Here is a 47,331-nt window from a genome sequence, read left to right as displayed (position 1 = left end):
AAAAGAAAGCCCCGCAATAAGTGCGGGGCTGTCAGGAGGATGAGGCGAAACTGGGTCAGCGAGGCCTGTCGCCCAGTACATGCTGCTTCCACAGGGCGAATGCCTCGTCCGGTCCCAGCTCTGCGAGGATGACGATGGGCTGGCCCCGACGGGCACGCAGCGATGCGAAATACGCTGGCCGGTCGGCGATGGCGTTGAGCTTGATGCCCTTTAGGAACAGCAACTGGCGGGGGCGAACTTTGGTGGTAACGCAGGCATGATTGCGCTTGTTTGGGGCAAAAGGGCCAGCGAAGCGGGCGGACACGGCCAGAAAACCGCGACGAACTACTTGTACTTGCCAGGCGAGGCGAACGGGTGACATCAGCATATCGCTATGCGGTAAAGAAGACCGTCCTAAAGCTTGCAGGATCCCGGCATAGCTTCATCATCACCTCTCCGTGACGGCTCATTGGAACGAAAAAGGCCAGCATCGCCGTGATGGACTTTCATAATTGCCAGGTCAACTGGCTTGCGTGCTGTTTATTCACAGCAAGGCATTGCGACGTCGTTGCAGCAATCGCCGCCATCGCAACAGGGCGTTGCAGCAAAAGCGGCGGTGGGCGCTAGCATGAGGGCCAAGCCGCGGCCGCTCATGCTGGGGGCCGTTCTCTTCAGATTGGTGTCCTGCACCGTGTGCATTGCGAATTTCCGGATCGTCCCAATGTCACTGGGACTCCTTTGTGGCGGCCGGGTTCTCCACGCTCATGAACGACTGGGCCACCAGCGCGATCGCCCCGCCCACGATGGCCATGTCAGCGATGTTGAAGGCGGGCCAGTGCCAGCCGTGCAGGTGAAAGTCGATGTAGTCGATAACGTGCCCGCGCGTGGCGCGGTCGAACGCGTTGCCCAATGCGCCGCCCAGAATGAGGCTGTACGAAAGGCCTTCCGTTTTGCGCAGCGGCCGGGAGAGCAGCCATGCGAGCCATGCCGATATTGCGAACGCGATCGCCAGAAAAAACCACCGCTGCCAGCCGCCCGCGCCAGCAAGGAAGCTGAACGCCGCGCCGGGATTGAGAGCGTGAACTAGGTTGAAGAATGACGCCACCTCGTGCGACCAACCCAAGGGAGTTGTCGCGTCAATGTAGCTCTTAGCTGCCTGATCGCCGGCGAATATAACGATCGCGAGTGAGTACCACTGCGTCTTGCGAAGAGATGGTTCATCCATTGTTCATGCCGCCTTGAACTTCAGGAGGCGCAGCCCATTGACGACAACCAAAAGACTTGCCCCCATGTCAGCGAACACAGCCATCCACATGGTGGCATGCCCTGTGAACGTCAACGCAAGGAACACCGCCTTGATGCCAAGGGCCAGAACGATGTTCTGCGTGAGGATCGCCGCAGTGCTACGCGACAGCCGGATGAAGGCGGGGATCTTGCGCAGGTCGTCGTCCATCAGGGCGACGTCGGCTGTTTCGATCGCGGTGTCGGTGCCGGCCGCGCCCATGGCGAAGCCGATGTCGGCACGGGCGAGCGCGGGCGAATCGTTGATGCCGTCGCCCACCATGCCCACCTGGCCCTCGCCGCCGACCAGGCTTTCGATGGTCTTGAGCTTGTCTTCGGGCAGTTGGTCACCACGGGCTTCAGAGATTCCGACCTGGGCAGCGATGGCCGCGGCCGTGTGCTGGTTGTCCCCCGTCAGCATCAGCGTGCGCACACCCAGCGCCTGCAGGTCGGCCACCGCCTCACGGCTGGTTTCCTTCACGGTGTCGGCCACTGCAAAAATGCCGAGCACGGTCGCATCGTCCATCAGCAGGATCGCTGTCTTGCCTTGGCGCTCCAGGGTCTCCAGCCGAGCCTGGAGCGTCGCTTCGCTCAGGCCCAGCTCCTGGGCGAGCCTGTGGTTGCCCATGTGCAACATGCGCCCGGCGACGCGGCCGCGCACGCCGCGGCCAGGCAGCGCCGCGAAGTCGTCGACCTCGTGCAGCGCGATGCCGTCACGGTTCGCCTTGCGGGCGATGGCCTGAGACACAGGATGGTCCGAGCGTGCCGCGAGGCTTGCGGCCCAGGCGGCAACTTCCTGCGCCTCGCCGATCAGCGGCACGAAGTCGGTCTGCTCGGGCTTGCCATGTGTGAGTGTGCCGGTCTTGTCCAGGGCCAACGCCTTGAGCTTGCGCCCGCCCTCCAGGTAGACGCCACCCTTGATCAGGATGCCGCGTCGGGCGGCAGCGGCCAAGCCGCTGACGATGGTGACCGGCGTGGAGATGACCAGAGCGCAGGGGCAGGCGATCACCAGCAGTACCAGGGCCTTGTAGACCCAGTCAAACCATGCGCCGCCGAAGGCGAGCGGCGGCACGACGGCAACCAGCACGGACACCGCGAACACCGCCGGCGTGTAGACGCGGGCGAACTGGTCGACGAAGCGCTGCGTGGGCGCACGGCTGCCCTGCGCGGACTCCACGGCATGGATGATGCGCGCGAGCGTCGAGTCGCTGGCGCCTGCGGTCACCTTGTATTCGAAAGAGCCGGTCTCATTGATGGTTCCGGCGAAGACCTGGTCACCTTCGGCCTTCTCGACGGGCAGGCTCTCGCCGGTGATGGGCGCCTGGTTGATGGCCGATCGACCCGAGGTGATCAGGCCGTCCAGTGCGATGCGCTCGCCAGGACGCACGCGGACCACCGCGCCCTTTGCGACCTCCTTGGCCGGCAGCTCTGTCCATGAGCCATCGGCCTGCCGCACGGTCGCGGTCTCGGGCGCCAAGTCCATCAGCCCCCGAATGGCGTTGCGGGCGCGGTCCAGCGACTTCGCCTCGATCACTTCCGCCAACGCGAACAGGAACATGACCATGGCGGCCTCCGGCCAGTGGCCGATCGCCATGCCGCCGGTGACCGCGATGGCCATCAGGGCGTTCATGTTCAGGTTGAGGTTCTTCAGCGCGATCCAGCCCTTCTTGTAGGTGCTGAGGCCGCCGGTGAAGATCGAAACCAGTGCCAGCACGATCACGGCCCAATGATTGCCGTCGTTGACCCAGTACACGCCTTCGGCGGCCACCGCCGCAACGCCCGAAACCGCCATCGGCCACCAATTGGTCTTGTGCGCGGCCACCGGGGCATCGCGCGGCTCATCAGTCCTCTGGACCTCGGCTTCCATGCCCAGCGATTCGATGGCTTCGACTGCCGGCTTGATCGCGTCGGGTGTGTGCCGAACCGTGAGCGTGCGCTGCATCAGGTTGAAATCCATTCCCTGCACGCCCGGCATGCCTTGCAGCTTGCCGCGGATCAGACTTTCCTCGGTCGGACAGTCCATCTTCGCGATGCGAAGTACCGTGGTGGCTGTCTGCATGTCCTGCCGCGCAGCCTGCATTCCAATGGAAGCAAGCGCCTTCTCGATCGGCGCTGAGGTCGCCAGCGTGTGCTGGACTCCCAGCACACGCTGCATCAGATTGAAGTCGAGCGCGGTCACACCCGGCAGCTTGCCCAGCCGGTCGCGGATCAGCGCTTCTTCCGTCGGGCAATCCATGTTCTCGATCCGGTACGTCACCCGCTCGCCGATCGGCGGCGCGGAAACGGCAGCGGTTGGTTGCTGCTGCAGGGCCGAGGATGGGATCACAGCCGCGGCTTCGATCGGCCCCGTGTGGCCGAAGGTCTGCTCCTTGGCGCGCATGCCGATCGAGGCCAGGACCTGCTCCATCTGCGCGCGTGCCTGAGCGAGGTGTTTCACCGACAGGGTGCGCTCAGCGAGGTCGAAGTCGAGGTCCTGAATTCCCTCGACTGCCCCGAGGTGCGAGCGGATGAGTTTCTCCTCGCTCGGGCAGTCCATGTTCTCGATGCGGTAGGTGGTCGACACGGCGGCGTCTCGGACAGCCTGAGCCTTCATGCCCACCGAATTCAGCGCTTGCTCCAAGGCATCGGCCGAGACTTCGCGGTGCGAAATGGTCAACAAACGCTGCGGAAGATCGAACAGGAGCCGCTCGACACCGGGCATGCCCTCCAGCGTTCGCCGCACCAGTGCTTCCTCATTGCGGCAATCCATGTTGCTCACGTGGAAAACGGTGGTTTCAGTGCTGGCCTGCTCACTGGCGCACGCCGTCTGTTGGCCATTGCCGCCGGAGCAGGCGCATGGGCTGGAAGGTTCTTTGTTCATAGATCGCTCTTCATTGACAAGGTTTTCCCCGGATGCCATCATTAGAAAACCTCTAGTAGATATAGAGTCAAGTTTTTTATAGGAAGCAACCATGATGCGGATCGGTGAACTGGGCAAGAAGGCAGATTGCTTGGTGCAGACCGTGCGCTTTTACGAGTCAGAAGGCTTGCTGCCCGAGCCTGCACGTAGCGAGGGCAACTTCAGGCTCTATGACGAAGTCCATTTGCAGCGCTTGCTGTTCATCCGCCGCTGCCGGGCGAAGGACATGACGCTGGATGAGATCCGTCAACTGCTGAACTTACGGGATCGGCCAGAGTTGGGCTGCGGCGAGGTGAACGCGCTGGTCGACGCTCATATCGCGCAAGTGCGGACCAAGATGAAGGAATTGCGCGCCTTGGAGCGCGAGTTAATGGATCTGCGACGCTCCTGCGATAGCGCCCGAACCTCGCGCGAGTGCGGCATTCTCAACAGCTTGGCCGAGCCCGCCTGAAGCTCGAGCGTGTCATCGGTGCTGGAAGTGATCGGGTCCAGTTCTGAGAGCCACGTGCCGCGCTCCATCATGCGAAAGCGCGCGATTCTGACGTTTTGAGACGGCGTGCGACCGAGGGCGTGGCCCACAGGAGCCAGCGCGAGCCGGACGACCTGCGCGCCGCAATCTCCGCCACCTTACGGGTTCTCCAGGCCAGACCGAGCATCGCGGCGTGGCTGCGCAGGTGCAGGTGCAGGCCAAGGTAGCAGTGCGCCACGACGCGGCCCGACTCATGGGCACGCCACGCAACTCGCGATCGCTTCGCAAGAAGCCGCAAGGCCCGACTCGCGCAAGAATGCGACGTGGGCAAGATCGTATAGCCAGCAGCGCAAGCGTTTGCCGCTGCTGGCCGGCTCCGGAAGGGATAGACAAGCTGCGGGCCGTAGTCCATTGGAAAGTCCATCTTTCTTGAGTGTCACTCTTTGGCGCCCAGCGTGTGCTTTTGCGACCGGAAAGCGCTGAACAAGTGGCCCCCGGGCATCCAGAAATCGCCGTAGTTGACTTGGGCGTCTTCGTGCTCACGCTTGTGATGCCAGCGATGGGCTTCAGCCACCCCGATCAACAATCCCAACGGCCCGACCCGGTATCCCAGATTGGAGTGCTGGAAGGCCAGATGCACGACCAAGAAGCCGAGCCATGCGCCGACGGCCAACCACAGCTTGGAACGCCGCTACTGGCTCAACGGGGAGTGGAAAGGCCGCCCGCCCTCTAGCAAGGCGGCACAAGCGAGCGCGACGATCACTGTGAGTAGCTCCGTCGGAAAAGACGGCCGGCCGGTCGCGAGCTCGCCGAAGAGCACAACCGCAGTGGCGCCACGGATCAGTGGATAGCAGCCATACCGGATGACAGTCGCAATGAAGGGGGCGCATTGGTGCTCATCTGTTCTGTCCTAAAGCTCTGACTGGATTGGAAAACCTTCTAGCTACGGTAGAGTCAAGGGCGTCCGGGAAGACCCTGTGGCAAGTTCGTTGCATCTGCGCCTTGACTCTCCAGCCGCTACAGGCTTCAGCATCCATCGATTTGGAAGGAACAATGCATGGCTGAAAACCACAGAAATCACGAAAACGACGAGTTGGGCCGCCTAGATGCGAGCGATGCGAAGGACCGAAAGATTCTTCTGACTGTGTTGCTGATCAACCTGACGCAGTCCGCCGCCGGCATTGCCCTTGGCATCTGGGCTGGCTCTACGGCGCTGATGGGCGCCGGGTTGGACAACCTCGCCGATGCGTCGGTCTATGCGGTTAGCCTGTATGCCGTCGGTCGTGCGGCAACGGTCAAGGTGGGCGCGGCCCGCTTGTCGGGTTTCTTGCTAATCGGCCTGGCCGCGCTGCTGCTGTTGGAAGTCCTACGCCGCTTCGCTGGAGGGGAAGAGCCTGTCGGCCCAGCCATGATGGCCATGGCCGCGCTGAACGCGGCTTTGAACCTAGTGTGCCTCAGACTACTGCGCCGCCATCGCGGGGAAGATGTGAACTTCAAGGCGTCAGCGATCTTTACCAGCAACGACTCCATCGTCAATGGTGCGATTGTGCTGTCCGGGGTGCTGGTGATGGGGTTCGGGTCGAACATCCCGGATCTGGTGCTGGGCGTCATCGTGGCCGCAATCGCAGCGAATGGGGGGCGGGAAATCCTGCGCGAAGCATCGGAAACAGCTCGCCGTAAGGCGGGCACATAAGGCATGTTTTCGCCCAGTTCATCCCGAGGTTTACCTCTGCAAAAGAGGTAGTCCAGCCTTTGGGCTACGGCCTCGGCTGCAGCCGAGCGTACCATTGGCGATGGCCGCGCGATAGGCGGGCATGCCGTTCTCGACCTCCGTCTGCCGTACAGCAGCGGTGCGCAAGGTTGAGGGTGCATGTCGTCTCTCCTGTTCGTGTGGCCCAGGCCAATGGCCGGGCCGGGACGTTGATGGGCAGGAGAATGGCGCCGAAGGCCCAACGGCCTTCGGCTCGGGAGAAAAGAGGAACCACCCGTGGGCTGATTGGCAGGCCCGGTCGTCGCTAGAACCGTCTGCTCATCAAGCAATCACACCCGGCCCATGTCGTGGCTGGGGCCGGCATCGTCTGGCGCACATCCGCGCACAAAGGGAGCCCGTTTTTGCACCGGCGGGCACCGGCACCGATTACCGCTGACCACGAAGGGTCTCCCGGTGGCTCGTGCAGCCTGGCAAGCCACCGGGAGACCCTTCGCAGAGGGCGGAAGAAACGCAGATCAACAGAACGCGCGTGGTGCGGCTCGCAGAGAAGCTACCTTCAGGTCCCGCGGCCGGGGACGGCTGGGCGGGACGCGCACACGGATCAAGAAGGCGTTGCGCGCTGGGCGTCCCGCAGGGCATGCGGCGGAGTGCGGGACAGGGGCCACGCCGCCGAAGGCGGGCACGGCTCACGGGGAACGGGGGCGGTCAGGAGCCTTTGCGGCCGCTACGGCGCGGGCGCGAGGCGCCGCGCTTGGAGCTGCCGGATTCGACTGGCAGCGTGCCTTTGCAGTCCGGGTAGCGGCTGCACGACCAGAACGGGCCGCTCTTGCCGCTGCGCTGGCGCGTGGGTGCGCCGCACTGCGGGCATGCCGGCCCTTGGGGAACCTTGATGGACAGGGAGGCGCTGCCGTACTGCGCAATCAACTGCGAAATCCACGCGGCCTGCTTGCCGATGAACACGTCCAGGGTGAGCTGTCCGGCCTCGATCATGTCGAGCGCCTGTTCCCAGACGGCGGTGGTGCCAGGGTCGGCAATCGCCGCAGGCACGGCATCGATCAAAGTGAAAGCCGCATCCGAGGCGCGGATGGCGCGCCCCTTCTTCACGAGGTAGCCGCGAGCGATCAGGCCGCCGATGATGTTGGCCCGCGTCGCTTCGGTGCCGATGCCAACCGTATCCTTGAGCTTCTGCTTCAGGCGGGGATCGGACACCAGCTTGGCGACGCCTTTCATGGACTTGACCAACTCGCCTTGCGTGTACGGTTTGGGCGGCAGCGTCTTGAGTGCCTTGAGATCGACGTCGGCCACCTGGCATGCCAGGCCCTCATACAGTTTCGGCAGCGCGGGCAGCACCTGGGCGCGGACCGCAGTATCGCCCTCGCCATCACCGTCTTCGGCCTGCGGCTCGGCGAGCACCTGGCGCCAACCCGGGATGACAACCTGCTTGCCCGTGGCCGCCAGGTTCTGCCCCCCGCACGAAAACTTGGCCACAGTGCGGTCGAACTCGTGGTGAGGGAGGAACTGCGCCAGGTAATGCGACCGGATGAGCCTGTACACGGCCAGTTCCTTCTCGCTCATGGCGGAGAGCTTCGCCGGTTCGAGCGTCGGGATGATGCCGTGGTGCGCCGTGACCTTGCCATCGTTCCAGGCGCGCGAGCGCTGCGAGCGGTCGAGCTGGCCCATGATCGAGCGCAGCGAGGGATCGGTCTTGAGCAGGCTGTCGAGAACGGTGGGCACTTCGGCAAACATGCTCTCGGGCAGGTAGCCGGAGTCCGAGCGGGGGTACGTCGTGGCCTTGTGCGTCTCGTACAGGGCTTGGGCAATCTCCAAGGTTTCCTGCACGTCCAGCCCAAGCTGCTTGGAACACACTTCCTGCAAGGTGCCCAGGTCGAACGGCAGCGGCGGGCCTTCGCGGACACGCTCAGTCTCCACCGACACGACGTGGGCACTGCCCGCAGCGCGGATCTGCTGCATGGTCTGCTGTGCGACCGGCTGCCGCAGGCAGCGGCCTGCGTCGTCGGTGCACGCATCGGGTGGAACCCATTGCGCGGCGAAAGTCGAACCGCCTGCGAACAGGGACACGGCGATGGCCCAGTATGGTACGGACACGAAGCGCGCGATCTCGCGGTCGCGGTCCACAACGAGCTTGAGCGTCGGGGTCTGTACGCGGCCGACCGACAGCACGCCGTCGTAACCCGCCTGTCGCCCCAGCACCGTGAACAGCCGGCTCAGGTTCATGCCCACGAGCCAATCCGCACGGGAGCGCGCCAGCGCCGAGTGGTACATCGAAAGCGTCTCGGCCGAAGGCCGCAGCTTGCCCAGTGCCGCCCGAATGGACGCATCGTTGAGCGCCGACAGCCACAGGCGTTCGATGGGGCCGCGGTAGCCGCAAAGCTCCACGATCTCGCGGGCGATCAATTCGCCCTCGCGGTCGGCATCGGTGGCGATAACCAGGTGAGTCGCCTTCGCCAAGAGCGCCTTGACGACCTTGAATTGCGTGGCGGTCTTCGGTTTGACCTCGACCCGCCAGTGCTGGGGAATGATGGGCAACTGCTCAACGGACCATCGTTTGAGCTGCTCGTCGTAGGCCTCGGGCGGCGCCGCCTCCACGAGATGGCCGATGCACCAGGTGACCGTGACGCCGGAACCGTTGAGGCAGCCTTCACCGCGCTGCGTGGCGCCGAGAATCCGGCCAATGTCTTTGCCCTGGGAGGGCTTCTCGCACAAGAACAGCCGCATATCCGTCCATCCCGATTCCTGTTGTTCATGGAGTTGCTGGGATCGAGGATGCCGAGCGCAGCCCCTGGCAGCAGCAAACAAGCCGCATGCGGCAGCGACCGCTTTCACGCCGATGAAATGGCGAGTGCGGGGAAGGTGCGTGGCCGGAAGTGTGCGGGCCGAGAGCCGCGATTTCCGGGAGCGCGCGTGGAACTCGGTGGACGTTGGTGGAGCTATCCCCTGGGGATAATTCGCAGCGCATGGAGGGCGGCGAAGCACTGCGGCAGCCGCCCTCCATGCCCGATCACTTCCTGCGCTTGGTCTCTTTCGGCGCCGTCGATTCCTGGGTGGCCTGGGGCTTCGGCTCTGCCTCCTGTGGCTTCGGGCTGAGGGCCACAGACTCGATGCGGTACGGCAGGATGCCGACACTGCGCGCGTTGACCTGCCAAGTCTCACGCGGCTGATCTTCGTTGTCCGTCCAGGGGTCGCGCTCCATGCGGCCGACGACCAGCACCCGCATGCCCTTCTGGTAGAGCTGCTGCCAGCGGTCGGCGTCGTGGTGCCAGAGTTCCACCGGCGCCCAGAAGCCGCCGCGGTCCTCGAACTCGCCGCCCTTGGTGGGGACGGGGTTGTCGAAGTACACGTTCAGCCGGAGCAACCGGCGAGGATCGTCGTTGCCATTGGGGAATTCGCGGTACTCGGGAGGCGATCCGATGTTGCCCTCGCCGATGAATTGTGTGCTCATGTTGGAATCTCCGTGGTGGTTGAAATACCCGTGCCTCGTTGGGCTCGGGCGCGTGCTCGGATGGCAGGCGCAATCACCGATCGCGCACTGCGGCAGGAACGGACGCGAGCCGGCGCAGGTAGGTGTTGTCCGCCTGCGCGGCCTTGCTGGCGCATTCCTGTGCTTGCCTGCCCAGGGTGTGCAGCAGGCTGATCTGCATGTTCAGCATGACGCGCTGCAGTTCGATCTCGTGCAGGTCGTGCAGCAGGTTGACCGGCGTGCTGGGGCTCGCCATCAGCTCCTGCCACAACGCCACGCCCATGGCCGATCGATCGTGCTTGCGCCAGCGAAGAAAGGTCGTGCCTGCGCCAGTGGTCTGCTGGGCCAGCTCGACGGGAAGCAGGTGGAAGGGATGCCCGCACGCCTGTGGCAGCACCTGTCGCTGCGCCAGGGCAATCAACTCGTCGCGCATGGCGAAGCACTGGCTGGCCCAGGCCTCGAAGTCCCCTTTACCTTTAAAAGGCTTTAAAAGGCCTTTTAGAGAGGCCGCGTGTTCCAGCCGCATGAAGGCTGGCTGTTCCAGACCACGGAAGTAGCGAGGTTCGCGGTTCGGGTCGCTCATGCCTGTTCGTCCTCGCCGGTGCTGGCCTCGGCCGGATCGGCGGCAGTGCCTTCGTCGGTGGGAGGTGCGGCTGCGGCAGCGCTATCACTGCGCTGTTGCAGGCCGCGGCGCACGACGGGCGGCGCAAACTTCGAGCGGCGCATGCCTTCGAGCACGTCCTGCGGCAGTTCGCCGAACTTCTCCAATGCTGCCCGAGCTGCGGCGTTCTTGGCCGCGAAGTCGTCGCGGGTGCAGCCCGAGTAGCGGTATTGCTGGGCCAGGCTGAACAGGCTGCGCAGCGCGTGGGCACCTTCGTTGAGCCAGCGCTCCAACGTCGAGCGATCGATCAGCGCGGTGTGGTGGGCGAGGATCAGCTTGCGCGCGATGTCGTCGTAGTCGGCCAGGAGATAGACGGCGGCAAAGCCCAACTGCGCATTGACGAACAGCGGAAGCTTGACGGGCTGCACGTTGAGGTTCTCGCCCAGGGTCAACGCGGCGGGCACGCCGGCCAGGGCCTGGTCCACCTGGTCGCGCAGCGTCTGCAGCGTGGTCCTGGTCTGGTCGAGCTTGTCTTCGATGCGAAGCATCCACCAGTCGCTGTATGGGTCGTCCTGCTCCGAGCCGCGCTTCATCTTGTTCATGACGGCGATGTAGCCGTTCAGGCCGACGATGCCCGGTCGCCCCTCGGCGGCGGCGCGGCCATGCCAGATGCGCGAGGCGTGGTGGGTGTGCAGCGTCAGCGACATCGCGCTGCGCAGGGAGCCGAGGTTGAGTTGCAATGGTTCGTTGCTGGTTGCCATGGTGATCGCTCGCTGGTGGACAGGGAGCCGCCAGCATCCGCATGCAGCGGAAGGCAGTCAGTCAACAAACCGAAATGAGCCGACCCCCGGTTCTGTGCGCGCTGGCGGCGCAGCGCGCAACGGTCCCCTGGGGACCGCTCCGCAGATGGGCACTCACATCGGCGTTCCCGTCCTCGGTTGTTGACGGTATGCGTGCTGCACCGCACGTCGCGCTGCCGTTCGACACGATCCTTCGCCGCGCAGCCGTCCCCAGGGGACCGTTCCGTTGAGCGCCATGGAGGTCTGCTTCATGGTCTTGCATGCGCTCTACTCAGGTTTTGCGCAGCATGTCGCGCCGTCGCCCGGCGCTTCACCGCACAGCCGTCCCCAGGGGACCGTTTCTGCCGACCGCCATGGAGATCTACTTCACGGCTTTGACAAGCCCTGTGCTCAGGATTTGCGCAGCAGATCGCGCAGGCGCTCGATGTGCTGCCGGGCCACCTCGGGCGGCACGACGTTGCGCGGCGGCTCGGTTGGTGGCGCTCGCGCCGCCGATGGTGTTGGCGGTGCCGGGCCGGTCTGCTTGGCCCAGGCATTGAACTCGCCGCGCATGGCGCGCTGGATGATGCCGAACAGATAACCGGCGGGGTTGCGGATGCCATGCTTGCCGCACCGTGCGGCCCATTCGTCCAGCACGGCCTGCCGCAGGGCAGCGTCCACCTGCTGCAACGCCATCTTGGCTCCGGCCTGCTGTTCCGCCTTCAGTTCCGCGAAGCGCTTGGGCCATTGCAGGTCGCCCAGCGCACGCGCCTGCGCGGTAGTACGTACTTCATCAATACGACTACTACGTACTGTACGGTCCTGCTTCGAATTCCGAAGAGCGCCGTCTGGCGCGGGTTTCGGCCCTGCTTCGGATTCCGAAGATGGGCGATCGCCATTCCGAAGAAGGCTCGCGGGCCCTTCTTCGGAATCGTGGACCGCATCCTCCTGTGGATAACTTTCGGAGGCGGTGATGCCCTGGTCGGCCAGGCGCTCGGCGAGCACTTGCAGCCGCGACGGCAAGGTGCGTCCGGACAGCATCGGGTCGTCCGCGATCTCCTGGAGGGTGTTGAGTCCCACCACCTGGACGGCCTTGGCCGAATGCCCCAGCGACTGGCTGACCAGGGCCAGGTAGTCGGCGTCGAGTTGCATCGCCTCGAACGGCGTCAGCGGTTCGTCGTGCAGGACGTAGAGGTTGCCGAGGATGCGACCGGTCTTGGGGTCGCGCCGTCGTCGCACGAGGCTCAGCCAGCGCGTCAGGCGCAGCAGCGTCAGCGCCCGCGCCACGGTCTCATGGGAGGCCTGGCCTGCGCAGGGCATCGACGCCAGCCAGGGGCGCAACTGCTCATAGGTGGGAAATGCCGTGACGCCATCGTCGTTGAGCATCAATCGGAACACCTGCCAGGCGTTGCGCTCCAGCGGTGTCAGGCGGCGGTCGAGGAACAGCCGCCGCGGCACGCTCCCGTGCCGATTGCCACTGAACAGGAAGGCGTCGCCGGACGTAGGAGGCGTGGGCGTTGGAGCAGGCAGGGACGCGGGAGCGCCAGAGCTGGACTTGGGCGCGAGGTCCTTCAGCGCAGCGTCGAACAGGTCGGCGAGTGCGATGGGGCCAGGGCGCTGGGCTCGTGGGGCGGTGTCGTCCACGGCCATGGCCTAGCCCAATCCCTGATCGACCCAGTTCCTGATCGCGGCCCAGACCACCGAGAGCGGCAGCGACATGCCCTCGGCCAGGTCCATGGCCGCATCGAGAATCGAGGTCTCGTCCTCCAGATCGACGTTCCTGCTGCTGGTCACGGCTTTCCATTGCCGCCACAGTTCGGTGTCCTGGGTCTCGTCCAGGACGGGGTGGCGCCCCTTGCGCTTGGGCAGGCCGAGGATCTCCCGCCGCAGGGCGACTTCCTGATGGGTCAGGCCATAGAAGCGGCTGACCATCTCCGTGCTGGCCCCCAGCCGCAGCATGCGATCGACCGTGGCGATTTCCTTCTCCACGTCCTGTGCCTGGTTGAGCAGGCGCTGCAGCACTTCGCGGTTGACCGTGACCGAGCACCACGAGACGCTGGCGTTGGCCAGCACGCTGATCAGCGCGGGGTGCTTGAGCGCATCCAGCTCGGCCTCGCCGAAGCCCATGGCCTTGCAGCGGCGCAGTTGGCCGTTGCGAAGGTCATACAGCGCCTGGGCAATCACGGCCTGGTTGAGCGGATGCGATGTGGACATGCGGCCTCCCTCGCTCACGTCCCGGGCGCCGTGGTGCCGGCTTCCAGGTCCAGCAGACGCCGGGCGAGGCGCAGCAGCCGAAAGAGCTTGACCAACGCCGTGTCGCTCAAGCGCCTTGCGCCGCTGCCATGGCCTTGGCTCTGGCCGTGCAACAGGGTCGGCAGGTCGGCGGCGAGCTGCGCGCCGTCCAGGCCCGCTTCGGCGACGGGCTGACCCGTCAGGGAAGTGAGCAGCGTCAGCACCGCGCGGCCGAGCGGCGACGGGGCTTGGCCGCGGGCGCGGCACGCAAACCCGATGCCATCGGCGCGATCCTCGATGCACTCGTCCAGGCCTGCCTCCCCGGCGATCTCGCGCGCGAACTGCGCGATGTGGATGCGCAGCCGATCGGGCGTGTCCAGGCCGGCGTCGATGTACCAGACGTCGGAGATCGGATAGAGTCCGCCGAGTTGCACCGGGATGGACTGCAGCACGCTCGCCGAGAAGTCGGGCGGCAGCGCATCGCCCAACTGGTCGGCGACCATGCGCTGGATCGATTGGAGCCGTTCTGTCGTCGGTGCTGGCGAGACGATGTGCTCGCGAAGCAGATCGCCCGGTGCGGCCGGCTGGCTTCCCGTGGCCGCTTCGCCAACCGCCGTGTCGTCGTGGCGCAAGGTGGGCTCGGACGCCGGAGGGCTGGCGGGTGGAGGACCGGCCGCCGCTGCAGGCGTGGCGATGGACGATGCTGCGCCCGGCGGAGTCGGCGTGCCGGCGGTGGGCGAAGGCAACGCCGGCTGCGCCGCAGGTGGCGTCGGGTCACTGACCAGCGCCCGGTGGCGGCTTTCCGATTCGGTCAGGTCCAGCGCCAGCACGTCGTAGCCGATGCCCAGCAGCTCGGACATCTGGCCGATCAGCTCGTCTTGCACGCGCTGCGGCGCGAACTCGTCGCCCTGCGTGTCGAACTGCGCCAGCACCTCCTGAAAGAAACTGTCGAAGTCCAGCGGCAGCGAACGGTCCTTGGCGTAGTGCTCCCAGGTGCGTTTGCAGGCCGTGCGCATGACCGACAGCCGCTCGACCTGGTGGCGCCCCAGGCCGCCATAGAGCACAGTGGGAATGGCGGGCAGCAGGTAGCGCACCGCGTCGGCCATGCGGGTGATGTGCGACCGCTGGACGGGGAAGCCATCGGCCGCCAGGCGGCGGGCCAGTTCCGACTGGCTCAGGGCGGCGCCGCTCTCCTGCTCGTAGAACTCCCGTGCTTTCTCGACGCCGAGCGCGCGCTCGATGAACGTGAGGCCGCCGCGCAGTTCGTTCTCGGCAAGATGCCCGGTCAGCGCGACGATTTCACCGCGCTCCGGCCATGGTCGGAACAGGCACGATATGCGGAAGAAGCGTTCTTCCTTGGTCTCCGACCAGAGTTCGCGCAGGATCGCCAGTCGCGTGTTGCCGCCGTTGCGGATGATGTAGTGGTCCTCGCCGGGCCTGCGCGTGATGGCCGGCGCCGCGTCCAGGCCGCGCTCGCGGATGGATGCCTTGATTTCCTCGTAAGCCGGGTTGCGCTTCATGCGCGGGTCATGGTCGTAGGGCCGCAACTGGTCCAGCGTCACGACCATGGGCGTGTCCGCGATCGGGTCGCTCAAGGCCGTAGCCGCTGGGCCGCTGCGCTCGAAGCCGGCCGCGAGCAGCTTGCCTGCCATGTCCTGCGAGGTCATGTCAGCCATGGCCGCACCCCTCGCAGTCCCCACGACCGCCGGCCGGCGCCATGCGGGCCTCTCGCTCGGCGCGGCGGATCTGCGCACGGGCGTTCAATTCGGCCCGGTGGTCACTCGCTGTCGAACTCGTGTAGATCGCCGCGCAGCCGGCCTTGGTGAACTTGAGGTGCCCGCCCGGCGTGCGCTTGACGTGCCAGCCCTCACCGACCGCGAACTCGATCAGGGCGCGCAGCCGCTTGTGGCCGCGGGCCAGCTCATGTGCGTTCGCCATGGGGCCTCCCAGGATCAAGAGGTCGCTGCGGGCGGCCGGATACTTGAGCCAGTCGGTCCTGCCATTGCGGGAACAACTCGCTGGCGAGCGCGCGCATCGTGTCGAGCGCGGCAGGGGCGACTCTGCCGGGCGGCTGGCGGTGCTCGACCCGATGCACCGGCAGGCCGCGCGTTGCGGCACGTGGATACGCTTCTATGGCCGGCACGTCGGTGGCGAGCACGCGGATGCCGGCGCTGTCCTGGAACAGGTCGCGCAAGGCCTGCTGGATCAGCCGTGCGTTGGCGGACACCGGGTGGACGCGGTTGATGAGCAAGTGCAGCGGCGGCGGTTCGATGCCCAGGTGCCGGTACGGCGCAATGTCTTCGAGCAACTGCATGGTGCCGCGCCGCAGCTCGCGTGCCGCGAGGATCTCCGGCGTGACGGGCGACAGCGCGAGATCGGAGGCGAGCACCGCCATCTCCAGCAGCACGGAACGCGCGCCCTGGGTGTCGATCAGCACCAGGTCGTAGAGGGGAGCAAGTGCTGGCAGCAGATGCCGCAACCGCAGGCGGCCATCCGGCGCATGCAGCAACAACGTGTTCAGCTCGCCCCGGTGGTCGTCGGACAGCACCAGGTCCAGGCCCGCGATGATCGTGCGGGACACGAGCTGGCCAAGGTCGCGCTCGTTGAAGGCCAACAGCTCATAGATGCCGCCCGGCGCGCGCTGGGTCAGTTCGTAGTAGGAGGACAAGGTGGGCTGCACGTCGAGATCGAGCAGCAGCACGCGCAGGCCCGCGTCCGCGGCGAGCCCGCCCAGGTTGGCGGCCGTCGTGGTCTTGCCGACGCCGCCCTTCGTTGAAATGATGGACACGACCTGCATGGCGCTCTCCGGCTGGGAATGGGAAGTCCGCGGGAGAGCGGGTCAGGTCCGGTGGTTGAGGCGCTCGGCGATCCACTGGTCGATTTCGATCGAATCCCAGCCGACAGCGCGCACGCCCAGGCGCAGCGCCTGAGGGAACTGGCGCTTCTTCATCAGGTTGTAGATGTGGGCGCGTTTGAAGCCGGACTTCGCTTCGACTTCATCGAGCCGCAGGATGCGGCGCTCGTTCGGCGGGAGTACAGGGGTCTGCGACATGGCGGTCACTCCTGAACGCTCGGTGGCGTTTGTTGGCGTGACCTCTATTCAATAGACCTGGCTGCGGAAAGACATTGCAAATGCAATCTCCGCGATTGCACATACAAGCTGGATAACCTCATGCGCTTGCGCTACGAACGTACCTCTTAGCGTTGGCGAACTTTCCGTTTAAGGTGCGCTCAGTGATGCCCATGGTGCCGCCGTAGTGGGCGACCAATGCAGAGACAAGGGCCTCCTGCGTTTTGAAGCTGGAATAGGGCACGCCTGAAGGCGACTGGCTCAGCATCAGCGTCAACATCCCTCCAATGATGTTGAGATAGGTCGTTTCCGCCCGTTCGCTGATCTCGCATTGCTTGGATGCCAACAGCACCGAGGATTGCTTGAGTAGCGTGTCGTGCTGCTCCTGCAGTTCTCGCATCTCACGTCGGGCTTGTTCAAGCGCGGCCTGAAGGGCCAGCCGCTCCACGAGGATCGCCTGTCCTGTTTCCATGGTGATGAAAGGATGCGCCATGCGTTCGCCACGGCTGAACAGAAATCCTGGCCGGTGCTCGGGATAGTGGGTGCGCATCCAGCGTTTTAGATCGACATGGCGAACAGTCAGATCCAGAGAATTGAGCAGGTTCGGATCATTGAGCGTGATCCCGTTCTTGCCGTAGGGCAGCTCTCCGTTGAGGATGCCGTCATAGATACGTTCCGAGTGCAGCCGGCACTCATTCCATCGAGGGCAGTTCAGCGACCGAGGCAGGACACGCGGTGACGCGATCGTGGCCAGGATCATCGGGAGATACCGCAGCAACCCAGCCCATCGGATGGCCGCCTCGATGGGACGATAGAACACCTTTGATGTTGAAATGTCCTTGTGCATGTCTTCGTCTCCTTTCGGGTGCGCTACATCACCGGCTCCTTTCTTGCCCAAGGGCTGTTGTGTCGTTATGGCCTGCGACGGACGCTTGAGGCGATGCCCTAAGCGAAGGCGGAGGAGGCCATTGGCGTCCGCCGCAGGTGGCCTTGTCTTGCTTGATATGCAAGAATCGATCAGTTGCCGGCCCATCGAGCGATGAGGACGCAAGCTCGATATTGGCGCTCACGGTACCAGCGTCATAGGTGGCGCAAAGCCCATCAAGACCGATTTGGTATGGTCTGATATCCAGACGGTTCAAGACCAGCGAGTTGAAGCGTTCGACGCCCCTACGTCCAGTTGGGGACTGGAAATCAGCGGTTAGTGATGCATCGCTCCACATGCTGATATATCGACAAAGTATCTGCCGCAGTACCAGTGACCCTGCCAGGTTGCCCCAGCACATAGGAGACGGAGATGGCTGAACATTCCCATGAACATCAACATCACACATCCGGTCAGATGGGTAAGCACGGCCGACCATACGCCAAGTTCTGGGTGAACATGGTGTTGGGCCTCGTCGTCATGTACTTCGTAATGTTCAGCATGATCGACGGCGCCAGGGACTTCAGAAACAATCTCAACATGCTCTACATGGCGGTCACTATGTGGGCGCCAATGGGCATCTTCATGCTAGCGACAATGCCCGGCATGTTTCCAAACCGGCGGCTCAATCTCGTGCTGTACGGCTTGTTTGCCGTTCTCACACTCGGTTCTTTTGCCGCTACCCGTGCTCAAACCGGAATCGGCGATCGACAGTTCATCGCGTCTATGGTCCCGCACCATTCGGGAGCGATCCTCATGTGCCGCGAGGCGCAGCTCTCAGATCCGGAACTCGTCAACCTATGCCAAGCGATTTCCGATGGCCAGCGCGCGGAGATCGAGCAGATGAACCGGATTGCTGCACGCCTTCGTTGAGGCTGGCTGCCACTACACTGGCGCCGCGTTGCGCTCCGGCGAAGTTAGCCGCAGCGATGTAAAGATGAGTACTTGCGGTGTTCCGATGCCGGCGGTTGTGTCCTACAGCCGTCCAGGTGCCAGGTAGTCCACGCGACACCACCCCGCGCTGCCTGCGGAGCGAGCGCAAGTCATGATCGTCGCAAGTTGGAGTTCGATAGCGAACCCGCTCAGCAGCTGGACGCATCAGGCGTAACGACGGGTGGATGGATCATCCTTGGACGCTGGTGGAAGTGGTTGGATGAACTTTGTTGCCGAGGGCGAAAAACAAGGCTATAATTGAGTTCTTCGCTGATCACCACAGTGGAGAAAGTGATTGGGAAACAGAGACTTAGCGCTCTAGTGCATGACTCGTTTCCCGCTCCAGATTCAAGAAAAACGCTCCCGTAAGGGGGCGTTTTTCGTTTGCGTGTTCCACGCTTCATCCCCGCTTCACCGCCACACCATCACCCCGCCACGCTACCGTTCGAAGCTGCATCTCCGTTCCTCCAAGACGATGCAGCAATGCCTCACACTCCCTCCGCCTACGATCACGACGTCGTCATCGTCGGCGCCAGCTTCGCCGGTGCCGCCTGTGCATTGGCCGCTGCCCAATACGGCCTGCGCGTCTGCGTGCTGGAACGCAAGGCTGACCCCGGCGAGCGCCTGCACACCACCGGCATCGTGGTGAAGGAAGCGATGGAGCAGACCTGGCTGGGGCGTATGCCCGAGCATCTCGTGCTGCGGGTCGCGAACGTGCGCCTGTATTCGCCCAACCTGCGCAGCGTATTGCTGGCCGCATCGGGCTATTACTTCCTCACCACCGATACGCCGAACCTGATGCGCTGGCTGGCCAGCGAGCTGCGCGCGAATGGTGTCGACCTGCGCCTGCAACGGTCTTTCACCGACGCCAATCGCAGTGATGACGGCTGGCAGGTAGATGGGGCAGGCCGCTGCGCCTATCTGGTCGGAGCCGATGGCGCACGCTCACGCGTTGCCCAGCGCACCGGGCACGGCCAGGTGCGTGACAACCTCTACGGCGTCGAGCGTGAGTTCGCCGACCTGCAATTGCCGCAGGGTGACGCGCTGCATTGCTTCGTCAACAAGCGCTACGCGCCGGGTTACATTGGCTGGGTCGCGCAGAATCCGGCCGGACTGCAGGTCGGATTGGCGCTGCGTCATGACCCGCAACAGGTGCGGCTGCCAGATATTGAGGGATTCCTCGATCACGTGCGCGACGTAGTCGGCATTCCGTCTTCGGCGCGCCCTACGGGTACCCGCGCCGGCCTGGTCCCATGCGGCCGACCGGATGGCCCAATCACCGGCCACCGCCTGATCCTGACCGGCGACGCGGCGGGCATCGTCTCGCCGCTGTCCGCCGGCGGCATCCATGCCTCGTGGAGGCACGGCTGGGCGGTCGGCGAGGCGATTGCCCGCCATCTGCGCGGGCAACGGCCGGAAGCGGAACGGGTGGCGCGGCAGGCGGCGCCGGCATTCCATGGCAAGCGGCTGCTGCGCTGGGCGATGGATCATCTGCAGGCGGACTGGCCGCTCAACGCACTGCTGCACACGGCGGCCACGCGGCGCATCGCCGAGCAGGTCTACTTTCACCGCCGTGGACTGCGCACGTGAAGGGAGCAGGCGGAGGCGCCTGAACGCTGCCCTTCACTTCATGTGAAAACTCCTGTTGACGCCGTGCAGCAATATCGACACAATAGCGCTCCTTCGACGCAGGTCGAACGGAATCTGCGGGAATAGCTCAGTTGGTAGAGCGCAACCTTGCCAAGGTTGAGGTCGCGAGTTCGAGTCTCGTTTCCCGCTCCAGATTCAAGAAGAACGCTCCCGCAAGGGGGCGTTTTTCGTTTGTCACACCGGTTGCACCGCTGCCGCGCTAGCGTGGCTTGCCGGGCAGGGCGCTGCACCAGGTGCGGGCATCTCGCCGGTCGAAACCCGGGCAGCGGTTGTCCTGCGGGATGTAGACGTAGGGAACGTCATCTTCGTAGGTGAAGTGGTAGTAGTAGGTGTGATCCTTCCCGTACAGCCAGTAGTTCGACGAGCCCTGGTTGATGGCATATGGCTCGAAGGTGAAGATCGAAGATTCACCCGGGATGAAATTGCTGCGCTCCATCAGTAGCAGCATGGCGTTCGAGACCAGTGGGGTGGTCAGGACGAGTACGATCGCACCGACAGTCGCTGTCGTGACCGAGCCAATCAAGAGCCAGCGGTGGGGACGTTTCATGGTCGGGCAGCATCAAGCAAGGCAATGCCGCAATGTGCAATGCGCCGGAAATGCCGTCCAGTGTTCCGTGCCAGGAACGCATTGAAAGCGTAGTGAAAGGCTGGGTCGGCGTTGCCTGAACCGCGCGCGTGCTGTGACCTTTTTCGGACGATTTCTCCATGTTCGCTCCACAATCGCACGGTAGCCTTCATGCTCCTTCTACACGTTGGCGGGCTGGTGGTCAGGCGTATCACTTCAGTGGCAGTGCCCAGGACCGGGCGCGGACTCTCTCTGCATGCAGTCCTGCGCCCTGGTGCGTTGTTGGCAAGCCTGGCCCTGGCCGGTTGCATGTCGGTGCCGGTGCCAGACCTGCCTGACCGCACGCCCAGCACCTGGACCCAGGTGCCACAGGGGCAGGGCGTAGCGGTGGACGCCAGGCAATGGTGGAAAGTGCTGTCCGACCCGGCGCTGGATGGCCTGGTCGATCAGGCGGTCGCCGGCAATCTCGACCTGCAGCAGGCCACCTTGCGCCTGCAGGCCGTTCGCATCGTCGCTGGCACGTCCGACTCGCGTTTCCTGCCGGAAATCTCCGCCAGCGCCAAGCAGGTGCAGGACGCCGCCGCTGTCGATACCTACTTCCATGCCGGCATTGAAGCGATCTGGGACCTAGGCCTGTTCGGCGCCGCCGAGAGTGCGCAGCTGAGCGCGCAGGCCTCGGCCGGCAATGCCGAGGCGCTGCGCAATGCCGCGCAGGTAGCGGTGATTGCCGACGTGGTGCGCAGCTATCTGGACCTGACCGTGGCGCAGGCCCAGCAGGATCTGCTGGCCCGACAGCAGGCCGTGGATGATCGCGGCGAACAACTGGCGCTGGTCCGCCAGCGCCTGCGCCTGGACGAGCCGGGCGAACTGGATCGCCTGCGTGCACGCCAGGCCGCCACCCGCGCCGCTACGGCACAGGCCCGGGAAAACGCTGACAACGCGGCCCGCGCGCTGGCAGTGTTGCTGGGCCGAGATGGCCCGGATCCGGCCTGGCGCGCCTATCGCACGCCGCCGAAGCTGGGCGCGTTCTCGCTGCAGCAGGTCCCGGCGGACCTGTTGCGCCACCGTCCGCAGATCCTGCTGGCCGAATCGGAGGTGATGCAGGCCGCCGCCAGCAAGGGCTCGGCGCGCGCCGCGATGTACCCGCGGATCAGCCTCGGCGGCTCCATTCTTTATGCCTACAACCTTACCCAGAACGCGCGCTCCAATTCCGACTCCAGCCCGTCGATCGGTCCATACGTCGATATTCCGCTGTGGGACTGGGGCCAACGCCGTGCGCGTTTCCATGCCGATGAGAAGCAACTGGACGCCGCGCTGCTCGGGTATCGCAAGGCCGTGCTGGAAGGCGTGAGCGAAGTGGAAGGCGCGCTGGGCAGCCTGGCGCGCCAGGACAGCAGCATCCAGTCGTTGCGTGCGGCCAATGATGCCGCCAACCAGCAGGTCAGGCGCCAGGCGCGGCAGGTGCAGCTGGGCCTGTCCAGCGAGTTCGATGGGCTGGATACGCAGCGTGCCGCGCTCGCTTCGCAGGCGGATCTGATCGGTGCGCAGGGCGCACGCGTGCTGGCGTTTGCTTCGCTGTACCGCGCTCTTGGCGGCGCACCGCTGCCGGTCGAGGCTGAGGGCGAACAGCAATGATCGCGCTGGCCCGCAAGACCCTGGCCTATGAGTGGCGCCGGTTCCTGCCGGTGGTGCTGGCGATGTGTTTCGCCGGCGTGCTGTTGATCGTGCAGGCCGCACTGGTGCTGGGCATCTTCGGCACCGCCGCGATCTATGTGAAGGCATCCTCGGCCGACATCTGGGCCGGTTTCCCCGGCACCCAGAGCGTCAACTACGGCCACGCGATCAGCGCCGATGTGGAAAGCCACCTGCGCATGGATCCGGATGTCACCCGCGTCGAACCCTACGAGTGGGTGGATGGCGAATGGCGCTCCAGCGCGCAGGGTACCGGCAACGTGTCGGTGTATCTGTCCGGCATCTCCACCCGCGACGATGCAATGATGTTCGCGCGCATCCTGCCGGCCGACCTGCGTGCACAGCTGCGCGAACCGGGGGCCGTGATCGTGGACAGCGCCGACCTGGATACGCTGGGCGTGAGCCTGCAGAACAACCGTGCCTGGATCAACGGCAAGGCCGTGCGCGTGGTCGCTGCACAACCGGGACTGCGTGGCCTTGGCGGCGTCAACGTGCTGGCCTCGCTGGATACCGCGCGCGCCATCGCCGGCACCGACCCACACGAGGGCAGCACTTACTTCGTAGCGGGCCTGCGCTCGCCGGACCTGGCCGATCGGGTGCGCGACCGCTTGTCCGCGTCGATGGGCCAGGCCACGCCGGTCGAGTTCTGGACCGCGCCGCAGTTCGCCAGCCGCTCGCAGCAGTACTGGCTGTTCGATACCGGTGCCGGCATTGCGGTGTTGTTCATGGCCGTCATCGTCTGCTTCGTCGGCGCGGTGATCACCAACCAGTCGTTCGCCTCTGTGGTGGCCGGCTCGGTTCGCGAGTACGCCACGCTCAATGCGCTCGGTGCCGGGCGCTATGCGCTGGCGCGGGTGGTGTTCGAGCAGGCGTTGCTGATCGGCGGAGTCGGCATGTTGCTGGCGGCGGCCTTCAGCACCGTGGTGCTGCTGATCGCGCAGACCCAGCGCGTGCCGGTGCAGCTGACGCCAATGGTGATCCTTGGCTGCGTTGCGCTGGTTGCGGTGATGGCCATGCTGTCGAGCATCATGGCGGTGCGCAGTGTCGTCCGCTCCGATCCATCGTTGCTGTTGCGTTGAGGGCCGGCCGATGACTTCTACACGCGCCGTTGCCCCGACCCTGCAGGCCGACGCATTGGAAAAGGGCTTCATGTCCGGCGATGTGCAGGTGCCGGTGCTGCGTGGCCTGTCGCTGGACATCTATCCTGGCGAGCTGACCCTGGTGTCGGGCCCGTCGGGTTGCGGCAAGAGCACGCTGTTGTCGCTGCTGTCTGGCCTGTCCGCGCCCGATGGTGGCCGCGTGCACGCACTCGGCCAGGATGTGGGGCACATGACCCGCAGCGAGGTCGAGCGCTTCCGCCTGCACCATGTCGGCTTCGTGTTCCAAGGCTTCAACCTGTTCCCGGCGCTGACTGCGCTGGAGCAGGTGCAGCTGCCGCTGGGCTACCGCGGGATGCGCAATCGCGAGAGCGAGTCGCTGGCCCGCAAGGCGCTGGAAGAAGTGGGCCTCAGCCATCGCAGCCACATGCGCCCGGCGCAGCTGTCCGGCGGCGAGAAGCAGCGTGTGGCCGTTGCCCGTGCCTTTGCGAAGTCGCCGACGCTGATCTTCGCCGACGAACCCACCAGCGCGCTGGACGCCGAGAACGGCCAGCGCGTGATCGACATCCTGCATCGCTACGCACGTGCGCATGGTGCCACCGTGCTGTGCGTGAGCCACGATCCGCGCCTGATCCGGCATGCCGATCGGGTGATCGCCATGGAAGACGGCATGGTCCGTGATGACCGCCGCCAAAATGAAACTGTAGAGTCCGCCCCATGACCAAGACGTCGCACCGGCTTCCCCTCAGCCTGGCCCTGTCCGCGGCACTGCTGCTCGGAGCCTGTTCCAAGGACGCGCCCGCGCCTGCACCGGCGCCTTCGGGCAAGGCTGATGCAGCTGGCGCCGGCAAGGTTGCAGTCGCGCGCGGCATCATCGATGTCGAGGGTGGTCTGATCGCGCTGGCACCGCCGGTGGATGGCTCGATCACCGCCGCGCCGGTGAAGGAAGGCGCCACGGTGAACAAGGGACAGCTGCTGCTGTCGCTCGATGGCGCCCTGCTGCAGCAGGAGGTGGCGATGGCCAGCGCCGATCTGGCCCTGGCCAATGACCGCCTGAAGGGCAGTCAGGCACAGCTGCGCGAACTGGAGCGCAATGCCACCCGCCTGTCCACGGGGGCGAGCGAAGGTGTGACGTCCAACCAGCAGGCCGATGCGGCCAAGCAGCAGCTGGCCGGCGTACGCGCCGATGTCGACGTGGCCGGTGCGCAGGTGGACATGGCCCAGCACAAGCTGGAACACGCCAGGCTGAAACTGCAGCAGATGTCGTTGAGCGCGCCGGAAGCCGGCACCGTGGTCGGCCAGGTGCCGGGCCTTGGTGCCTTCGTGCAGGCCGGCAAGCCAGCGATCTCGCTGCTGCCGGCGCGCCCGCTGCAGGTGCGTGCCGAACTCAGCGCCGCCTATGCCGATGCCGTGCAGGTGGGCATGAAGGCTACCGTCGTGCCGGACAGCGATGGCGCCGAAAACACCGGCACGCTGCCAACTGCACGCGTGGTGCGCATCAGCCCGGTGTTCGCGCAGGCACGCTTGCCTGAAGACGCAGGGCGCGGCGTGGCCAAGGTGGTGGAGTGCGTGCTGGAGTTCGATGGCGAGGCCAAGGCGCGCTTTGGCCAGCATGTGCGGGTGGAGTTCCGGAAGTAGGTCTGGCGTCGTGGAGGGGCCGCTACGGGACCTCTCGGCGCCGGAACGCCCGCCACGCGCTCACCGCCGACACCATGCACAGCGCCAGCAGTAGTCCCACGTCCAGCAGCAGCAACCACAGCAGATGCATGCCATGCACCGGTGGCTGGTGCATGGCCGACAGCATCCACGGCACCGACCACGCCAGCAGCAGGGCGAAGGCGATCAGCAGGCGCAGCCACAGTCGTTTCAGTCGCCACGGACGCACGATCAAGGCGGCTACCACCAGTTCGACGGTGCCCAGCAGCGCGAACACGATGACGGTGCTGGTCGGGTAGGGCAGTTCGGCGCCCTCCAGGTGATGCAGCAGCCAATAGTCCGGGGTGAAGCCGGCATTGACCAGTGCAGCGATCAGCGCCAGCCAGGTCAACGCGACCAGCAACCAGAACAGGCGGACGTAGCGTCTAGGCATCGGCGGTGTCCGTGGTGGCAGGCAGGCGGTTGTGCGATGCATGCCACGCGGATATGGCAATCGCGGCCAGTGCCAGCAGGCCGGGGCCGACGGTGAAGTACAGCAGACGCAGCGGGTGGTTGTGCATCAGCGTCCAGCTGGCGAATGCCAAGGGAACGGCCAGCACGGACAGCTTGGCGGAGAGCGGCCGCAGCACCGCAATCAGCGGCTGCGCGCAGAGGAACATCCAGAACAGATAAAACTGGGCGATGCCCAGGCCGATGTCGCGATGGGAGGTGAAGCCGAAATGGTCGCGATACCAGTTCATTCCCAGCGGAATCAATGCCCAGTACAGCAGCGCTACCAGCAGATGCAGCGCCAGGGCGATCAACAGGGGCTTGCCGCGAAGGAACATGGGCGCACGGGGCTGGGCGGGGCAGCGTACCCCAGTGCGGACGCCCGTGACCGCATGATGTGAAGACTGTTGACGGCGTGAAGGAATTTGGACACAATAGCGCTCCTTCGACGCAGGTCGAACGGAATCTGCGGGAATAGCTCAGTTGGTAGAGCGCAACCTTGCCAAGGTTGAGGTCGCGAGTTCGAGTCTCGTTTCCCGCTCCAGATTCTACAGGGCCCCGCTAGGGGCCTTGTTTTTCTCCCGCCGCGGCAAGGCGGGGCACGTTGGGCCACAAGGCTCTACGCGCAGTCAGAAAAGTGAAATCGCTGGTGTGTGTTCCGGATTTCCGGTACCATGTTGGCTTACGCGGGAATAGCTCAGTTGGTAGAGCGCAACCTTGCCAAGGTTGAGGTCGCGAGTTCGAGTCTCGTTTCCCGCTCCATGTTCCGACAGGCCCCATCATGGGGTTTTGTCTTGTCAGGGCTCCGTTCCTGGCGCGCAGTACGTTGGCCTCATGGCAGAGTGGCTATGCACCGGATTGCAAATCCGTTTACAGCGGTTCGATTCCGCTTGAGGCCTCCAATTGAAAAGCCCTGACTCCGGTCAGGGCTTTTTTCTTTTTCTGCTGCCTTGCATGCACGCCACATCAGGCGACCCCGCGCTAGGCTGGGCACCTGTGCATCAGCAACCTCACGGGTGTGGCGCATGCTTATCCGGCAACTCAGCACTGACGACGCCGGTGTTCTCTGGCAGGCACGGTTGCAGGCGCTTCACGAGTCGCCCGCTGCGTTCCTGTCCACGCTGGCCGAGGCGCAGAATGGCTCGGCGGACGTGATGCGCGCCCAGCTTGCGGATCTTGGTACGCGCTACTTCGGCACGTTCGTTGACGGCATGCTGGTGGGCTTCCTGCGTTATGTACGCCCGGTGCGGATGGCGCGACGGCATGTGGTCGCAGTGCACAGTGTCTACGTGGGTGCTGGCCATCGTGGCCAGGGCCTAGCCCGTCAGCTTCTTCTTGCCGCGTTCGCGGCTGCGCGCGCGGAAGGCATTGAATCGCTCACCCTCACGGTGCTGGCGGACAACGCTGCCGCGCGCGGGCTGTACGAATCGCTGGGCTTCAGTGCATTCGGCACGGAGCCGCGGGCCGTCAAACGCGCGGGCTGCTACACGGATATCGTCTCGTACTCGATCGCCCTGCAGTGACGATGAAACATTGCCGCAGGCGCGGTCATGTTTCCGTGGCAGGATGGGCCTGGACATATATTCATTCGACGAAGACAGGGCAATGCGCGTTCAGGTATGCCGCTGGCAAGGCGTAGCGCCGGATCACCGTCAGCAGGCGGTGGATCTGCTCCGCCAGGCGTTCCCGGACATGCAGGGCGAGGGTTACGCCATTCCGGTGCCGGTCGCCCTGGTCCTGGCGTTGCAAGGCGATCACGTGGTCGCTCACCTTGCACTGTACGAACGCAACGTATTGCTGGACGGCGAGCCGGAACGCATAGGCTTGATCGGCGGGGTGGTGGTGCGTGCTGATGTTCGCAGGAGGGGTGTCGCGTCACGCTTGATCGCGGCTGCGCACGCCGAACTGCGCCAGCGCGGGATCGATTTCGCCGTCTTGTTCGCCCTGGATCAGCGGCACTACGCCTCGGCCGGATATTCACCGATGCAGAACGCGACCTGCTTCATCGAAGACGGTCACGCGCGCCGTTTCGTCTATCGAGGCGGCATGGTGGCCGCGCTGGGAGAGCGCGGCTGGACCACCGCCGTGCTCGATCTGCAGGGCGAAACGGTCTAGGCCGCTAGGCAGAAGCGCCCGTGGGCGTCTCCGCGCGGAAGTTGCGCCCGACCGGTTGGCTTACGCCCAGGTAGTGGCGGAACAGGTATATCAGCGGTTTCCAGTGCGCAACGTCGATGTGCTGGGTGCCAGCTACGGTGATCGCTTCGTGGGCATGCACGCAACGGATGCGGCCTTCGACGATTACGAAGCCCTGGCCGTCATCCTCGCCGGGCGGGTGCATCGCCATCACGCTGACTTCCACCTGCAGCGGGCACTCGGCAATCGCCTCTGGCGTGACGTGGGTCGAGGCGACCGGACTAAAGCCTCCCAGCGCGAACTTGTCGCGGACGTGCACGTAGCCCATCGCCTGTTTAGCAGTGGGCACCGGGTCGCAGCCTGTCGCCCGCGCGATGGCCTCGACCTGTGCGGCCTGCGCGGACGACGGGAAGTTCAGTACACACTCGTTGCGCAACTGCAGGTTGCGATAGCCCTGGCCCTGCACGCCGAGGCCCAGCACCACCCGGTTGCCCAGGGCCCAGAACGAAGACAGCGGACTGATGTTGCTACTGCCGTCGTCGTTCAGCGTGGTCATCAGCAGCACCGGCGTGCCCGGGTACAGGACCGAAGGGGTGATGCGGCGGCGGGGGATCGGAGCGGTTTTCATGGCAGGCCTTGCGCTGTCGGGCTGGCCACTGTGCCTTGCCAGCGGGTGCCGATGCTTCGGCCTGCGTCGAACTGTCGGCCCGCAATGGCGTGCCACAATGCGGGCATGGTCCACACCTCCGGTTCCCTTGTCAGCGTCGGTGCCCTGGTCGGCGACCAGGCGCGCGCATCCATGCTGCTGCAGTTGATGGATGGGCGTGCCTATACCGCGATGGAGCTGGCCCGCGTGGCCGGGGTGACACCGCAGACGGCGAGCACGCATCTGCGCAGGCTGGTCGAGGGTGATCTGCTGGTCGCCGTCGCGCAGGGGCGACATCGCTACCACCGGCTGGCCTCGCACGAGGTTGCCGACATGCTGGAGGGCATCCTGCGCGTTGCCGACCGCACGCCGTCCTGCACCGCTGTGGCATCACGCAGCATGCCGGCGTTGCGCCAGGCGCGTTCCTGCTACCGGCATCTGGCCGGCGTGCATGCGGTGGCGATCACCGACCGCTTGTTGCATGCAGGACACCTGATCCCGCGCGAGGCGCATTGGCAGGTAAGTGTGGAGGGGGCGGCGTTCCTGCGGGAGCTCGGCCAGCCGCTGGCTGAGCTGCTGCGGCTTCCAGTGACGGTCAAGCCTGCGCGTTATTGCCGAGGATGCCTGGATTGTACCGAGCGGCGCTCCCATCTGGCTGGCCTGGTCGGCGAGGCCATGCTGGACAGCTTCGTGAAGAACGATTGGCTTCGGCGTGTTGAGGGCCGACGCGAACTGCGGCTGACACACCTGGGGCGCGAAGCACTATGGAAGCGGTTCAACCTGACAACATAAGTACCCACCAGTCTCATTCGCCCACGACATGGCAAGGCGCTATGGTCGAGTTCCAAGTCTTAGGGAGCTGCAATGGCGAGCAAGGACATGAACGATCGCGGCACGCTGGCGGTACGCCAGCAATGAACAAATCTTCTGTGGAAGTACGCTGGCTGACGTTCCGGCTGATGAACGGCCAATCGATCGGACCGGATCGACTGAAGGACGGATGGGTGATTGCTTCGGAAACCCGCCACTGCGGCGTGCGCCGTGAGTCCATCGAAGGCGCAGGGACGGTCTACGCGCTGTATGGTCCGGCCAACCTGGCCTCACCGCGGCGCGCGGAGATGCGCATGCGCGAATTCCTGATGAGCTCCGGCTACACCTTCACCATGGGCACGCTGGGCGGCTGACGCCGCCCTTTGGGGTTACGAGCGCAAGGTCAGCGCATGGGGAAGGCAGCAGATGCTGCGGGGGTTCCTGCATCGTAAGCGTTGGCAGCGTGGCGGACGCCCTACGGTACGCGATGGACTCAACGTTGCACTGTCTTCAAAGCGGCTATTACCTGCGCTCCGGAGAAGCCACAGTGTCCTTCGCCCACCGGCGGCAGTACGCGTGGTTGCGGGCGCGCGCCGGCTCGTGCAGCCATCTGCGGATACACCGCCTGCATGTGCGGCACGATGGTCGGGTCGTTGTGATTGAACTGGATCACCAGCGGTCGCTTCAGTGCGCCGGTGATTGCCAGCGAGTTGCGGACATGCGCCTGCGCCGCGGGAACAGCGTTGACACGCTGCACGCCGGCATTGAACGCGGTGTCATCGCCAAAGCCGCTGTAGACCACGCCGATGTTGCCCATCGGCATGCCGCCGCTCCGTGCAACCAGTTCATGCAGGACCAGCGCGTGCAGGCTGATCGTGCCGGCCAGTGCATCAGCGGAGACCTGCAGCCGCCGCGCCAGCACTGCGGCGTGCGACGGGTCACGTTGCAGTGCATTGGCGATGCCCTGGTACAACTCGCCCTGCGGCAGCGCCGCCGCTTCGCGCGATAGCAGGCCGGTGGGCGGCAGCCCATCGGCCTGGGGGAACAAGTAGTCGAACGCGACCAGCGTGGTCAGCAGATCGGTCGCGATCTGTTCGCCACTGAGATTGGCGCCGCACAGCGATACACCGCCGGTGTAGTGCTGCGGGAAGCGTTCGAGGCTGCCGATGGTCACGGCACCGCCCATCGAGAATCCCAGCATCCAGGTGTGGCGGACATGCTTGAGTTCACCCACTGCCTGCTGGCGCAGGCGTTCCGTATCGGTGATCGCATCGGCCACCGCCCAGCCCTGGCTGGCATAGGCGCTCTGGGCGACGGCGTAACCTGCTGCCAGCAGTGGTGCGGTGCTGTCATTGGCCGCCATGGGGGCGGTGCGCGGCACGCCGACCGGTTCATAGCCATGGGCCAGCATTACCAGGTCGCCGTTCCAGTCGGCAGGCACATCCAGCCGCCACGGTGCGCCCTGCAGCTCGCCGCTGAGCGTACGCGCTGCTGGCGGCGGTGCAGCCAGCGATGTCATCCAGGGCAGCAGGCAGAGGGCAAGTGCGCATCGAAGCAAGGGTCGCATCGGGGTCATTCCATGCGGGAATGGCGCCGAGCATAGATCCCTGCACCACCTTGCGCGCGCTGCACTGCCGCAGGGCATTGCCGGTCGGCAGTGCCGCGCTCTACGCTGGCGGCATGGCCATGCACAGCAGCGCGTCGATTATCCGTATTCCCCACGGGAAGGCGGGGTAGCGCGCGGTCATCACGGCCAAGCAACCCGCCCGGGAAGGCGGGTTGCATACAGCGCTCTTCCGGGTAATGGAATCCACCAAGGAGAACGCAGATGCACAACCTTTCATCGAACGACCCTGCGCCGACCCTGCACCTGGTGTGCGGCAAGATCGGTGCCGGAAAATCCACCCTGTCGCAGCAGTTGGCGTTGAAGCCGCGCCACGTATTGATCAGCGAAGATGCCTGGTTGGCGGCACTGTATCCGGGCGAGATCCATTCCATTGCCGACTATCTGCAGCGTGCAGCCACGTTGCGCAACGTGCTGGCCGATCATCTGCGCGCATTGCTGCAGGCGGGTGTTTCGGTGGTGCTCGATTTTCCATTCAATACGCCAGCCAGTCGCGCTTGGTCACGTGAAGTGTTCTCGCCGGCTGGCGCTGCACATCAACTGCATTTCCTCGATGTTGCCGACGAAGTCTGCAAGGCGCGGCTGCGCGCGCGCAATGCACTTGGCGAGCATCCGTTCCAGGCCAGCGACGAGGAGTTCGAACGGATCACCCGCCACTTCGTTGCACCGGCCCCGGAAGAGGGTTTCGTGGTGATGCGCTACACCGAGGCATGCCCGGCATAGCGCAGTCAGTTCAGTCGACGAAGGCCGGCTTGCCCTCGGTTGCGGTCTGCACCAGCGTCCTGCGGAAGGTCTCGACCAGCGGGCGCAGGTTGACGCGGTGCCAGGCCGCCCACAGCGGTGTGCGGTAGCTGAACCACGGCAGCTCGCGCAGCACCACACCCTCTGGTGCCTGATGGTCCAGGCTGCGCTGGAGGGTGGTCAGTCCCAGCCCCGCGGCGACCAGACCGAGCGCGGCCAGCGGCTCGGTCGCCTCCATGGCGATGGTCGGGGTGAAACCGGCCTTCGCACAGGCGGCGACGAAGGTGTCATGGCGCAGCGCGCTTTCCTTGTGCATCACGCCGATCCACTGCTGGCTGGCCAGATCCTCGGGCGTGATGGTCTCTGCAGTGGCCAATGGGTGGCCGGCCGGCAGCGCCAGCAGCATCGGATCGTTCAGCACCTGCGTGGCTTCCAGGTCTGGATCGTCGAACGCGGGTGGTTCGCAGACCAGGGCGATGTCCAGGCTGCGTTGGCGCAGGCCTTCCAGCTGCACGTCCGACTGCTGGTTGTACAGCGCGATGTGTACGGCAGGACGGCCGCCGCGCAGTTCGCGCAGGGCGGCGGGCAATACGCCGGAGTGCATCGCGTACTCCAGATAGCCGATGCACAGGCCACCTTCATCGCCGCGGCCGAGCCGGCGTGCCAGCGATTCCAGCCGATTGGCGTGGGTCAGCAGGGCGCGCGCCTCGGCGAGGAAGGTGCGGCCATCGGCGGTCAGCCGGATGCGCTGCTGCGAGCGTTCGAACAACTGCAGTTCCAGCCGTTCCTCCAGCTGGGCGATCTGCCGGCTGAGCGGGGATTGGGAGATGTGAAGGCGTTCGGCGGCGCGGCCAACGTGTTCATCTTCGGCGACGGCCACGAAATAGCGCAGTTGGCGGAGATCGAGCATAAGACCGTGTGGGACTCAAGATTGAGAAATTATGTCTTGGACAGTCTTATCGGGCAAGCCTAGCCTGTGTCCCAACCTCAACAACCTCCCCAAGGGGAACCCCATGAGCATCAACACATTGCTGGCTGGCAAGACCCTGGGCTTCGGTACCGCGCCGCTGGGCAACATGTTCCGTGACATCCCGGAAACCGAGGCCCAGGCCACGGTGGACGCGGCCTGGGAACAGGGCACCCGCTACTTCGATACCGCCCCGTTCTACGGCGCCGGCCTGGCCGAGATCCGGCTCGGAGAAGCACTGGCCAAGCGCAACCGCGACGACTTCGTGCTCAGCACCAAGGTCGGCCGCCTGATCCTGGACGAATTGGAAGACACCAGCGCCCGCGATCTTGGCGAGAAGGGCGGCCTGTTCGTCGCCGGCCGCCCCAACAAGCTGGTCAACGACTACTCGGCCGATGCCACCCTGCGCTCGATCGATGACAGCCTCAAGCGCCTGAAGACCGATCGTCTCGATATCGTCTGGGTGCACGACATCGCCCAGGACTTCTACGGCGATGAGTGGCTGTCGTACTTCGAGACCGCACGCCGCGGCGCCTTCAAGGTGCTGACCCGCCTGCGCGAGGAAGGCGTGATCAAGGCCTGGGGCCTGGGCGTCAACCGTGTCGAGCCGATCGAGCTGACCCTGGATCTGGACGAAGCCCGTCCGGACGGCTTCCTGCTGGCCGGCCGCTACTCGCTGCTCGACCACGAGCGTGCGCTGCAGCGGGTGATGCCGAAGGCGGCCGAACGCAACACCGGCATCGTGGTCGGCGGTCCGTACAGCTCCGGCGTGCTGGCCGGTGGCAGCCACTTCGAGTACCAGAAGGCGTCGCCGGAGATCCTGGCCAAGGTCGAGCGCATCAAGGCCATCGCGGCCGAGTACGGCATCAGCATCAAGGCGGCCGCCCTGCAGTTCTCGCTGGCCAACCCGGCAGTGGCTGCGGTGATTCCGGGCGCCAGCCGTCCCGAGCGCATCGCCGAAGACTACGCCGCACTGAAGGAAATCATCCCGGCCGGGTTCTGGCAGGAACTGCGCGCCCAGCGCCTGGTCGCGGCCAACGCCCCGCTGCCGATCGACAACATCTGAGTCACGAAGGAGACATTCCCATGGCAACTGCTTCTGTATCCATCACCGTGCCGACCCCGGCCGACCAGGTCTGGGACCTCATCGGCGGCTTCGATTCACTGCCCGACTGGCTTCCGTACATTCCCCAGAGCACGCTCAGCGATGGCGGTCGCGTGCGCCATCTGGCCAATCCCGACGGCGATGCCATCGTCGAGCGCCTGGAAGCCTTCGACCAGGCCGATCGCAGCTACACCTACTCGATCCTGCAGGCGCCGTTCCCGGTTACCGGCTATCGCTCCACGCTGCGTGTGGTCGAGCAGGGCGGCGGTTCGCGGATCGACTGGTCCGGTGAGTTCACTCCGATGGGCGTCAGCAACGAAGAAGCGTCCGCGCTGTTCGAGGGCATCTACCGCGATGGCCTGAAGGCATTGGAAACCACGCTGGCCGGGTGAATACCCGCGTGGCGTTGGCCGCATGCAGACGCCCCGGCCGGTCCGGGGCGTTTGCGTGTCAGTGTGCGGGCGTCGGCCCACCGCAGGCGACGCGATGCATGGGAAAGTCCATTGCCTGCTTCGGATTGTCCTGCGCGATCTCGATGCGTGCATGCGCGCGCTGGTCGTCGAGGCGCCGATAGTGGATACGCTGTGGGAAGTCGTTGGCGGGATTCTCGAACACGGCTTCATTGCCATCGACCCGGGTGGCGTTGAAGTCCGTGGCGTTCTGGCCAGAGGGCAGGGCGGTCAGCACCAGGCGGCCGTCGTCATGCTGGCGCAGCTGCATGAACTCGAAGCCCACGGTACGGCCGTCACGCAGGCTGCGGCTGCTGCCGAACAGGGTGTTTCCAGCCAGGCTGGACCATTGCTCGCCGGCTCCGGCCGGCTGGCCATCAAGCTGCCAGCAACCGGCCAGCCAGGCCAGGTGTTCGATCTTTGATGGTGAGGCGGACAGTGCGTGCGGGGCCGCGAGCAGCAGCGGCAACAGGGCCAGAGCGATGCGGAGCGACATCGGTGCCTCCATGCGTGGGAATGTGCGGCCTGTATAGCGCCCGGGCGATCACGCGGCCAGTGCCGTCCTTTCCAGTGTTGATTCCGATACGATCTGTCGCATTGAGCTTGTCTCGCTTGACCCGGAGTCCCGTCATGGTCGACCGCCTCGCCATCCTGCTTGAACGTTTTGCGGTCACCGCCTCGGTATTCCATGCGGGTGCGCTATGCGGCATCAACACGCTGGACGGCGAGGACGAGGCCGGCCAGCTGCATCTGGTGCGGCGCGGGCCGCTGCAGGTCAGCCACGGGCAACAGACCGTGCAGGTCCAAGTACCGAGTCTGCTGCTGTATCCGCGGCCGATGCCGCATCGCTTCAGTACCGACCCGCAGCAGGGCGCCGACATGGCCTGCGCCAACCTGCATTTCGAGGGCGGCCGGCTCAATCCGATCAGCGCTGCACTGCCTGATTTCATCTGCCTGCCGCTGGCCGATCTGTATGGCGGCAACGCGGCGCTGGAACTGCTGTTCGAAGAGGCGTTCGAGCAGCGCTGCGGGCGGGCGGCGATGGTCAACCGGCTGTTCGAGGTGGTGATGATCCAGGTGCTGCGCCAGCTGATGGAAGGCGGCGAGATGCGTGGCGGCCTGTTCGCCGGGCTGGGTCATCCGAGGTTGCGGCTGGCATTGGTGGCGATGCATGAAGCGCCCGCACGGTCCTGGACCCTGGAAGACCTGGCCGAGGTTGCCGGCATGTCACGCAGCGTGTTCGCCGCCAGCTTCCGCGAGGCGATGGGCACCACGCCGGGCCAGTACCTGCAGGGTTGGCGGGTCGGGCTCGCGCAGCAGGCCCTGCGACAGGGACGGCCGCTGAAGCGGATCGCCGATGATGTGGGCTATGGCAGCGAAGCGGCGCTGTCGCGTGCGTTCAAGTCGCACACCGGGCAGTCGCCGCGGGAATGGCGCGGGCAGGTACGGGTCAGCGCCGCCTGATCGGTCAGCCCAGCACCAGCCGGGTCAGCTTCATGCCACCGAACAGACCGGCCAGGCCCAGCGCCACCGAGCCACCGGCATACAGTGCGGCCAGCCCATGCTGGCCACGCTGCAGCAGCAGGCCGATCTCCAGCGCGTAGGTGGAAAATGTGGTGTAGCCGCCGAGGATGCCGGTGGCCAGCAACAGGCGCAGCTGCGGCGAGGCGCCATTGCGCATGGCGAAGACCTCGACCACCACGCCCATCAGCAGCGCACCGCTGATGTTGATCAGGAAGGTCGACCAGGGCCAGGGACTGCCGACCGCCACCCGCGCGCCGATCAGATTGCAGGCGTGGCGCAGGCAGGCGCCGATGCCGCCGCCGACGAAGACCAGGAAATAATTGTTCAATGCTTGCATGGCGTGCCTCGAATGCGGGTTCGCAGGGTCAATGGCGAACGCCGAGGGCAGGCACGACCTGCCGTCGACGAACACCGGGTTCGTCCTGGCAGGAGCCATCAGCCTTCTCAGGCGGTTATCGGGGGAGCCCCATCCCCATCGCGGTCCATGCTACCAGCGGCGGTGCATTCACGTCATCGAGGTCGTCAGAACGCGAGCCACCTTGCTGCGGCTGAAGCCGTCCATCAGCAGTTCGAACGCGAGCAGATCCAGCGCCGCATGGCGGCGATGGTCGATCTCCAGCCCGTTCTCGGCCACCAGATGGCTGACCAGCTCGTAGGCGTCCTGCCAGACATCCAGATGGGCCTGGCTGGGGATGTAGGCGCTGCCAGGTTCGCCGACGCCGAGCCCGCTCACTCCGTACAGAAGTTCGCGCGCGTCCATCTTGGCCGCATCGGCGATACGGAACAGCTGTTCGGCCTTCACATGCGAAGCGCTCACATGGTCGTTGAGCCAGTTGCTGATGGTTGCCGTCGTTGATTTGGCGGCGCGGGCCAGAGCGGCCGGGCGTGGGTGCCCGGCTTTCTTCATGGCGATAGCGAGTCGTTGGCCGAGAGTATTCATCTATGCAAGCCAGCTTAACGCGTGGAATGCGAAGAAGCCTTGTCACAAGAATAAGGTTGGTTAACAGAAGGACCGACCGTGACCGAATTCTGGAGCAAACGGCAGGTGCGCACCCGGCTGGGATTCCGCACCGACGCCGAACTGGCCCGCTTCTTTGGCATCAGCCGTTCTGCAGTGTCGCAATGGCCGAGGGACTTTCCGATTCCGGCCCTGCGGCAGTACATCCTGCATCAGCGCTATCCGAACCTGTTCCCCACGACAGAGGCGTCGACGGGCGAATCCATCTGACTTGCGCCGCCTTTTGTCGCATCTAGCACGCTAAGCGTATTTTGCTAAGTATGCTTAGCAGAATAGGCAAAATCGATCGATCTGAAGGGCGCAATCGGTGCCATCTACTGGGGGAGTCGGTCCATGGTTCCCGCTACCTGTCGGCTTCACCCCATCCGGGGGAACCAGGTCCCCGTATGTAGTTTCGTGAACGATTAATAATTTCAATCACGAAAGTCGCTGCATGTAATTGACCTGTCGTGAAATCTATGACTAATTGGTATCAACCGGGTGTGAAGCACGGGAGTCTTTCAGTAGCACGCAAGTGAGTCGGTAGACCGTCAACGATGCAGAACAAGTCCAACGGAGGTCGTATGGAATACGGCATGCATGGCTTGGCTGAACGGGTACGCCGCGAACTGGAAGCCAGTTATCACAAACACGGATGCGGTCCGGCGTTCTGGGATACCTACCAGCAGGTGCTGGACCGCCTGGTCCCGCAGGGGACCGAGCGTACCGAAGTCACCAACGAAATGGCGCTGATCATCGAGCAGTTGGGCATCGTGCGACGTGCGCAGCTGGTTCCGCCGCACGCCAGCGGGTCGCGTTGATTCAGAGCAGGCGCCAGAGGCCGCAGGCAAGCAGCGCCAACAGCATCGACAACAGGGCCAGGGTTCGTGGTCGCCACCAGCGCCGCGGTTGTCCGGCCATCGCCTGCGGACTGCAGTAACGCACCAGCCCCGGACCGAAGCCGGCCCGGTGCTGTTGTTGTGCGCAGGCCTCCAGGCAGGCGCCGCAGGCAAGGCAATCGGCCTGCGGCCCCTGGCGGATGTCCAGCTGCATTGGGCAGGCGCTGACACACGCAGCGCAGTCGGTGCAGTCACCGAGACGATCGGCGCTGAAGGTCGGCGTCGGTCCGGCCAGCAGCGGATGCGCAGCGCGGAACACGTAGTCCTGCGCAGTTGTTGGATCGAGCAGGCCACGACCGCGACCGAGCACGCCGCCCAGACCGGACGGACGCGGTCCGCGTGGCTCGCCGCGGCGGGCGTCGTACAGCATGCGTGGCGTATGCGGATCGGTCAGCAATGGCTGCATGCGTGCGAACGGGCACAACGAACGGCAGACCTGCTCGCGCAGGAACCCGGCGTTTCCCCAGGTGGCAGCGGCGTAGAACAGCACCCAGAAGGTCTCCCAGCTGCTCCAGCCAGCGTTGGGCGCAGCGACCACCAGTTCGGCGATGGGGCTGAACAGACCGACGAAGGTGATCCCGGTCCATAGCGACAACAGCCCCCAAGCCAGCTGGGTGGCCGGGCGCGCAGCCGAGGCGGGAAGCCACCGGGACGCGGCACGGGCGGTCCCGTCGAAGGCCCGGCGCCACAGGGTCTGGGGGCAGGCGTGGCCGCACCAGATGCGCCCGGCGACGTGGGTGAGCAGCGCAAGGCCCACCGCAATCGCCGCCAGCAGTCCGATCAGCACACCGACGTCGCTGGGCCACAACGTCCAGCCGAACAGGTCGAAGCGCCGGGCATTGATGTCCAGCAGCAACGCCTGGCGCCCGTCCCAGCGTAACCACGGCAGCGCGTAGAACAGGGCCAGCAGAACAGCGTGGAAGGTGCCGCGCCAATGCAAGGGGCGCGGTGTCGTTGTGCAGGGTGTGCTCATCCCAGCGGCAGCTCCTCGTCGTCGTCGCTCGGCATCGGTCGTTGCAGGTACCAGGTGACCGCGCTGGACAGCGCCGTTACGGTCCAGAACATGAAGAAGCCTGCGGTATAGCCCAGCTCGCGGCTGATGGTGGTGTCCGGGAAGCTGATCGCCTGCAGGCGCAACGGATCGACGAAAGCGAAGAACACCACGCTGGCCGCGCCGGCTGCGATGAAGCTGGGCCAGAGGATGGCGCCCCAATGCTGTATCAGCCGCTGGCGGCGGTTGGAAAAAGGTCTGTTCATGCTGTCCCGGATCGAAAAGTGGGCGGCGCGTATACTCCGCCAAAGCTGGCGCAGCATCCGCAGGGCATGCTTCCTGCAAGCGTGCCAGCCTAGGTGCAGCGGACTGCACCGACATTGATCTGGATCAACGGCGCTGCCGCCTGGGTGCGGCACATTGCCGGCACGCTTTGGATACCCCGATGAACGCACTACCGCCGCCCGTCCCCCCCGTCGCCTCGCCCGAGCTGTGCACCGAGCAGGAAGTGACCCGCCTGGTCCACGATTTCTATGCCCGTGTGCGTGAGGAAGAGCGGCTGGGACCGGTGTTCGAGGCGCACGTGCATGATTGGCCGGACCATCTGGCGCAGCTGGTCGACTTCTGGTCGGCGATGCTGCGCGGCACCCGGCGCTTCAAGGGTTCGCCGATGTCCAAGCACATGGCCATCGAGCTGGACAAAGACCTGTTCGACCGCTGGCTGGTGCTGTTCCGGATCACCACCGCCGAATGCAACAACCCGCCGATGCAGGAGCTAGCCAACGACGTGGCCGCGCGCATCGGTGACACCTTCTGGAAGCGCTACCAGATGCTGCGCTGGCCGCAGGTCGGCCTGCCGGTGCTGGGTATGCCCGCCAAGGATTGATCTGGGTCAAGGCGGCGCGGGCCGTCCGGCGCGATGCTGACGGCATGGACACGTTCTCTCCCGCCGCCGGTGGCCTGGCCTGGACCTTCGACCCCGACCTTCTGCGCCGGCACGACCGGCCGGGCCCGCGCTACACCTCGTACCCGACCGCACCGCATTTCCATGATGGCTTCGACGCGCCGGCACTGCGCCAGGCGATCGCCGACAGCAACCAGCTGGCCCGCGCGCTGTCGCTGTACGTGCATGTGCCGTTCTGCTCCAGCCCGTGCTTCTACTGCGGCTGCAACCGGGTGATCACCCGCGATCGCGGTCGTGGCCACAGCTACGTCTCGCGCGTGCTGGCCGAGGCCGATCTGCTGGCGCCGCAGTTCGAGGATGGTCGCGAGGTGATCCAGCTGCATCTGGGCGGTGGTACGCCGAACTTTCTTGATGCCGAGGCGATGACCACGCTGGTGGAAGGGCTGCGCCGGCGTTTCGATTTCAGCGATTCGCCACAGCGCGATTTCTCGATCGAACTCGATCCGCGCTTCATCGATACCCGCGACGTTGCCATGCTGGCGCGACTGGGCTTCAACCGGGCCAGCCTGGGCGTGCAGGATTTCGACCCGCAGGTGCAGGAATCGATCAATCGCTTACAGGGCGTGCAGCAGACGCTGGACATCCTGCGCGCCTGCCGCGACAGCGGCATGCGTTCAGTCAACGTCGACCTGATCTATGGCCTGCCGGGACAGAGCCTGGAAGGATTCGGCCGAACCCTCGAACGGGTGCTGGCGCTGCGCCCGGATCGCCTGGCGGTGTATGGCTATGCGCATCTGCCGCACCTGTTCCGCGCGCAGAAACAGATCGACGAAAGCCGTTTGCCTTCGCCCGAAGAAAAGCTGGCATTGCTGGGTCTGGCGGTGGAGAAGCTCTCTGCCGCAGGCTATCAGTACATCGGCATGGATCACTTTGCACTGCCGGAAGAGGATCTGTCGCGCGCACAGCGCGCCGGCCAGCTGCATCGCAACTTCATGGGCTATACCACCCACGCCGATACCGATCTGCTTGGCCTGGGCGTGAGTGCGATCAGCCACATCGGTGCCACCTACAGCCAGAATCCGCGCGACCTGCCGGCGTGGGAGGATGCGGTGGACCAGGGCCAGCTGCCGGTCTGGCGCGGCGTGGCGCTGAGTGCCGACGACCAGCTGCGCGCGGAACTGATCCAGCAGTTGATGTGCCAGGGCGAGGTGGATGGCGCCCTGTTGGGGCGGCGCCATGGCATCGATTTCGCGCAGTACTTCGCCGAGGACCTGCATTCGGTACAGCGGCTGCAGGAAGACGGACTGGCCGAGTACCGCGATGGCGTGGTGCGTGCCAGCGAACCTGGACGACCGTTGCTGCGGTTGCTGGCGATGTGCTTCGACCCGTATCTGCGTGCCGCGCACGAGCAACCGCGTTACTCGCGGGCGATCTGAGAGGGGGGGGGCGCTGCGCGCGTATGGTGCCCGGAGCCGGAATCGAACCGGCATGGGGTTGCCCCCGGCGGATTTTAAGTCCGATGCGTCTACCAGTTTCGCCATCCGGGCCTGCAGCGCGGCGCCGATTGTAGCCCACCTGCGGTAGCGCAACCGGATTCCATCGCGGCGGCAGCGTGCTTAACTGTCGATCGCATTCATGTCATAGTCCCTGCCACCGTTCCCAGGGGGGGAGCCACCTGATGTCGCTGCACGCGATCGCCTATACCAGTGAGGCCCGCGCCGATCTGCAGGCAACCGATCTTGACCGCCTGCTGGCCGACGCCACGGCATTCAATCGTGTAGCCGGTGTCACCGGTGTCCTGATGTTCGACGGAGCACGCTTTCTCCAGCATCTGGAAGGCCCGGAGGACGGCATCGATTCGGTGTTCCAGCGCATCCTCAATGCGCGCAGCCACGGGCAGCTGAAAGTGCTGTGCCGTGCCCCCGTGGTGCAGCGCGTATTTCCGCGCTGGTCGATGGGCACGCGACGGATCGAGCCGGAGCTGCTGGCGCAGATTGCCGATGCCGCGTGGCCCGGCTTCCTGCTTGGCAGCGGTGGATTCGAGCGTCTGCTGCAGGCCTGGACCGGCGCCGACGGTGAACTGGAACCGGCCGCGGTGGCGTTGGGGTCCTGAGCCCGCCTTGGCGGCAGGGTGCCGGGGCCGGTAGGCTGTAGCCTTTCTGGCGCAGGTTTCCGGAGTGGTGCAGCAAATGAGTGTGTTGGCCGAAACCCTGCCAGCGTGTGTGCGATTGCATCCGTTGCACGGGATGTGCCGATGAGTGCGCCGGTAGCGGCGGCCAGCGCGCCCCGGTTTGCGGTGATCGGCCTGGGCTACGTCGGCCTGCCGTTGGCGGTGGCGTTTGGCCGGCAGTGGCCGACGTTGGGCTTCGATATCGATGCCGGTCGCATCGCCGAGCTGCGCAGCGGCCAGGACCACACGCTGGAATTGGAAGCCGACGAGCTGGCCAGTGCACAGCAGCTGCAGTACGGCAGCGATCCGGTCCTGCTCGATGCATGCAACGTCTACATCGTCACCGTGCCGACCCCGATCGATGCATACGAGCAGCCTGATCTGGAGCCCCTGCGTTCGGCGACACGGCTGATTGCCAGTCATCTTCGCGCCGGCGATCTGGTGATCTACGAGTCCACGGTGTACCCCGGTACCACCGAGGAAGTGTGCGTGCCGCTGCTGGAACAGGGTTCGGGCCTGCGCTTCAACGAAGACTTCTACTGCGGCTACAGCCCGGAACGGGTCAGTCCCGGCGACCGCCAGCGGCGCCTGGCCGACATCCGCAAGATCACTTCCGGCTCGACACCGGAAGTCGCTGCGGTGATTGATGGTCTCTACCAGCGCATCATCGCCGCCGGTACGTTCCCGGCGCCTTCGATGCGGGTGGCCGAAGCGGCCAAGGTGGTCGAGAACATCCAGCGCGACGTCAACATCGCGCTGGTCAACGAGCTGGCCCTGATCTTCGACAGGCTTGGCATCGATACCCAGGACGTGCTGGACGCCGCCGGCAGCAAGTGGAATTTCCTGCCGTTCCGGCCGGGGCTGGTTGGTGGTCACTGCATCGGCGTCGATCCGTACTATCTGCTGCACAAGTCCGAGAGCGTGGGCTATCACCCGGACCTGATCCACACCGCGCGACAGGTCAACAACCGCGTAGGCGAGCACGTGGCGGCGCGGGTGCTGGCGATGCTGGCCGAGCGTGGCCGTGTGCCAGCGGACGCACGCATCCTGGTGCTGGGCGTGACCTTCAAGGAGGACTGCCCGGACCTGCGCAACAGCCGCGCGCTGGAACTGGCGCAACGGCTGCGCGATGCCGGTGCGCAGGTGGAGGTCAGCGATCCGTGGGTCGGCCCGGCGGCATTGACCGGCGAGGGCTTGGACTGGCTGGCCGAGCCTGGGGCGGGGCGCTATGACGCGGTGGTGCTGGCAGTGGCCCATGCCCGCTTCAAGGCGATGGATGAAGGTGCAATCCGGGCGCTGCTGGCGCCAGGTGGCCTGGTCTACGACGTGAAGTCGGCCTGGCCGCGCAACGTGGTTGACGATCGTTTGTAAGCCTTGGCAGCGAGCGGCGCGGTAGACTCGGGGGCAGTTGCAACCGAGGAAAGCCATGCACCGGTATATCGTCTACCTGCTCGCCATCCTGATGTTCCCGATATGCCTGTGGCTGGCCACGATCTGGCCGGCCTGGTATTGGGGCGTCGGCCTGACTGCCGCGATGGTGGCGCTGGGGACCTGGGATCTGCTGCAGAAGCGCAGCACGCTGCGCCGCAACTATCCGGTGATGGCGCACTTCCGCTACGGGCTGGAATCGATCGGCCCGGAGATCCGCCAGTACTTCGTGCAGAGTGACCTGGAAGACGTGCCGTTCTCGCGCCAGCAGCGGGCACTGATCTACCAGCGCGCCAAGAACGAGATGGACACGGTGCCGTTCGGTACCCTGCGCAGCACCTATGCGGTGGACTACGAGTGGATCAACCATTCGCTGGCGCCAACCGCCATCGCCAAGCATGACTTCCGCGTGTTGATCGGCCCGAACTGTGCCAAGCCCTATTCGGCCAGCGTGTTCAACATCTCGGCGATGAGCTTCGGTTCACTGTCGGCCAACGCCATCCGTGCGCTGAACGAAGGCGCGCGCCAGGGCGGCTTCTACCACGACACCGGCGAGGGCTCGATTTCGCCCTACCACCGCGAGATGGGCGGTGACCTGGTGTGGGAGATCGGCTCGGGCTACTTCGGTTGCCGTGACGAGAAGGGCGGTTTCAGCGAGGAACGCTTCGTTGCCAACGCCACCCATGACCAGGTCAAGATGATCGAGATCAAGCTGTCGCAGGGCGCCAAGCCGGGCCACGGTGGCGTGCTGCCGGCGCCGAAGGTGACGGCCGAGATCTCGGTGACGCGTGGCGTGCCGATGGGGGTGGACTGCGTGTCGCCATCGCGTCACTCGGCGTTCTCGACGCCGGTCGAGCTGCTGCAGTTCGTCGCCCGCCTGCGCGAGCTTTCTGGTGGCAAGCCGGTCGGTTTCAAGCTGGCCATCGGCCACCCGTGGGAGTGGTTCGGCATTGCCAAGGCGATGCAGGAAACCGGATTGCTGCCGGATTTCATCGTGGTCGACGGCGCCGAGGGCGGCACCGGTGCGGCACCGGCAGAGTTCGTCGACCATGTCGGCGTGCCGATGCACGAGGCGCTGCTGCTGGTGCATAACACCCTGGTCGGCCTCGACCTGCGCGACCGCATCCGCATCGGTGCGGCGGGCAAGATCACCAGCGCGTTCGATATCGCGCGGACCATCGCGCTGGGGGCCGACTGGTGCAATGCCGGACGAGGCTTCATGTTCGCGCTGGGCTGCATCCAATCACTGAGCTGTCACACCGACAAGTGCCCGACCGGCATCGCGACCCAGGATCCCGCGCGCTGGAAGCATCTGGATGCACCGGACAAGGCCACCCGTGTGTACAGCTACCACGAGCACACGCTGCATGCCTTGAAGGAACTGCTGTGTGCCGCGGGCCTGAACGATCCGGCGGAACTGGGGCCGGAACACATCCTGCGCCGTGTTTCGCCGGTGGAGATCCGTTCGCTGGCCTCGCTGTACCGCTACCTGGAACCGGGCGAGCTGCTGCACAAGGTGCCAGACCATGCGGTGTTCCATGCGTTCTGGGCCGATGCGCGCAGCGACTCGTTCCAGCCGCCGCCGAAGATCCAGGCGCTGCGCGCCAGCAAGTCGCGATAACGATTCTGTAGAGTCGAGCCATGCTCGACTGCCTTTCGATCGGGCATCGCGACGTCGAAACGAAGAACGGTCGAGCATGGCTCGACGCTACAAGGAGATGTCATGCAGTTCAGGACCGGCACCATGGACGACGTGGCCACGCTGTGGGTATTGCGTACGCGGTGCGTTCGCGAGACCTGCAGCAGTCATTACCCACACGAGGTCATCGCGCCATGGTCGGCCTCGCCGCCACCGTTGCAGTACGCGCGGCTGTTGTCGCAGGGCGGTTGCGTGGTGGCCGAGGACCGCGAGGGTGCCCTGCTTGGTTTCGGGGTGTTCGATGTCGATGCCAATGAAGTCGATGCGTTGTTCGTTGATCCCGATCGTGGCGGCCAGGGCATCGGCCAGGCGCTGATGCAGCGGTTGCTGGCAATGGCCGATCCTGAGCGTGAGGTGGTGCTGTCGGCGTCGCTCAATGCCGTGCCGTTCTATCAACGGCAGGGCTTCGTCAGCGTGCGCGAAGAGGCCTACCCACATCCCAGCGGCGTGGCGCTGGCCTCGGTGAGCATGCGCCGGCCGTGGTGATGTAGCTCGACGGCTTTTGTAGCGTCGAGCCATGCTCGACTGCTTTTGATTCAATCGATGAAGCAGTCGATCATGGCTCGACGCTACAAGGCAGGCGTCACCGCTCCGCCAGCCACCCGATCACGCCTTCCGCAGCACGCAGGCCACTGGCGTAGCACGCGGTCAGCAGGTAGCCACCCGTCGGTGCCTCCCAGTCCAGCATCTCGCCGGCACAGAACACGCCGGGCACTGCCCGCAGCATCAGGCCATCATCCAGCGCATCCAGGCGTACGCCACCGGCGGTGCTGATCACCTCGGCCATCGGCCGGGGACGCAGCAGCCGTAGCGGCAGGCGCTTGAGCGTAGCCGCCACGGCAGGCAGGTCGTTGCCCGCTTCTTTACCCAGAATCTCGAACACCAGTGCGGCCTTCACTGCATCCAGGCCGGCCTGGCGGCGCAGGTGCTCGCCGAAGCTGCGGCCCTTGCGCGGGCGTGACAGATCGGCCAACAGGCGCGCCTCGTCGCGGCCCGGCACCAGGTCCAGCCACAGCATCGCGTGGCCATCGCGGTTGATGGTCTCGCGCAGGTCCGCCGCCAGCGCATAGATCAGGCTGCCTTCGATGCCGTACTCGCTGGCCACGCATTCGCCCTGCAGCGACTGTGGCTGTCCGGCCAGGTCGATCCAGTGCGCGACCACCGGCTTCAACGGCGCGCCGGCATTGCGCTGGGCGAAGAACGGGGTCCAGTCCACGTCGAAACCGCAGTTGGCCGACTGTAGCGGTGCGATGTCCACGCCACGGGCCTGCAGTGGCGTGACCCAGGCGCCGTTGCTGCCCAGCTGCGGCCAGCTGCCGCCGCCCATGGCCAGCAGAGTGGCATCGGCGTGTACTTCAACGGCGCCGTCTTCGGTTTCAAATCGCAGGGCACCGTCGTCACTCCAGCCGATCCAGCGGTGGTTGGCGTGCAGGCGCACCCCCTGTTCTTTCAGGCGGCGCACCCAGCCGCGCAGCAGCGGCGCAGCCTTGCGGTCGACCGGGAACACGCGGCCGGAGCTGCCGACGTAGGTTTCCACGCCGAAGCCAGCGGCCCAGTCACGCAGCGCCTGCGCGTCGAAGCCATCCAGCCATCTGCCCACGGCAGAGGCCTGCTCGCGGTAACGGCTGTCGAACAGCGGCCGCGGATCGGAATGGGTGAGGTTGAGACCGCCCTTGCCGGCGATCAGGAACTTGCGGCCAGGCGAACCCTTGGCCTCGTACAGGTCAACGTCCAGCCCCGCAGCGCACAGGCGCTCGGCGGCGAACAGGCCGGCCGGGCCACCGCCGATGACGGCGACCCGATGGGGCGTTGCGGTATTACGGTTTGACATCGAGCAGCTCGACATCGAACACCAGCGACGAGCCGGCCGGGATCTGGCCAACCCGGCGGTCGCCGTAGCCGTAGTCCGGCGGGATCATCAGCGTGCGCTTGCCGCCGACCTTCATGCCGGCCACGCCTTCATCCCAGCCGCGGATGACCTGGCCGGCGCCGAGCGCGAAGGTGAACGGTTCGCCACGGCTGACCGAGCTGTCGAAGGTCTTGCCGTGCTTGGTTTCGGTGCGGTTGTCGTAGATCCAGCCGGTGTAGTGCACGGTGACCTTGTTGCCGGCAACGGCTTCGGCGCCAGTACCGGGCACGGTGTCGATGCGCTCGAAGGTGGTCAGGGTGCCACCCGGCGGCGGGCCGGACGGTTCGGTCGAGCAGCCAGCGGCGGCGAGGGACAGCAGCAGGGGAAGCAGCAGGCGGCGCATCGGGCGTCTCCGTTAAGGCGCAGGGCGAGGGCGGCAAGGGTAGCGCATCGGCGCCGGGTATCATGGGGCATGGCAAAACTCCTGCTCAATCTGCGCAATGTCGGCGACGACGAATATGCCGATGTCTGCACGCTGCTCGACCAGCACGGCATCGCCTGGTACCGCACCGAACCCAGCCCCTGGGGCATTTCCAACGGCGGCCTGTGGCTGCGCGAGGACACGGATCATCCGCGTGCGAAGGCGCTGATGGCGGAATATCAGGCCGAACGCGGGCCACGCATCCGTGCCGAGCGTGAGCGGGCGTTGCGCGAGGGCACGGCGGAGACGTTCGGCAGCCTGTTCCGGCGGCGGCCGCTGTTCGTGGTGCTGGTGCTGCTGGCGATGGCCGCTGCGGCGGCGCTGGTGCTGCTGCCGTTCGTGTTGCTGCGGGGGTAAGGGGTTTCGGCCGGGTTGCACCCGGCACCCGCAGACGCAACGGCAACGTCA

Annotated in this window: 52 protein-coding genes, 5 tRNA genes, 1 pseudogene and 1 riboswitch; of the genes and pseudogenes, 29 read left to right on the top strand and 29 right to left on the bottom strand. The window is 65.4% G+C overall.

Annotated features, from left to right (window positions below; translation table 11 throughout):
* Positions 1 to 55: 55 nt before the first annotated feature.
* The 3 genes and pseudogenes from N5J73_RS24220 to N5J73_RS14565 form a co-directional block, all read right to left on the bottom strand.
* Positions 56 to 238: pseudogene (locus N5J73_RS24220) on the bottom strand (hypothetical protein); the annotation flags it as partial.
* A gap of 465 nt (positions 239 to 703) precedes the next feature.
* Positions 704 to 1,204 (bottom strand): signal peptidase II, encoded by a 501-nt coding sequence (gene lspA / locus N5J73_RS14570; RefSeq protein WP_003098955.1) that lies wholly within the window; start codon positions 1,202 to 1,204, stop codon positions 704 to 706.
* 3 nt (positions 1,205 to 1,207) lie between these two features.
* Entirely contained in the window at positions 1,208 to 4,120 is a 2,913-nt protein-coding gene (locus N5J73_RS14565) for a heavy metal translocating P-type ATPase (RefSeq protein WP_003098961.1), read from the bottom strand.
* 91 nt (positions 4,121 to 4,211) lie between these two features.
* Between N5J73_RS14565 and cadR the strand changes: the two genes are divergently transcribed.
* Positions 4,212 to 4,610, top strand: a complete 399-nt coding sequence (gene cadR, locus N5J73_RS14560; RefSeq protein WP_003098965.1) for a Cd(II)/Pb(II)-responsive transcriptional regulator — start codon at positions 4,212 to 4,214, stop codon at positions 4,608 to 4,610.
* 454 nt (positions 4,611 to 5,064) lie between these two features.
* Here the strand turns inward: cadR and N5J73_RS14555 are convergent, their stop codons facing one another.
* Positions 5,065 to 5,268 carry a hypothetical protein gene (locus N5J73_RS14555; protein WP_023657334.1) on the bottom strand — a complete coding sequence of 68 codons (204 nt, stop codon included), beginning with the start codon at positions 5,266 to 5,268 and terminating at the stop codon, positions 5,065 to 5,067.
* A 417-nt stretch (positions 5,269 to 5,685) separates the two neighbouring features.
* Between N5J73_RS14555 and N5J73_RS14550 the strand changes: the two genes are divergently transcribed.
* Positions 5,686 to 6,321: a cation transporter gene (locus tag N5J73_RS14550; protein ID WP_003098972.1), complete on the top strand. Its 636-nt coding sequence runs from the start codon at positions 5,686 to 5,688 to the stop codon at positions 6,319 to 6,321.
* 723 nt (positions 6,322 to 7,044) lie between these two features.
* Here N5J73_RS14550 and N5J73_RS14545 read toward each other — a convergent pair.
* From N5J73_RS14545 to N5J73_RS14495, 11 genes are all read right to left on the bottom strand, one after another.
* Positions 7,045 to 9,075: a DNA topoisomerase III gene (locus tag N5J73_RS14545; protein ID WP_003116834.1), complete on the bottom strand. Its 2,031-nt coding sequence runs from the start codon at positions 9,073 to 9,075 to the stop codon at positions 7,045 to 7,047.
* Between the two features lie 283 nt (positions 9,076 to 9,358).
* Positions 9,359 to 9,799, bottom strand: coding sequence for a single-stranded DNA-binding protein (locus N5J73_RS14540; RefSeq protein WP_003098976.1), 441 nt, complete (start codon positions 9,797 to 9,799; stop codon positions 9,359 to 9,361).
* Positions 9,800 to 9,872: 73 nt separating this feature from the next.
* The gene (locus N5J73_RS14535) at positions 9,873 to 10,400 is read right to left on the bottom strand and encodes a DUF3158 family protein (RefSeq protein ID WP_049323458.1); all 528 of its coding nucleotides are present in this window, start codon (positions 10,398 to 10,400) and stop codon (positions 9,873 to 9,875) included.
* Positions 10,397 to 11,179, bottom strand: coding sequence for a PFL_4669 family integrating conjugative element protein (locus tag N5J73_RS14530; RefSeq protein ID WP_279941117.1), 783 nt, complete (start codon positions 11,177 to 11,179; stop codon positions 10,397 to 10,399). The genes N5J73_RS14535 and N5J73_RS14530 overlap by 4 nt, the downstream gene beginning before the upstream one ends.
* 429 nt (positions 11,180 to 11,608) lie before the next feature.
* A complete protein-coding gene (locus tag N5J73_RS14525) occupies positions 11,609 to 12,847 on the bottom strand; it encodes an STY4528 family pathogenicity island replication protein (protein WP_008264646.1) in 1,239 nt (412 codons plus the stop codon).
* A 3-nt stretch (positions 12,848 to 12,850) separates the two neighbouring features.
* Complete coding sequence (locus N5J73_RS14520) at positions 12,851 to 13,411, bottom strand: DUF2857 domain-containing protein (protein WP_003090097.1); 561 nt, start codon at positions 13,409 to 13,411, stop codon at positions 12,851 to 12,853.
* Positions 13,412 to 13,425: 14 nt separating this feature from the next.
* Positions 13,426 to 15,105, bottom strand: a complete 1,680-nt coding sequence (locus N5J73_RS14515) for a ParB family protein (protein WP_003098985.1) — start codon at positions 15,103 to 15,105, stop codon at positions 13,426 to 13,428.
* Positions 15,098 to 15,367: a hypothetical protein gene (locus tag N5J73_RS14510; RefSeq protein ID WP_003050422.1), complete on the bottom strand. Its 270-nt coding sequence runs from the start codon at positions 15,365 to 15,367 to the stop codon at positions 15,098 to 15,100. Before N5J73_RS14510 ends, N5J73_RS14515 begins: the two co-directional genes overlap by 8 nt.
* Positions 15,351 to 16,226 (bottom strand): ParA family protein, encoded by an 876-nt coding sequence (locus tag N5J73_RS14505; RefSeq protein ID WP_003098988.1) that lies wholly within the window; start codon positions 16,224 to 16,226, stop codon positions 15,351 to 15,353. The genes N5J73_RS14510 and N5J73_RS14505 overlap by 17 nt, the downstream gene beginning before the upstream one ends.
* Before the next feature lie 42 nt (positions 16,227 to 16,268).
* Entirely contained in the window at positions 16,269 to 16,481 is a 213-nt protein-coding gene (locus N5J73_RS14500; protein ID WP_003090093.1) for an AlpA family transcriptional regulator, read from the bottom strand.
* A 118-nt stretch (positions 16,482 to 16,599) separates the two neighbouring features.
* Positions 16,600 to 17,346, bottom strand: coding sequence for a hypothetical protein (locus N5J73_RS14495; RefSeq protein WP_003098991.1), 747 nt, complete (start codon positions 17,344 to 17,346; stop codon positions 16,600 to 16,602).
* Positions 17,347 to 17,796: 450 nt separating this feature from the next.
* Between N5J73_RS14495 and N5J73_RS14490 the strand changes: the two genes are divergently transcribed.
* The 3 genes from N5J73_RS14490 to N5J73_RS14480 all read left to right on the top strand — a co-directional run bounded on the left by N5J73_RS14490 (position 17,797) and on the right by N5J73_RS14480 (position 20,139).
* Complete coding sequence (locus N5J73_RS14490; RefSeq protein ID WP_003098996.1) at positions 17,797 to 18,297, top strand: DUF305 domain-containing protein; 501 nt, start codon at positions 17,797 to 17,799, stop codon at positions 18,295 to 18,297.
* A gap of 543 nt (positions 18,298 to 18,840) precedes the next feature.
* Positions 18,841 to 19,947: an NAD(P)/FAD-dependent oxidoreductase gene (locus tag N5J73_RS14485; RefSeq protein ID WP_049447261.1), complete on the top strand. Its 1,107-nt coding sequence runs from the start codon at positions 18,841 to 18,843 to the stop codon at positions 19,945 to 19,947.
* A gap of 116 nt (positions 19,948 to 20,063) precedes the next feature.
* Positions 20,064 to 20,139: transfer RNA gene (locus N5J73_RS14480), tRNA-Gly, on the top strand.
* A 67-nt stretch (positions 20,140 to 20,206) separates the two neighbouring features.
* On the opposite strand, the gene N5J73_RS14475 is transcribed toward N5J73_RS14480, so the two are convergent.
* On the bottom strand, positions 20,207 to 20,554 hold the full coding sequence (locus N5J73_RS14475; RefSeq protein ID WP_049444666.1) for a hypothetical protein: 348 nt from the start codon (positions 20,552 to 20,554) through the stop codon (positions 20,207 to 20,209).
* A gap of 189 nt (positions 20,555 to 20,743) precedes the next feature.
* Between N5J73_RS14475 and N5J73_RS14470 the strand changes: the two genes are divergently transcribed.
* The 4 genes from N5J73_RS14470 to N5J73_RS14455 are packed head-to-tail and all read left to right on the top strand — an operon-like array spanning position 20,744 to position 24,999.
* Positions 20,744 to 22,207, top strand: coding sequence for an efflux transporter outer membrane subunit (locus N5J73_RS14470; protein ID WP_049444664.1), 1,464 nt, complete (start codon positions 20,744 to 20,746; stop codon positions 22,205 to 22,207).
* Positions 22,204 to 23,343 carry an ABC transporter permease gene (locus tag N5J73_RS14465; protein ID WP_049444662.1) on the top strand — a complete coding sequence of 380 codons (1,140 nt, stop codon included), beginning with the start codon at positions 22,204 to 22,206 and terminating at the stop codon, positions 23,341 to 23,343. Before N5J73_RS14470 ends, N5J73_RS14465 begins: the two co-directional genes overlap by 4 nt.
* Before the next feature lie 10 nt (positions 23,344 to 23,353).
* Complete coding sequence (locus N5J73_RS14460; RefSeq protein ID WP_049444660.1) at positions 23,354 to 24,082, top strand: ABC transporter ATP-binding protein; 729 nt, start codon at positions 23,354 to 23,356, stop codon at positions 24,080 to 24,082.
* Complete coding sequence (locus tag N5J73_RS14455; RefSeq protein ID WP_049444658.1) at positions 24,079 to 24,999, top strand: HlyD family efflux transporter periplasmic adaptor subunit; 921 nt, start codon at positions 24,079 to 24,081, stop codon at positions 24,997 to 24,999. The genes N5J73_RS14460 and N5J73_RS14455 overlap by 4 nt, the downstream gene beginning before the upstream one ends.
* A gap of 22 nt (positions 25,000 to 25,021) precedes the next feature.
* Here the strand turns inward: N5J73_RS14455 and N5J73_RS14450 are convergent, their stop codons facing one another.
* Complete coding sequence (locus tag N5J73_RS14450) at positions 25,022 to 25,450, bottom strand: hypothetical protein (RefSeq protein WP_049444656.1); 429 nt, start codon at positions 25,448 to 25,450, stop codon at positions 25,022 to 25,024.
* Positions 25,443 to 25,844, bottom strand: a complete 402-nt coding sequence (locus N5J73_RS14445; protein WP_049444655.1) for a hypothetical protein — start codon at positions 25,842 to 25,844, stop codon at positions 25,443 to 25,445. Before N5J73_RS14445 ends, N5J73_RS14450 begins: the two co-directional genes overlap by 8 nt.
* A gap of 130 nt (positions 25,845 to 25,974) precedes the next feature.
* On the opposite strand from N5J73_RS14445, the gene N5J73_RS14440 reads away from it, so the two are divergent.
* From N5J73_RS14440 to N5J73_RS14420, 5 genes are all read left to right on the top strand, one after another.
* Positions 25,975 to 26,050: transfer RNA gene (locus N5J73_RS14440), tRNA-Gly, on the top strand.
* 142 nt (positions 26,051 to 26,192) lie between these two features.
* Positions 26,193 to 26,268 (top strand) — tRNA-Gly (locus tag N5J73_RS14435).
* Between the two features lie 66 nt (positions 26,269 to 26,334).
* Positions 26,335 to 26,408, top strand: a tRNA-Cys gene (locus tag N5J73_RS14430).
* Positions 26,409 to 26,531: 123 nt separating this feature from the next.
* A complete protein-coding gene (locus N5J73_RS14425) occupies positions 26,532 to 27,029 on the top strand; it encodes a GNAT family N-acetyltransferase (protein WP_049447520.1) in 498 nt (165 codons plus the stop codon).
* A gap of 82 nt (positions 27,030 to 27,111) precedes the next feature.
* Entirely contained in the window at positions 27,112 to 27,621 is a 510-nt protein-coding gene (locus N5J73_RS14420; protein ID WP_065428137.1) for a GNAT family N-acetyltransferase, read from the top strand.
* A 4-nt stretch (positions 27,622 to 27,625) separates the two neighbouring features.
* Here the strand turns inward: N5J73_RS14420 and N5J73_RS14415 are convergent, their stop codons facing one another.
* The gene (locus tag N5J73_RS14415) at positions 27,626 to 28,267 is read right to left on the bottom strand and encodes a flavin reductase (protein ID WP_049447517.1); all 642 of its coding nucleotides are present in this window, start codon (positions 28,265 to 28,267) and stop codon (positions 27,626 to 27,628) included.
* Positions 28,268 to 28,372: 105 nt separating this feature from the next.
* Between N5J73_RS14415 and N5J73_RS14410 the strand changes: the two genes are divergently transcribed.
* Both N5J73_RS14410 and N5J73_RS14405 read left to right on the top strand, forming a co-directional pair.
* Positions 28,373 to 29,077, top strand: coding sequence for a winged helix-turn-helix domain-containing protein (locus N5J73_RS14410; protein WP_049447516.1), 705 nt, complete (start codon positions 28,373 to 28,375; stop codon positions 29,075 to 29,077).
* A 122-nt stretch (positions 29,078 to 29,199) separates the two neighbouring features.
* A complete protein-coding gene (locus N5J73_RS14405) occupies positions 29,200 to 29,469 on the top strand; it encodes a hypothetical protein (RefSeq protein ID WP_049447515.1) in 270 nt (89 codons plus the stop codon).
* Positions 29,470 to 29,588: 119 nt separating this feature from the next.
* Here the strand turns inward: N5J73_RS14405 and N5J73_RS14400 are convergent, their stop codons facing one another.
* Complete coding sequence (locus N5J73_RS14400; protein ID WP_049447514.1) at positions 29,589 to 30,662, bottom strand: hypothetical protein; 1,074 nt, start codon at positions 30,660 to 30,662, stop codon at positions 29,589 to 29,591.
* A gap of 261 nt (positions 30,663 to 30,923) precedes the next feature.
* On the opposite strand from N5J73_RS14400, the gene N5J73_RS14395 reads away from it, so the two are divergent.
* Positions 30,924 to 31,442 (top strand): ATP-binding protein, encoded by a 519-nt coding sequence (locus tag N5J73_RS14395; protein WP_049447513.1) that lies wholly within the window; start codon positions 30,924 to 30,926, stop codon positions 31,440 to 31,442.
* A 10-nt stretch (positions 31,443 to 31,452) separates the two neighbouring features.
* Here the strand turns inward: N5J73_RS14395 and N5J73_RS14390 are convergent, their stop codons facing one another.
* Positions 31,453 to 32,370 carry a LysR family transcriptional regulator gene (locus N5J73_RS14390; RefSeq protein ID WP_049447512.1) on the bottom strand — a complete coding sequence of 306 codons (918 nt, stop codon included), beginning with the start codon at positions 32,368 to 32,370 and terminating at the stop codon, positions 31,453 to 31,455.
* Between the two features lie 103 nt (positions 32,371 to 32,473).
* Between N5J73_RS14390 and N5J73_RS14385 the strand changes: the two genes are divergently transcribed.
* Positions 32,474 to 33,493, top strand: a complete 1,020-nt coding sequence (locus tag N5J73_RS14385; RefSeq protein WP_049447511.1) for an aldo/keto reductase — start codon at positions 32,474 to 32,476, stop codon at positions 33,491 to 33,493.
* A gap of 20 nt (positions 33,494 to 33,513) precedes the next feature.
* Entirely contained in the window at positions 33,514 to 33,924 is a 411-nt protein-coding gene (locus N5J73_RS14380; RefSeq protein WP_032959298.1) for an SRPBCC family protein, read from the top strand.
* A gap of 58 nt (positions 33,925 to 33,982) precedes the next feature.
* Here the strand turns inward: N5J73_RS14380 and N5J73_RS14375 are convergent, their stop codons facing one another.
* The gene (locus N5J73_RS14375; RefSeq protein WP_049447510.1) at positions 33,983 to 34,477 is read right to left on the bottom strand and encodes a DUF6265 family protein; all 495 of its coding nucleotides are present in this window, start codon (positions 34,475 to 34,477) and stop codon (positions 33,983 to 33,985) included.
* A 134-nt stretch (positions 34,478 to 34,611) separates the two neighbouring features.
* Between N5J73_RS14375 and N5J73_RS14370 the strand changes: the two genes are divergently transcribed.
* The gene (locus tag N5J73_RS14370) at positions 34,612 to 35,445 is read left to right on the top strand and encodes an AraC family transcriptional regulator (protein WP_049447509.1); all 834 of its coding nucleotides are present in this window, start codon (positions 34,612 to 34,614) and stop codon (positions 35,443 to 35,445) included.
* A 4-nt stretch (positions 35,446 to 35,449) separates the two neighbouring features.
* Here the strand turns inward: N5J73_RS14370 and crcB are convergent, their stop codons facing one another.
* Positions 35,450 to 35,842: a fluoride efflux transporter CrcB gene (crcB, locus tag N5J73_RS14365; protein WP_049447508.1), complete on the bottom strand. Its 393-nt coding sequence runs from the start codon at positions 35,840 to 35,842 to the stop codon at positions 35,450 to 35,452.
* 82 nt (positions 35,843 to 35,924) lie between these two features.
* Positions 35,925 to 35,988, bottom strand: a riboswitch (Fluoride riboswitch).
* 22 nt (positions 35,989 to 36,010) lie between these two features.
* Positions 36,011 to 36,412, bottom strand: a complete 402-nt coding sequence (locus N5J73_RS14360) for an XRE family transcriptional regulator (RefSeq protein ID WP_049447507.1) — start codon at positions 36,410 to 36,412, stop codon at positions 36,011 to 36,013.
* 111 nt (positions 36,413 to 36,523) lie between these two features.
* On the opposite strand from N5J73_RS14360, the gene N5J73_RS14355 reads away from it, so the two are divergent.
* Both N5J73_RS14355 and N5J73_RS14350 read left to right on the top strand, forming a co-directional pair.
* Positions 36,524 to 36,733 (top strand): hypothetical protein, encoded by a 210-nt coding sequence (locus N5J73_RS14355; RefSeq protein WP_049447506.1) that lies wholly within the window; start codon positions 36,524 to 36,526, stop codon positions 36,731 to 36,733.
* A 353-nt stretch (positions 36,734 to 37,086) separates the two neighbouring features.
* Complete coding sequence (locus N5J73_RS14350) at positions 37,087 to 37,323, top strand: hypothetical protein (RefSeq protein WP_032128931.1); 237 nt, start codon at positions 37,087 to 37,089, stop codon at positions 37,321 to 37,323.
* 1 nt (position 37,324) lies between these two features.
* On the opposite strand, the gene N5J73_RS14345 is transcribed toward N5J73_RS14350, so the two are convergent.
* A complete protein-coding gene (locus N5J73_RS14345) occupies positions 37,325 to 38,374 on the bottom strand; it encodes a 4Fe-4S dicluster domain-containing protein (protein ID WP_049447505.1) in 1,050 nt (349 codons plus the stop codon).
* Positions 38,371 to 38,658, bottom strand: a complete 288-nt coding sequence (locus tag N5J73_RS14340; protein WP_049447519.1) for a hypothetical protein — start codon at positions 38,656 to 38,658, stop codon at positions 38,371 to 38,373. The genes N5J73_RS14345 and N5J73_RS14340 overlap by 4 nt, the downstream gene beginning before the upstream one ends.
* Before the next feature lie 179 nt (positions 38,659 to 38,837).
* Between N5J73_RS14340 and N5J73_RS14335 the strand changes: the two genes are divergently transcribed.
* Complete coding sequence (locus tag N5J73_RS14335; RefSeq protein WP_049447504.1) at positions 38,838 to 39,278, top strand: group III truncated hemoglobin; 441 nt, start codon at positions 38,838 to 38,840, stop codon at positions 39,276 to 39,278.
* Between the two features lie 44 nt (positions 39,279 to 39,322).
* Positions 39,323 to 40,732 (top strand): oxygen-independent coproporphyrinogen III oxidase, encoded by a 1,410-nt coding sequence (hemN, locus tag N5J73_RS14330; RefSeq protein WP_049447503.1) that lies wholly within the window; start codon positions 39,323 to 39,325, stop codon positions 40,730 to 40,732.
* Positions 40,733 to 40,756: 24 nt separating this feature from the next.
* Here hemN and N5J73_RS14325 read toward each other — a convergent pair.
* A tRNA-Leu gene (locus N5J73_RS14325) sits at positions 40,757 to 40,843 on the bottom strand.
* A 131-nt stretch (positions 40,844 to 40,974) separates the two neighbouring features.
* On the opposite strand from N5J73_RS14325, the gene N5J73_RS14320 reads away from it, so the two are divergent.
* From N5J73_RS14320 to N5J73_RS14305, 4 genes are all read left to right on the top strand, one after another.
* The gene (locus N5J73_RS14320; RefSeq protein ID WP_049447502.1) at positions 40,975 to 41,409 is read left to right on the top strand and encodes a BLUF domain-containing protein; all 435 of its coding nucleotides are present in this window, start codon (positions 40,975 to 40,977) and stop codon (positions 41,407 to 41,409) included.
* Between the two features lie 141 nt (positions 41,410 to 41,550).
* On the top strand, positions 41,551 to 42,837 hold the full coding sequence (locus tag N5J73_RS14315) for a nucleotide sugar dehydrogenase (RefSeq protein WP_049447501.1): 1,287 nt from the start codon (positions 41,551 to 41,553) through the stop codon (positions 42,835 to 42,837).
* Between the two features lie 55 nt (positions 42,838 to 42,892).
* Positions 42,893 to 44,515, top strand: a complete 1,623-nt coding sequence (locus N5J73_RS14310) for an FMN-binding glutamate synthase family protein (RefSeq protein WP_043402155.1) — start codon at positions 42,893 to 42,895, stop codon at positions 44,513 to 44,515.
* A gap of 102 nt (positions 44,516 to 44,617) precedes the next feature.
* The gene (locus tag N5J73_RS14305; RefSeq protein WP_049447500.1) at positions 44,618 to 45,079 is read left to right on the top strand and encodes a GNAT family N-acetyltransferase; all 462 of its coding nucleotides are present in this window, start codon (positions 44,618 to 44,620) and stop codon (positions 45,077 to 45,079) included.
* A gap of 97 nt (positions 45,080 to 45,176) precedes the next feature.
* On the opposite strand, the gene N5J73_RS14300 is transcribed toward N5J73_RS14305, so the two are convergent.
* Complete coding sequence (locus N5J73_RS14300) at positions 45,177 to 46,424, bottom strand: TIGR03862 family flavoprotein (protein ID WP_049447499.1); 1,248 nt, start codon at positions 46,422 to 46,424, stop codon at positions 45,177 to 45,179.
* Complete coding sequence (locus N5J73_RS14295; RefSeq protein ID WP_049447498.1) at positions 46,411 to 46,845, bottom strand: FKBP-type peptidyl-prolyl cis-trans isomerase; 435 nt, start codon at positions 46,843 to 46,845, stop codon at positions 46,411 to 46,413. Before N5J73_RS14295 ends, N5J73_RS14300 begins: the two co-directional genes overlap by 14 nt.
* A gap of 69 nt (positions 46,846 to 46,914) precedes the next feature.
* Here N5J73_RS14295 and N5J73_RS14290 point away from each other — a divergent pair, with 69 nt between their 5' ends.
* On the top strand, positions 46,915 to 47,280 hold the full coding sequence (locus N5J73_RS14290) for a DUF6164 family protein (RefSeq protein ID WP_049447497.1): 366 nt from the start codon (positions 46,915 to 46,917) through the stop codon (positions 47,278 to 47,280).
* Positions 47,281 to 47,331: the final 51 nt, after the last annotated feature.

Origin of the sequence: Stenotrophomonas sp. GD03654 (genome assembly GCF_029845105.1) — a bacterium.
Classification (GTDB): Bacteria; Pseudomonadota; Gammaproteobacteria; order Xanthomonadales; family Xanthomonadaceae; genus Stenotrophomonas; species Stenotrophomonas africana.
Note: the sequence above shows the minus strand (reverse complement) of the source record. Positions and strands in the feature narration are given on the sequence as shown.

Bases quoted from the DNA above. Each gene is read 5' to 3' on its own strand.
- lspA (WP_003098955.1), bottom strand. From the start codon at position 1,204: ATGGATGAACCATCTCTTCGCAAGACGCAGTGGTACTCACTCGCGATC.
- N5J73_RS14565 (WP_003098961.1), bottom strand. From the start codon at position 4,120: ATGAACAAAGAACCTTCCAGCCCATGCGCCTGCTCCGGCGGCAATGGC.
- cadR (WP_003098965.1), top strand. From the start codon at position 4,212: ATGATGCGGATCGGTGAACTGGGCAAGAAGGCAGATTGCTTGGTGCAG.
- N5J73_RS14550 (WP_003098972.1), top strand. From the start codon at position 5,686: ATGGCTGAAAACCACAGAAATCACGAAAACGACGAGTTGGGCCGCCTA.
- N5J73_RS14545 (WP_003116834.1), bottom strand. From the start codon at position 9,075: ATGCGGCTGTTCTTGTGCGAGAAGCCCTCCCAGGGCAAAGACATTGGC.
- N5J73_RS14540 (WP_003098976.1), bottom strand. From the start codon at position 9,799: ATGAGCACACAATTCATCGGCGAGGGCAACATCGGATCGCCTCCCGAG.
- N5J73_RS14535 (WP_049323458.1), bottom strand. From the start codon at position 10,400: ATGAGCGACCCGAACCGCGAACCTCGCTACTTCCGTGGTCTGGAACAG.
- N5J73_RS14530 (WP_279941117.1), bottom strand. From the start codon at position 11,179: ATGGCAACCAGCAACGAACCATTGCAACTCAACCTCGGCTCCCTGCGC.
- N5J73_RS14525 (WP_008264646.1), bottom strand. From the start codon at position 12,847: ATGGCCGTGGACGACACCGCCCCACGAGCCCAGCGCCCTGGCCCCATC.
- N5J73_RS14520 (WP_003090097.1), bottom strand. From the start codon at position 13,411: ATGTCCACATCGCATCCGCTCAACCAGGCCGTGATTGCCCAGGCGCTG.
- N5J73_RS14515 (WP_003098985.1), bottom strand. From the start codon at position 15,105: ATGGCTGACATGACCTCGCAGGACATGGCAGGCAAGCTGCTCGCGGCC.
- N5J73_RS14510 (WP_003050422.1), bottom strand. From the start codon at position 15,367: ATGGCGAACGCACATGAGCTGGCCCGCGGCCACAAGCGGCTGCGCGCC.
- N5J73_RS14505 (WP_003098988.1), bottom strand. From the start codon at position 16,226: ATGCAGGTCGTGTCCATCATTTCAACGAAGGGCGGCGTCGGCAAGACC.
- N5J73_RS14500 (WP_003090093.1), bottom strand. From the start codon at position 16,481: ATGTCGCAGACCCCTGTACTCCCGCCGAACGAGCGCCGCATCCTGCGG.
- N5J73_RS14495 (WP_003098991.1), bottom strand. From the start codon at position 17,346: ATGCACAAGGACATTTCAACATCAAAGGTGTTCTATCGTCCCATCGAG.
- N5J73_RS14490 (WP_003098996.1), top strand. From the start codon at position 17,797: ATGGCTGAACATTCCCATGAACATCAACATCACACATCCGGTCAGATG.
- N5J73_RS14485 (WP_049447261.1), top strand. From the start codon at position 18,841: ATGCCTCACACTCCCTCCGCCTACGATCACGACGTCGTCATCGTCGGC.
- N5J73_RS14475 (WP_049444666.1), bottom strand. From the start codon at position 20,554: ATGAAACGTCCCCACCGCTGGCTCTTGATTGGCTCGGTCACGACAGCG.
- N5J73_RS14470 (WP_049444664.1), top strand. From the start codon at position 20,744: ATGCTCCTTCTACACGTTGGCGGGCTGGTGGTCAGGCGTATCACTTCA.
- N5J73_RS14465 (WP_049444662.1), top strand. From the start codon at position 22,204: ATGATCGCGCTGGCCCGCAAGACCCTGGCCTATGAGTGGCGCCGGTTC.
- N5J73_RS14460 (WP_049444660.1), top strand. From the start codon at position 23,354: ATGACTTCTACACGCGCCGTTGCCCCGACCCTGCAGGCCGACGCATTG.
- N5J73_RS14455 (WP_049444658.1), top strand. From the start codon at position 24,079: ATGACCAAGACGTCGCACCGGCTTCCCCTCAGCCTGGCCCTGTCCGCG.
- N5J73_RS14450 (WP_049444656.1), bottom strand. From the start codon at position 25,450: ATGCCTAGACGCTACGTCCGCCTGTTCTGGTTGCTGGTCGCGTTGACC.
- N5J73_RS14445 (WP_049444655.1), bottom strand. From the start codon at position 25,844: ATGTTCCTTCGCGGCAAGCCCCTGTTGATCGCCCTGGCGCTGCATCTG.
- N5J73_RS14425 (WP_049447520.1), top strand. From the start codon at position 26,532: ATGCTTATCCGGCAACTCAGCACTGACGACGCCGGTGTTCTCTGGCAG.
- N5J73_RS14420 (WP_065428137.1), top strand. From the start codon at position 27,112: ATGCGCGTTCAGGTATGCCGCTGGCAAGGCGTAGCGCCGGATCACCGT.
- N5J73_RS14415 (WP_049447517.1), bottom strand. From the start codon at position 28,267: ATGAAAACCGCTCCGATCCCCCGCCGCCGCATCACCCCTTCGGTCCTG.
- N5J73_RS14410 (WP_049447516.1), top strand. From the start codon at position 28,373: ATGGTCCACACCTCCGGTTCCCTTGTCAGCGTCGGTGCCCTGGTCGGC.
- N5J73_RS14405 (WP_049447515.1), top strand. From the start codon at position 29,200: ATGAACAAATCTTCTGTGGAAGTACGCTGGCTGACGTTCCGGCTGATG.
- N5J73_RS14400 (WP_049447514.1), bottom strand. From the start codon at position 30,662: ATGCGACCCTTGCTTCGATGCGCACTTGCCCTCTGCCTGCTGCCCTGG.
- N5J73_RS14395 (WP_049447513.1), top strand. From the start codon at position 30,924: ATGCACAACCTTTCATCGAACGACCCTGCGCCGACCCTGCACCTGGTG.
- N5J73_RS14390 (WP_049447512.1), bottom strand. From the start codon at position 32,370: ATGCTCGATCTCCGCCAACTGCGCTATTTCGTGGCCGTCGCCGAAGAT.
- N5J73_RS14385 (WP_049447511.1), top strand. From the start codon at position 32,474: ATGAGCATCAACACATTGCTGGCTGGCAAGACCCTGGGCTTCGGTACC.
- N5J73_RS14380 (WP_032959298.1), top strand. From the start codon at position 33,514: ATGGCAACTGCTTCTGTATCCATCACCGTGCCGACCCCGGCCGACCAG.
- N5J73_RS14375 (WP_049447510.1), bottom strand. From the start codon at position 34,477: ATGTCGCTCCGCATCGCTCTGGCCCTGTTGCCGCTGCTGCTCGCGGCC.
- N5J73_RS14370 (WP_049447509.1), top strand. From the start codon at position 34,612: ATGGTCGACCGCCTCGCCATCCTGCTTGAACGTTTTGCGGTCACCGCC.
- crcB (WP_049447508.1), bottom strand. From the start codon at position 35,842: ATGCAAGCATTGAACAATTATTTCCTGGTCTTCGTCGGCGGCGGCATC.
- N5J73_RS14360 (WP_049447507.1), bottom strand. From the start codon at position 36,412: ATGAAGAAAGCCGGGCACCCACGCCCGGCCGCTCTGGCCCGCGCCGCC.
- N5J73_RS14350 (WP_032128931.1), top strand. From the start codon at position 37,087: ATGGAATACGGCATGCATGGCTTGGCTGAACGGGTACGCCGCGAACTG.
- N5J73_RS14345 (WP_049447505.1), bottom strand. From the start codon at position 38,374: ATGAGCACACCCTGCACAACGACACCGCGCCCCTTGCATTGGCGCGGC.
- N5J73_RS14340 (WP_049447519.1), bottom strand. From the start codon at position 38,658: ATGAACAGACCTTTTTCCAACCGCCGCCAGCGGCTGATACAGCATTGG.
- N5J73_RS14335 (WP_049447504.1), top strand. From the start codon at position 38,838: ATGAACGCACTACCGCCGCCCGTCCCCCCCGTCGCCTCGCCCGAGCTG.
- hemN (WP_049447503.1), top strand. From the start codon at position 39,323: ATGGACACGTTCTCTCCCGCCGCCGGTGGCCTGGCCTGGACCTTCGAC.
- N5J73_RS14320 (WP_049447502.1), top strand. From the start codon at position 40,975: ATGTCGCTGCACGCGATCGCCTATACCAGTGAGGCCCGCGCCGATCTG.
- N5J73_RS14315 (WP_049447501.1), top strand. From the start codon at position 41,551: ATGAGTGCGCCGGTAGCGGCGGCCAGCGCGCCCCGGTTTGCGGTGATC.
- N5J73_RS14310 (WP_043402155.1), top strand. From the start codon at position 42,893: ATGCACCGGTATATCGTCTACCTGCTCGCCATCCTGATGTTCCCGATA.
- N5J73_RS14305 (WP_049447500.1), top strand. From the start codon at position 44,618: ATGCAGTTCAGGACCGGCACCATGGACGACGTGGCCACGCTGTGGGTA.
- N5J73_RS14300 (WP_049447499.1), bottom strand. From the start codon at position 46,424: ATGTCAAACCGTAATACCGCAACGCCCCATCGGGTCGCCGTCATCGGC.
- N5J73_RS14295 (WP_049447498.1), bottom strand. From the start codon at position 46,845: ATGCGCCGCCTGCTGCTTCCCCTGCTGCTGTCCCTCGCCGCCGCTGGC.
- N5J73_RS14290 (WP_049447497.1), top strand. From the start codon at position 46,915: ATGGCAAAACTCCTGCTCAATCTGCGCAATGTCGGCGACGACGAATAT.